At 68.6% G+C, this 53,910-nt stretch carries 61 protein-coding genes and 2 pseudogenes (2 of these 63 only partly in view); 31 read left to right on the plus strand and 32 right to left on the minus strand.

Annotated elements, in window-relative coordinates:
- Positions 1-170, plus strand: the final stretch of a protein-coding gene (locus tag BW733_RS11965; RefSeq protein WP_077350757.1) for a hypothetical protein. It extends 640 nt beyond the left edge of the window; the window shows 170 of its 810 coding nt (coding positions 641-810); its start codon lies off the left edge, out of view; the stop codon is at positions 168-170.
- 2 nt (positions 171-172) lie between these two features.
- Positions 173-613 carry a DUF2089 domain-containing protein gene (locus BW733_RS11970; RefSeq protein ID WP_077350759.1) on the plus strand — a complete coding sequence of 147 codons (441 nt, stop codon included), beginning with the start codon at positions 173-175 and terminating at the stop codon, positions 611-613.
- 77 nt (positions 614-690) lie between these two features.
- Here BW733_RS11970 and greA read toward each other — a convergent pair whose 3' ends face one another.
- Positions 691-1,194: a transcription elongation factor GreA gene (gene greA / locus BW733_RS11975; protein ID WP_077350761.1), complete on the minus strand. Its 504-nt coding sequence runs from the start codon at positions 1,192-1,194 to the stop codon at positions 691-693.
- A 12-nt stretch (positions 1,195-1,206) separates the two neighbouring features.
- Positions 1,207-1,611 carry a DUF4307 domain-containing protein gene (locus tag BW733_RS11980; RefSeq protein ID WP_161490221.1) on the minus strand — a complete coding sequence of 135 codons (405 nt, stop codon included), beginning with the start codon at positions 1,609-1,611 and terminating at the stop codon, positions 1,207-1,209.
- Between the two features lie 63 nt (positions 1,612-1,674).
- Here BW733_RS11980 and mca point away from each other — a divergent pair, with 63 nt between their 5' ends.
- Positions 1,675-2,571, plus strand: coding sequence for a mycothiol conjugate amidase Mca (gene mca / locus BW733_RS11985; RefSeq protein WP_077350763.1), 897 nt, complete (start codon positions 1,675-1,677; stop codon positions 2,569-2,571).
- A gap of 3 nt (positions 2,572-2,574) precedes the next feature.
- Here mca and BW733_RS11990 read toward each other — a convergent pair whose 3' ends face one another.
- Positions 2,575-3,174, minus strand: coding sequence for a rhomboid family intramembrane serine protease (locus tag BW733_RS11990; protein ID WP_077350765.1), 600 nt, complete (start codon positions 3,172-3,174; stop codon positions 2,575-2,577).
- Positions 3,175-3,247: 73 nt separating this feature from the next.
- Between BW733_RS11990 and BW733_RS11995 the strand changes: the two genes are divergently transcribed.
- The gene (locus BW733_RS11995) at positions 3,248-5,257 is read left to right on the plus strand and encodes a thioredoxin domain-containing protein (RefSeq protein WP_077350767.1); all 2,010 of its coding nucleotides are present in this window, start codon (positions 3,248-3,250) and stop codon (positions 5,255-5,257) included.
- A gap of 9 nt (positions 5,258-5,266) precedes the next feature.
- Here the strand turns inward: BW733_RS11995 and BW733_RS12000 are convergent, their stop codons facing one another.
- A complete protein-coding gene (locus tag BW733_RS12000) occupies positions 5,267-5,836 on the minus strand; it encodes a P-loop NTPase family protein (protein WP_202970193.1) in 570 nt (189 codons plus the stop codon).
- An 87-nt stretch (positions 5,837-5,923) separates the two neighbouring features.
- Here BW733_RS12000 and BW733_RS19485 point away from each other — a divergent pair, with 87 nt between their 5' ends.
- The 8 genes from BW733_RS19485 (at position 5,924) to BW733_RS12035 (ending at position 12,582) form a co-directional block, all read left to right on the plus strand.
- Complete coding sequence (locus BW733_RS19485) at positions 5,924-6,916, plus strand: ankyrin repeat domain-containing protein (protein ID WP_237268180.1); 993 nt, start codon at positions 5,924-5,926, stop codon at positions 6,914-6,916.
- A complete protein-coding gene (locus BW733_RS19490) occupies positions 6,880-7,221 on the plus strand; it encodes an ankyrin repeat domain-containing protein (protein WP_237268181.1) in 342 nt (113 codons plus the stop codon). Before BW733_RS19485 ends, BW733_RS19490 begins: the two co-directional genes overlap by 37 nt.
- Positions 7,222-7,254: 33 nt before the next feature.
- Positions 7,255-8,103, plus strand: a complete 849-nt coding sequence (locus tag BW733_RS12010) for a transglutaminase-like domain-containing protein (RefSeq protein WP_077350769.1) — start codon at positions 7,255-7,257, stop codon at positions 8,101-8,103.
- Between the two features lie 235 nt (positions 8,104-8,338).
- Positions 8,339-9,643, plus strand: a complete 1,305-nt coding sequence (locus tag BW733_RS12015; RefSeq protein WP_077350771.1) for an ISL3 family transposase — start codon at positions 8,339-8,341, stop codon at positions 9,641-9,643.
- Between the two features lie 138 nt (positions 9,644-9,781).
- Complete coding sequence (locus BW733_RS12020) at positions 9,782-10,795, plus strand: tyrosine-type recombinase/integrase (protein ID WP_077350747.1); 1,014 nt, start codon at positions 9,782-9,784, stop codon at positions 10,793-10,795.
- A gap of 177 nt (positions 10,796-10,972) precedes the next feature.
- Positions 10,973-11,203, plus strand: coding sequence for a hypothetical protein (locus BW733_RS12025; RefSeq protein ID WP_077350773.1), 231 nt, complete (start codon positions 10,973-10,975; stop codon positions 11,201-11,203).
- 45 nt (positions 11,204-11,248) lie between these two features.
- A complete protein-coding gene (locus BW733_RS12030; protein WP_202970194.1) occupies positions 11,249-11,632 on the plus strand; it encodes a VOC family protein in 384 nt (127 codons plus the stop codon).
- 2 nt (positions 11,633-11,634) lie between these two features.
- A complete protein-coding gene (locus BW733_RS12035; RefSeq protein WP_077350775.1) occupies positions 11,635-12,582 on the plus strand; it encodes an ATP-dependent DNA ligase in 948 nt (315 codons plus the stop codon).
- A gap of 208 nt (positions 12,583-12,790) precedes the next feature.
- On the opposite strand, the gene BW733_RS12040 is transcribed toward BW733_RS12035, so the two are convergent.
- Both BW733_RS12040 and BW733_RS12045 read right to left on the minus strand, forming a co-directional pair.
- Complete coding sequence (locus tag BW733_RS12040) at positions 12,791-14,128, minus strand: aspartate aminotransferase family protein (protein WP_077350777.1); 1,338 nt, start codon at positions 14,126-14,128, stop codon at positions 12,791-12,793.
- Positions 14,129-14,224: 96 nt separating this feature from the next.
- On the minus strand, positions 14,225-15,205 hold the full coding sequence (locus tag BW733_RS12045) for a polysaccharide deacetylase family protein (RefSeq protein ID WP_152024693.1): 981 nt from the start codon (positions 15,203-15,205) through the stop codon (positions 14,225-14,227).
- Between the two features lie 133 nt (positions 15,206-15,338).
- Between BW733_RS12045 and BW733_RS12050 the strand changes: the two genes are divergently transcribed.
- Both BW733_RS12050 and BW733_RS12055 read left to right on the plus strand, forming a co-directional pair.
- Complete coding sequence (locus tag BW733_RS12050) at positions 15,339-16,334, plus strand: asparaginase (RefSeq protein WP_161490222.1); 996 nt, start codon at positions 15,339-15,341, stop codon at positions 16,332-16,334.
- A 43-nt stretch (positions 16,335-16,377) separates the two neighbouring features.
- Entirely contained in the window at positions 16,378-17,928 is a 1,551-nt protein-coding gene (locus tag BW733_RS12055) for a purine-cytosine permease family protein (protein WP_202970195.1), read from the plus strand.
- A gap of 643 nt (positions 17,929-18,571) precedes the next feature.
- Here the strand turns inward: BW733_RS12055 and BW733_RS12060 are convergent.
- From BW733_RS12060 to BW733_RS12070, 3 genes are all read right to left on the minus strand, one after another.
- Positions 18,572-19,051, minus strand: a complete 480-nt coding sequence (locus BW733_RS12060) for a P-loop nucleotide/nucleoside kinase family protein (RefSeq protein ID WP_202970196.1) — start codon at positions 19,049-19,051, stop codon at positions 18,572-18,574.
- A gap of 356 nt (positions 19,052-19,407) precedes the next feature.
- A complete protein-coding gene (locus BW733_RS12065) occupies positions 19,408-19,935 on the minus strand; it encodes an ROK family protein (RefSeq protein ID WP_077350783.1) in 528 nt (175 codons plus the stop codon).
- Positions 19,913-20,635 (minus strand): ROK family transcriptional regulator, encoded by a 723-nt coding sequence (locus BW733_RS12070; protein ID WP_077350784.1) that lies wholly within the window; start codon positions 20,633-20,635, stop codon positions 19,913-19,915. Before BW733_RS12070 ends, BW733_RS12065 begins: the two co-directional genes overlap by 23 nt.
- A gap of 485 nt (positions 20,636-21,120) precedes the next feature.
- Here BW733_RS12070 and BW733_RS19885 point away from each other — a divergent pair, with 485 nt between their 5' ends.
- Positions 21,121-21,228 carry a (4Fe-4S)-binding protein gene (locus BW733_RS19885; protein ID WP_335755097.1) on the plus strand — a complete coding sequence of 36 codons (108 nt, stop codon included), beginning with the start codon at positions 21,121-21,123 and terminating at the stop codon, positions 21,226-21,228.
- Between the two features lie 43 nt (positions 21,229-21,271).
- On the opposite strand, the gene phoH2 is transcribed toward BW733_RS19885, so the two are convergent.
- From phoH2 to trhA, 3 genes are all read right to left on the minus strand, one after another.
- Complete coding sequence (gene phoH2 / locus BW733_RS12080; protein ID WP_237268406.1) at positions 21,272-22,495, minus strand: RNA 5'-3' helicase PhoH2; 1,224 nt, start codon at positions 22,493-22,495, stop codon at positions 21,272-21,274.
- Positions 22,496-22,832: 337 nt separating this feature from the next.
- The gene (locus BW733_RS12085; protein WP_077350788.1) at positions 22,833-23,489 is read right to left on the minus strand and encodes a PIG-L deacetylase family protein; all 657 of its coding nucleotides are present in this window, start codon (positions 23,487-23,489) and stop codon (positions 22,833-22,835) included.
- 54 nt (positions 23,490-23,543) lie between these two features.
- Positions 23,544-24,215, minus strand: coding sequence for a PAQR family membrane homeostasis protein TrhA (trhA, locus tag BW733_RS12090; RefSeq protein ID WP_077350790.1), 672 nt, complete (start codon positions 24,213-24,215; stop codon positions 23,544-23,546).
- Between the two features lie 192 nt (positions 24,216-24,407).
- Here trhA and BW733_RS12095 point away from each other — a divergent pair, with 192 nt between their 5' ends.
- The gene (locus tag BW733_RS12095) at positions 24,408-25,208 is read left to right on the plus strand and encodes an isoprenyl transferase (protein ID WP_077350792.1); all 801 of its coding nucleotides are present in this window, start codon (positions 24,408-24,410) and stop codon (positions 25,206-25,208) included.
- Positions 25,209-25,300: 92 nt separating this feature from the next.
- Positions 25,301-25,867 carry a DUF4245 domain-containing protein gene (locus BW733_RS12100; RefSeq protein WP_161490223.1) on the plus strand — a complete coding sequence of 189 codons (567 nt, stop codon included), beginning with the start codon at positions 25,301-25,303 and terminating at the stop codon, positions 25,865-25,867.
- Between the two features lie 291 nt (positions 25,868-26,158).
- On the opposite strand, the gene BW733_RS12105 is transcribed toward BW733_RS12100, so the two are convergent.
- Both BW733_RS12105 and xseA read right to left on the minus strand, forming a co-directional pair.
- Positions 26,159-26,380 carry an exodeoxyribonuclease VII small subunit gene (locus BW733_RS12105; RefSeq protein ID WP_077350796.1) on the minus strand — a complete coding sequence of 74 codons (222 nt, stop codon included), beginning with the start codon at positions 26,378-26,380 and terminating at the stop codon, positions 26,159-26,161.
- A complete protein-coding gene (xseA, locus tag BW733_RS12110) occupies positions 26,373-27,599 on the minus strand; it encodes an exodeoxyribonuclease VII large subunit (protein WP_077350798.1) in 1,227 nt (408 codons plus the stop codon). Before xseA ends, BW733_RS12105 begins: the two co-directional genes overlap by 8 nt.
- A 466-nt stretch (positions 27,600-28,065) precedes the next feature.
- Between xseA and BW733_RS12115 the strand changes: the two genes are divergently transcribed.
- Positions 28,066-28,887, plus strand: coding sequence for a Cof-type HAD-IIB family hydrolase (locus tag BW733_RS12115; protein WP_161490224.1), 822 nt, complete (start codon positions 28,066-28,068; stop codon positions 28,885-28,887).
- A gap of 219 nt (positions 28,888-29,106) precedes the next feature.
- On the opposite strand, the gene BW733_RS12120 is transcribed toward BW733_RS12115, so the two are convergent.
- Positions 29,107-29,868, minus strand: coding sequence for a hypothetical protein (locus BW733_RS12120; protein ID WP_077350801.1), 762 nt, complete (start codon positions 29,866-29,868; stop codon positions 29,107-29,109).
- 52 nt (positions 29,869-29,920) lie between these two features.
- Here BW733_RS12120 and BW733_RS12125 point away from each other — a divergent pair, with 52 nt between their 5' ends.
- On the plus strand, positions 29,921-30,901 hold the full coding sequence (locus BW733_RS12125) for a 4-hydroxy-3-methylbut-2-enyl diphosphate reductase (RefSeq protein WP_077350803.1): 981 nt from the start codon (positions 29,921-29,923) through the stop codon (positions 30,899-30,901).
- A 214-nt stretch (positions 30,902-31,115) separates the two neighbouring features.
- Here BW733_RS12125 and ilvA read toward each other — a convergent pair whose 3' ends face one another.
- From ilvA to BW733_RS12150, 5 genes are all read right to left on the minus strand, one after another.
- Positions 31,116-32,381: a threonine ammonia-lyase IlvA gene (ilvA, locus tag BW733_RS12130; protein ID WP_077350805.1), complete on the minus strand. Its 1,266-nt coding sequence runs from the start codon at positions 32,379-32,381 to the stop codon at positions 31,116-31,118.
- 559 nt (positions 32,382-32,940) lie between these two features.
- The gene (locus BW733_RS12135) at positions 32,941-33,414 is read right to left on the minus strand and encodes a hypothetical protein (RefSeq protein ID WP_077350807.1); all 474 of its coding nucleotides are present in this window, start codon (positions 33,412-33,414) and stop codon (positions 32,941-32,943) included.
- 329 nt (positions 33,415-33,743) lie between these two features.
- Positions 33,744-35,246 carry a DNA recombination protein RmuC gene (locus tag BW733_RS12140; protein ID WP_152024694.1) on the minus strand — a complete coding sequence of 501 codons (1,503 nt, stop codon included), beginning with the start codon at positions 35,244-35,246 and terminating at the stop codon, positions 33,744-33,746.
- A 118-nt stretch (positions 35,247-35,364) separates the two neighbouring features.
- Complete coding sequence (gene ybiA, locus BW733_RS12145) at positions 35,365-35,931, minus strand: riboflavin biosynthesis intermediates N-glycosidase (protein WP_077350809.1); 567 nt, start codon at positions 35,929-35,931, stop codon at positions 35,365-35,367.
- 147 nt (positions 35,932-36,078) lie between these two features.
- Complete coding sequence (locus BW733_RS12150; protein ID WP_077350811.1) at positions 36,079-36,570, minus strand: GNAT family N-acetyltransferase; 492 nt, start codon at positions 36,568-36,570, stop codon at positions 36,079-36,081.
- A 101-nt stretch (positions 36,571-36,671) separates the two neighbouring features.
- Here BW733_RS12150 and BW733_RS12155 point away from each other — a divergent pair, with 101 nt between their 5' ends.
- The 3 genes and pseudogenes from BW733_RS12155 to BW733_RS12165 form a co-directional block, all read left to right on the plus strand.
- Positions 36,672-37,547: a zinc-binding metallopeptidase family protein gene (locus BW733_RS12155; RefSeq protein ID WP_161490225.1), complete on the plus strand. Its 876-nt coding sequence runs from the start codon at positions 36,672-36,674 to the stop codon at positions 37,545-37,547.
- Positions 37,548-37,640: 93 nt separating this feature from the next.
- Positions 37,641-38,630, plus strand: coding sequence for an IS481 family transposase (locus tag BW733_RS12160; RefSeq protein ID WP_077350814.1), 990 nt, complete (start codon positions 37,641-37,643; stop codon positions 38,628-38,630).
- Positions 38,621-39,037 (plus strand): annotated as a pseudogene (locus BW733_RS12165) (M18 family aminopeptidase); the annotation flags it as partial. The gene BW733_RS12160 and the pseudogene BW733_RS12165, both read left to right, overlap by 10 nt.
- A 350-nt stretch (positions 39,038-39,387) precedes the next feature.
- Here the strand turns inward: BW733_RS12165 and BW733_RS12170 are convergent.
- From BW733_RS12170 to BW733_RS12185, 4 genes are all read right to left on the minus strand, one after another.
- A complete protein-coding gene (locus BW733_RS12170; RefSeq protein ID WP_077350816.1) occupies positions 39,388-40,254 on the minus strand; it encodes an iron ABC transporter ATP-binding protein in 867 nt (288 codons plus the stop codon).
- On the minus strand, positions 40,251-41,297 hold the full coding sequence (locus BW733_RS12175; RefSeq protein ID WP_077350818.1) for an iron chelate uptake ABC transporter family permease subunit: 1,047 nt from the start codon (positions 41,295-41,297) through the stop codon (positions 40,251-40,253). The genes BW733_RS12170 and BW733_RS12175 overlap by 4 nt, the downstream gene beginning before the upstream one ends.
- Complete coding sequence (locus BW733_RS12180) at positions 41,290-42,276, minus strand: ABC transporter permease (protein ID WP_077350820.1); 987 nt, start codon at positions 42,274-42,276, stop codon at positions 41,290-41,292. The genes BW733_RS12175 and BW733_RS12180 overlap by 8 nt, the downstream gene beginning before the upstream one ends.
- Before the next feature lie 92 nt (positions 42,277-42,368).
- Positions 42,369-43,379: a siderophore ABC transporter substrate-binding protein gene (locus BW733_RS12185; protein WP_077350822.1), complete on the minus strand. Its 1,011-nt coding sequence runs from the start codon at positions 43,377-43,379 to the stop codon at positions 42,369-42,371.
- Positions 43,380-43,770: 391 nt separating this feature from the next.
- On the opposite strand from BW733_RS12185, the gene ychF reads away from it, so the two are divergent.
- The 6 genes from ychF to BW733_RS18310 all read left to right on the plus strand — a co-directional run bounded on the left by ychF (position 43,771) and on the right by BW733_RS18310 (position 46,430).
- Positions 43,771-44,844, plus strand: coding sequence for a redox-regulated ATPase YchF (ychF, locus tag BW733_RS12190; RefSeq protein WP_077350824.1), 1,074 nt, complete (start codon positions 43,771-43,773; stop codon positions 44,842-44,844).
- Between the two features lie 33 nt (positions 44,845-44,877).
- Positions 44,878-45,084: a type II toxin-antitoxin system RelE/ParE family toxin gene (locus BW733_RS12195; protein ID WP_237268183.1), complete on the plus strand. Its 207-nt coding sequence runs from the start codon at positions 44,878-44,880 to the stop codon at positions 45,082-45,084.
- A 33-nt stretch (positions 45,085-45,117) separates the two neighbouring features.
- A complete protein-coding gene (locus BW733_RS12200) occupies positions 45,118-45,453 on the plus strand; it encodes a HigA family addiction module antitoxin (protein WP_202970197.1) in 336 nt (111 codons plus the stop codon).
- Positions 45,450-45,908: a GNAT family N-acetyltransferase gene (locus BW733_RS12205; RefSeq protein WP_077350828.1), complete on the plus strand. Its 459-nt coding sequence runs from the start codon at positions 45,450-45,452 to the stop codon at positions 45,906-45,908. Before BW733_RS12200 ends, BW733_RS12205 begins: the two co-directional genes overlap by 4 nt.
- Positions 45,909-46,120: 212 nt before the next feature.
- Positions 46,121-46,300: a type II toxin-antitoxin system RelE/ParE family toxin gene (locus BW733_RS19500; RefSeq protein WP_335755098.1), complete on the plus strand. Its 180-nt coding sequence runs from the start codon at positions 46,121-46,123 to the stop codon at positions 46,298-46,300.
- The gene (locus BW733_RS18310; protein ID WP_162494729.1) at positions 46,254-46,430 is read left to right on the plus strand and encodes a helix-turn-helix transcriptional regulator; all 177 of its coding nucleotides are present in this window, start codon (positions 46,254-46,256) and stop codon (positions 46,428-46,430) included. Before BW733_RS19500 ends, BW733_RS18310 begins: the two co-directional genes overlap by 47 nt.
- A gap of 31 nt (positions 46,431-46,461) precedes the next feature.
- Here BW733_RS18310 and BW733_RS12215 read toward each other — a convergent pair.
- The 8 genes and pseudogenes from BW733_RS12215 to BW733_RS12250 all read right to left on the minus strand — a co-directional run.
- A pseudogene (locus BW733_RS12215) lies at positions 46,462-46,818 on the minus strand (transposase); the annotation flags it as partial.
- Between the two features lie 123 nt (positions 46,819-46,941).
- Positions 46,942-47,355, minus strand: a complete 414-nt coding sequence (locus BW733_RS17930) for a hypothetical protein (RefSeq protein WP_152024695.1) — start codon at positions 47,353-47,355, stop codon at positions 46,942-46,944.
- A gap of 30 nt (positions 47,356-47,385) precedes the next feature.
- On the minus strand, positions 47,386-47,856 hold the full coding sequence (locus tag BW733_RS12230) for a GNAT family N-acetyltransferase (protein WP_202970198.1): 471 nt from the start codon (positions 47,854-47,856) through the stop codon (positions 47,386-47,388).
- Complete coding sequence (locus BW733_RS19055) at positions 47,853-48,050, minus strand: hypothetical protein (protein ID WP_202970199.1); 198 nt, start codon at positions 48,048-48,050, stop codon at positions 47,853-47,855. The genes BW733_RS12230 and BW733_RS19055 overlap by 4 nt, the downstream gene beginning before the upstream one ends.
- Positions 48,051-48,059: 9 nt before the next feature.
- Positions 48,060-48,545 carry an SRPBCC domain-containing protein gene (locus BW733_RS12235; RefSeq protein ID WP_077350834.1) on the minus strand — a complete coding sequence of 162 codons (486 nt, stop codon included), beginning with the start codon at positions 48,543-48,545 and terminating at the stop codon, positions 48,060-48,062.
- A gap of 40 nt (positions 48,546-48,585) precedes the next feature.
- Positions 48,586-49,029, minus strand: a complete 444-nt coding sequence (gene arfB, locus BW733_RS12240; protein WP_077350836.1) for an alternative ribosome rescue aminoacyl-tRNA hydrolase ArfB — start codon at positions 49,027-49,029, stop codon at positions 48,586-48,588.
- 48 nt (positions 49,030-49,077) lie between these two features.
- Entirely contained in the window at positions 49,078-49,236 is a 159-nt protein-coding gene (locus tag BW733_RS18315; RefSeq protein WP_161490227.1) for a hypothetical protein, read from the minus strand.
- Positions 49,237-49,315: 79 nt separating this feature from the next.
- Positions 49,316-49,807 carry a hypothetical protein gene (locus BW733_RS12250; RefSeq protein WP_077350840.1) on the minus strand — a complete coding sequence of 164 codons (492 nt, stop codon included), beginning with the start codon at positions 49,805-49,807 and terminating at the stop codon, positions 49,316-49,318.
- Positions 49,808-50,228: 421 nt separating this feature from the next.
- On the opposite strand from BW733_RS12250, the gene BW733_RS12255 reads away from it, so the two are divergent.
- The 3 genes in view from BW733_RS12255 to BW733_RS12265 are tightly spaced (each overlapping or abutting the next) and all read left to right on the plus strand, a layout consistent with a single transcriptional unit that may run on beyond the window.
- The gene (locus tag BW733_RS12255) at positions 50,229-51,248 is read left to right on the plus strand and encodes a cysteine synthase family protein (RefSeq protein WP_077350842.1); all 1,020 of its coding nucleotides are present in this window, start codon (positions 50,229-50,231) and stop codon (positions 51,246-51,248) included.
- Positions 51,241-52,743, plus strand: a complete 1,503-nt coding sequence (locus BW733_RS12260) for an FAD/NAD(P)-binding protein (protein WP_077350844.1) — start codon at positions 51,241-51,243, stop codon at positions 52,741-52,743. Before BW733_RS12255 ends, BW733_RS12260 begins: the two co-directional genes overlap by 8 nt.
- Positions 52,740-53,910, plus strand: the 5' portion of a protein-coding gene (locus BW733_RS12265; protein ID WP_077350846.1) for a type III PLP-dependent enzyme domain-containing protein. It continues 233 nt past the right edge of the window; only the first 1,171 of its 1,404 coding nucleotides appear in the window; it begins with the start codon at positions 52,740-52,742; its stop codon lies off the right edge, out of view. The genes BW733_RS12260 and BW733_RS12265 overlap by 4 nt, the downstream gene beginning before the upstream one ends.

Consider the following 53,910-nt stretch of genomic DNA (forward strand, 5'->3'; position numbering starts at 1 on the left):
TCAACCTAACCAAGGGGGCAAACGTCACGATCCGTGGCGAGGCGAAGCTCGGCCGGATCAGCTGGCCGGACGGTGGAGACAAGGTTGACGAGTACGTCGTCGGTAACGGATCCGCCCGCCTTGACGTGGCGGTCGTGATGGGCATGGCGACGATCAAGTCGGAGGACTGAGCATGAGCGGAAAGCACCTGTACCACGCACCGGCCGACTGCCCGGTCTGCGGCGACACCCTGATCACCACCCGCAAGGGCTGCCTGCGCTGCGGCACCGAGATCGCTGGCGAGTTCGCGAGCTGCGAGTTCTGCAACCTCGGCCAGGCCGACCTCGATCTGCTCAAGGTGTTCCTCGGGTCGCGGGGCAACCTGCGCGAGGTGGAGAAGCACCTCCAGGTCTCCTACCCGACGGCGCGGGTCCGGCTCGACGCGGTGCTCGCGAAGCTTGATCTCGAGCCGAGCGGTGAGACCGCGGCGCGGGCCTCCGACGAGGGGGCCGAGGAGGCGCCGTCGGAGTACGGCGAGGAGGTTCCCGGCGAGGGCTCGCCGGAGGACCAGATCCTCGCCCGGGTCGCCCGCGGAGAGATCACGCCGGAGGTTGCCGCCCAGCTGCTCGGCTGAGCCTGAGCGAACCGGCAAAGAAAGATGGCCGCCACCTGCGAACAGGTGGCGGCCATCGTGCGTACGGGGGATGTGGCTCAGAGGTTTTCGACCTTGATGATCACGACCATCAGTTCCTTGCCGTTCGGTGCGGTGTAGCGCACCTCCTCGCCGACCTTCGCGCCGAGCACTGCGGACCCGAGCGGCGACTGGGGCGAGTAGACGGAATGCTCGACCGAGTCGTCGGTGGCGAGCACCTCACGCGAACCGAGCAGGAAGGTGTCGGTGTCGTCCTCATCGCCGTCATAGGCGACCGTGACGAGCTTTCCGGGGCCGACCTCGTCGTGCGCGCCCTCGGCCTCGCCCACCTGGGCTCGGCGGAGCAGGTCCTCCAACTGGCGGATCCGGCCCTCCATCTGGCCCTGTTCCTCGCGGGCGGCGTGGTAGCCGCCGTTCTCGGACAGGTCGCCCTCTTCGCGGGCAGCGGCAATGCGGGCGCTCACTTCGGGGCGCCCGACGGTCTTGAGCTCATCGAGTTCAGCTACGAGGTTGTCGTAGGCCTCCTGCGTGAGCCAAACAACGTCGGCAGAAGTATCAGACATCTGGCAAGCCTATCAGTCGAGCACCCGGCAGGCCGGTTCCTCCATGCTGATCGTGGTGGCTTCCTTGATGGTCTTCAGGTCGACGTGGACGACCGTCAGCACCTCGGTGCCCGGATCGACGGTGAAGGTGTGCTCAGCGACCCTCTCGTACGATTTGGCCTGCGCGTAGAGGCTGCACTCGACGGGGGTCGCGGGGTCCTTGCGCTGCACCACGACCTCGGCGACCGCCTCCTGGGGGCTGACCACCTCGAAGCCGCGCACCATCGCGGCGACGGGCGGGTTGGCCCGGTCGAGGCCGTCGATCAGCACCATGGCGATGGCGCCGACCACGGCGACAAGGGCCCCGATCCCCAGCACATAGTCCAGTGCGGAGCGCTTCGGGTAGCGGGCCTTGATGCGGGCTTCGTCGTCGGTCACGCGTCCATTGTGCCCTGAGACGCCATTGCGCTGACGCTCGGGTGCTGCGGCACAATACTGCGCATGCCAGGAATGCCAGCCACCAGCCTGCGGTTGCTGCACGTCCACGCCCATCCCGACGACGAGTCGAGCAAGGGCGCGGCGACGACCGCGAAGTACGTCGACGAGGGCGTCGAGGTCATGGTGGCGACCTGTACCGGCGGCGAGCGTGGATCGGTGCTCAACCCGAAGCTCGCCGACGATCCGCAGGTGCTGGCGAACATCTCGCAGATCAGGGCAGACGAGATGGCCCGCGCCCGCGAAGTGCTCGGCATCACGCAGACGTGGCTCGGCTTCGTGGACTCGGGCCTTCCCGAGGGAGATCCGCTGCCTCCGCTTCCCGAAGGATGCTTCGGCCTGCAGGATCCGAAGGTCGCGGCGGGTGCCCTGGTGCGCGTGATCCGCGCCTTCCGGCCGCACGTGATCACGACCTACGACGAGCAGGGCGGCTATCCGCACCCGGACCACGTGATGTGCCATCGGATCACGATGGAGGCGTTCAAGGCCGCCGCGGACCCCGACCTGTGGCCGGAGCACGGGCCAGCGTGGCAGGCGGCCAAGCTGTACTACCACATGAGCTTCCACAGCCAGCGCCAGGAACAGCTCGAACTGGCCATGCACGAGCAGGGCCTCGACTGCCAGTTCCCGCATCGCGACACCGACCCCTACTCCTATGGCAGGCTCACCACGTTCATCGAGTGCGCGAAGTACTTTCCGGTGCGCGACGAGGCGCTGCGCGCGCACGCCACCCAGATCGACCCGGACGGGCCGTGGTTCGCCGTGCCGCTCGCGATCCAGCAGGCGGGTTGGCCGACGGAGGACTACCAGTTGGTCGTCTCGAAGGTGCCGACCATGATCCCCGAGGACGACCTGTTCTCAGGCCTGCGGCCGGAGCCGGTGGTGCCGGAGTTCATGATCTGAGGCTCAGTAGGCCATCTGCTGGGGCCTGGCGTCGCGGCTGCGGTTGTGCAGCAGCCAGGCAGCGATCACGCCACCGACGGCACCGCCCAGGTGCGCGAGCCAGCTGACCCCCGGGGTGCCGGGAAGCACGCCGAGCAGCACGCTGCCGTAGAGCACGAACACGACGAGGCTGATCAGGATCTGGCCGATCTTGCGCGAGAAGATGCCGCGCACGAGCAGGTAGGTCAGGTAGCCGAAGATGACGCCTGAGACGCCTGCGGTGATGGTGCCGATCGGAGAGAGCAGCCAGGCGGCGAGGCCGGAGAAGATGGCGGAGATCACCGTCGTGACGAGCCACTTCACCGGGCCGGACAGATAGGTGATCACGCCGAGCACGAGGAACGGGATCGAGTTGGAGATCAGGTGCGGCCACCCGAAGTGCAGCAGCGGGGCCCACAGGATGTTGGGCAGGTCGCTGAGCTGACGCGGCTCGATGCCGAAGTTGTCCAGCGCGTTGGCGGTCACCGTGTCGAGGCCCTCCAACGCCCACATCAGGGCGAGCAGGCCGCCGACGACCAACAGCGCCTGCGCGAGGCGCGACTGCTTCTGCGGGGTCTCACTCATACACTCCAGCGTACCTCACGCTGAGGGCGACTCGGTGGATCGTCACCAGCCGACGCCCACTAGGCTTGAGCGCATGGTCAACCGCCTCAGCGAATCCTCCAGCGACTACCTGCGTCAGCACGCCCATCAGGGCGTCGACTGGTGGGAATGGTCACCCGAGGCGCTCGCCGCGGCCACCCGCCGCGAGGTACCCGTCCTGCTCAGCATCGGCTACGCGTCGTGCCACTGGTGTCACGTGATGAGCCACGAGTCCTTCGACGATCCCGACGTCGCCAGCTTCATCAACTCCCACTTCGTCCCGATCAAGGTCGACCGTCAGCAGCTGCCCGACGTCGACGCCGTCTTCATGACCGCCACCCAGGCCATGAACAACGGCCAGGGTGGCTGGCCCATGACGGCGTTCCTGACGCCCGCTGGGCTCCCGTTCTTCACCGGCACCTATTTTCCCCCGGAGCCCCGGCAGGGGATGCCGTCGTTCAGCCAGGTGCTGCAGGCCATGGCCGACGCGTGGCGCGACAACCGGGACCAGCTCACCGGATCGGCCGACTACATCGCCCAGACGCTGTCGGGACAGAGCGACGAGGTCGCCGAGAAGGCTCCCGACCTGCGCGCGGCCGTCGACGAGATCGAGAAGGGCTTCGACCTGATCCACGGCGGCTTCGGGGGCGTCCCGAAGTTCCCCGCACCGACCCTGCTCGACGCGCTCCTGGTCAAGGGCGACCCCAGGTCGCTGGAGATCGCCCAGCGCAGCCTCGAGTCGATGGCCCGCGGAGGCATCTACGACCAGGTCGGCGGCGGCTTCCACCGCTACTGCGTCGATGCGGGCTGGGTCGTGCCTCACTTCGAGAAGATGCTCTACGACAACGCGCTCCTGCTCGGCACCTACGTGCGCGGCTGGCGGCGCACCGCCGACCACGACGAGGGCCTCCGCGCGCTCCTCGAGCGCACCGCCTACGGCATCGTCGAATGGCTCGAGCGCGAGATGGTCTCTGAGGAGGGCGGCTTCATCTCCGGGCTCGACGCGGACTCGTGCGACATCCGAGGCGCCGTCCACGAGGGCATCTTCTACCTCTGGAACCCCGATCTGCTGGACGACGCCCTCGGCGCCGAGCTGGGCGACTGGGCGGCCGAGACGTTCCACGTCACCCGCGGCGGGACCTTCGAGGACGGCCTGTCGACCCTTCAGCTGCGCGGCCGACCCGACTTCGCCAAGCTGGAGGAGGTCTGCGGCATCCTGCTCGAGGAGCGCTCCAACCGCTTCCGTCCCGCCTCCGACAACCTCGTCGTCGCGGGCTGGAACGGCTGGATGATCCACTCGCTCGTCACCGGGGCGCTGGTGTTCAACGAGCCCGGGTGGCTCGAGCTCGCGCTGCGCGCGGCCCAGCATCTCGTCGACGTCCACGTCGTCGACGGCGTCCTTCGTCGATCGTCGCGCGACGGTGTCGCCGACCCGGCCGAGGGAGGCTCCGAGGACTACGGCGCGGTGATCGAGGCGTTCGTCGCGCTCGCCGGGGCGACCGGAGACGCGGCCTGGCTGCGGCGCGCCGAGGCACTCGCGGACCGGGCGGTCGAGGCCTTCGCCCATCCCGACGGAGGCTTCTACGACGCCGTCGACACGGGACTCTTCCAACGGCCGCGCTCGCTGACCGACAACGTCACCCCGAGCGGCACCTCCGCGCTGATCTCCGGCCTGCGCGCCGTCGGCCTGCTCACCGAGCGCGCTGAGCTGGTCGCCCGGGCGGACGAGGCTGCCCGCACGACCTGGGCCGCGGTCGCCGAGCACCCACGCTTCGCCGGGGCCGCTCTTGCCGACCTGATGATCTCCGACGAGGCCCGCCGTGGGCTGAAGCCCGCGGTCGCCGTCGTGGTGTCGTCCGACCCGTTCTCTGAACTCTCCCGCGCGGCCTGGCGGTTGGCTCCGGCCGGCTCGGTCGTGCTGACCGCGCCCGAAGGCGCAGAAGGCTTAGGCTCACACTTGGAGGAGCGGGTCGACGGCCTCGCCTATGTGTGTCGCGGCACGGTGTGCTTCGACCCGGTCAGCGAGTACGCGGAGTTGAAGACCCCGCTGTGGTCGCGCGTCTAGTGCCCAGCTTCATGGCGCGCTGACGGCGGCCGCGAGCGGGCCGGAGAGCCATCGCTCGACCTCACGCTGCGAGCGCAGCCGCACGACGGTCCAGCCCTTTGCCTCGGCCAGTTCTTCGATGGTGTCGCGGTACTTGTGCCTGGTCTGCAGCGACCAGCGCACGATGTGGTTCGGGTCGGTGAAGAACGTCCAGAGCGGCCCCTCCTGGTTGTCGCTCCACATCCGTTGCCGGGTCAACCTGCGGTGCACGGTGCGGCGCACGACGCGGGGCAGCGTCGTCGTCCAGAACGGCGGGTCGAGCCAGACGAGCAGGTCCATCCGGGCCGCGATGATCGGGCGGGCCGCGCGGTACTGGAACTCCATCACCCAGGAGTCCCGGGCAACCGCTGCGCGGACGTCGTCGAGGAACTCGGGACGCGCCGTCCACTCGGGCCCGTGGTACAGGGAGTCGGTCTCGGTGCGCGGGGCGTCGATGCCCTCGGCGATCCGATCCGAGAGCGTCGTCTTTCCCGAGCCCGACACGCCTACCACCGCGATCCGTCGCGGGCGCAGGGGGAGCGGGTCGTCGGCGGTGAGCACGGCGACAGTCTACGCAGCCGTGCGGCTGCCGGCGGGGGCCGCTTGAACCGCCTCCCACACTTGGTATGCCAAGGGAGGGAGGCGCTGATGCGTCGACTGATCGGTTCCGCGATGCTGCTGACCCTCGCCGCCTGCACCACGCCAGACGACATCCCAACTCCGACCCCCACCCCCTCGGCTCGGAGCCAGGCGCCGACGCAGAGCGCGTCGCCCGCCCCGTCGCCGAGCGTGCAGCCGAGTCCCACGCCGACCCCGACCCCGTCGGCGGCGGCCGCCCCGGCCCCCAAGCCCGAACTGGACGCCGCGCTGTTCAAGGCGGCCTGGGACGACGACGTCGCGGCGGCGACGGAGCTGATCGGGCAGGGGGCGGACGTCAACGCGAAGGATGACACCCAGCAGTCGGCCTACCTCGTCGCCACCAGCGAGGGCTACCTCGACCTGCTGCGCCTCACGCTCGCCAACGGCGCCGTCGTCGACGACAAGGACTCCTGGAACGGCACCGGCCTGATCCGCGCCGCCGAGCGTGGCCACTTCCTCGTGGTCGGCGAACTGCTCCGCGCGGGCATCGACCGTGACCACGTCAACCGGATCGGCTACCAGGCGATCCACGAGGCGATCTGGCTCGGCAAGGACAACCAGGCCTATGCCACGACCCTTCGGGTGCTCGTGGCTGGGGGAGTTGAGCTCGATCGTCCCTTTGGCCAGGAGGGCCTGGCCCCGCTGCGGATGGCGCGTGAGAAGGGCTTCCAGCCGCAGGAGGCGCTGCTCGTCGCCAGCGCCGGGGGCGGCGACATGGTCGATCCCGACACGACCCTGATCGAGGCGGCACAGGACGGCGAGGCCGATCTCGTCGCGCTCGCGCTTCGGGCCGGGGCCGACCTCGAGGCCAAGGACGCGGCGGGCAGGACGGCGCTGCTGCAGCCGTCACCGAGGACCACGTGGCGGTCGCGGACCTGCTCGTGGCCATGGGCGCTTCGCCCGACACCCTCGACGACCAGCACGACACCCCGTGGCTCGTCACCGGCGTCACGGGCTCGGTCGACATGCTCGAGTCGCTGCTCCCGGCCAACCCGGACCTGACGATCCGCAACCGCTTCGGGGGTCTCTCCGTGATCCCGGCGAGCGAGCGTGGCCACGCCGACTACGTGCGCCGCGTCGTCCAGACCGACATCGACGTCAATCACGTCAACGACCTCGGCTGGACCGCACTGCTCGAGGCCGTGATCCTCGGTGACGGCTCCGGGAAGTATGTCGACATCGTCACGACGCTGCTCGGCGCGGGTGCCGACCCGTCGATCGCGGACAAGAACGGCGTCACCGCGCTGGAACACGCCCGCGACAAGGGGTTCGACGAGATTGCAGAGGTCCTCGCAGCGGGGTCTTGACCCTGACACAGTGTCAGGTGGGAGGCTTCTCGCATGGAACGCCACAGCGCCTACTCGAACCCCGGACCCTACGCCTCCCTTGTCGCCGCCGTCGACCCCGAGATCGCCACCATCGCCAGGACAGTGACCAATCTGGTCGGCCACTACCGCGCCGAGACCGAGGGGCTGGATCAGGGCAACGCGGGGGAGATCCACCTGCGCGGCGTGGCCGAGATCCTCGAAGCCGACCAGTCCCGGCACCCGCTTCCACTCTCCGAGCCGCGGCCCCCACTCTCACGGGTGCACGGGTGCTGCCGCGACCATGCTCTGCTCGCGGTGTCGATCCTTCGCTCGCACGGCGTCCCCGCGCGGACCCGGGTCGGGTTCGCCGGCTACTTCATCCCCGGCTGGTGGGCCGACCACGTCGTCGCCGAACTGTGGGACGGAGAGCGGTGGCTGCGCTTCGACCCGGAGTTCGTCGACCCGTCGCCCGACTTCTCGCCTCACGACCTGACGGCACCGGACCAACGCCTGTTCCGGACGGCCGCCGAGGCCTGGCTCGGCTGGCGCTCCGGCGAGCTGGATCTCACGGATCACGGCGTCGCGCCCGACTTGCCGGAGCTCATCGGGCCACCCCTCGTGCGCGACTACGTCGTGTTCGAGGCAGCGCACCTGTGCGGTGACGAGCTCCTGCTCTGGGACCTCTGGGGAGGGCTCCTCCCCGACGGTGAACTCGACGACGCTGTCGTCGACGAACTTGCGCACCTGCTCGTCGAGGGGCGAGACGAGGACCTCGAGCGGCTCTACCGCTCGGACGACCGGCTGCACCCGACGGGCACCGTGTTGCGACTCGACCCGCTCGGCGGCGAACCGGTGGAGGAGTCACTCGCGTCAGCGGTCTGAGGGCCTGCGGAGCTCGCAACTGCAGGGCTGCTCGCGGACTGGGAGGATGAGGCCGAAAGGATCAATCGAGAACGAGATCTCCCGTCAAAGCGTATCTCGCAGGAGTCGTTTGATGGCTCTTCACAATCGAGGGTGTAGGTAGCGCTGTTCGGGGTTGCGGCGTGGCGGCTGGCTGAAGGGGTCGAGGCCCTCCGAAGATGGAAGTTCTCACGCTCCCCATCTGGAAGACCTCGACGTGTCCGACGCTACCTTCACGTGCCCTGATCTGACTAGTTTCTGCCGTCTCGACGGCCTCGGGTTGGAAGTCACCGGCCAGCGCATCGAACCCGACCGTGCGATCCTGGCCTGCCGCCCGGTCGACGCCGACGACTGGTGCCGAGATTGCGGCGGCCAGGGCCTCATCCGGGGCTCGGTGGTGCGACTCTTGTCGCATGTCCCGCTGGGGTGGCGCCCTACCGTGCTGCACGTGCGGCTCCGGCGCTATCGGTGCATCGAGTGCGGGCGGGTGTGGCGTCAAGACACCAGTGCCGCAGCCGAGCCGCGTTCGAAGCTGTCGCGCGCGGCGCTGCGTTGGGGACTGGAAGGACTTGTGGTCCAACACCTGAGCATGTCCAGGATCGCCGCCGGTCTCGACGTCGCGTGGAACACCGCCAACGACGCCGTGCTGGCAGAAGGACAGCGCGTCCTCATCAGCGACCTGGCCCGGTTCGACGGGGTCAAGGTGATCGGGGTCGACGAGCATTGCTGGCGCCATACCCGCCGTGGTGAGAAATACGTCACCGTGATCATCGACCTCACCCCCACCAGGGACGGCACCGGTCCGGCGCGCTTGTTGGACATGGTCGAGGGACGCTCGAAACAGGTGTTCAAGACGTGGCTCGCCGCCCGCCCACGAGCCTGGCGCAAGGGGATCGAGGTCGTCGCGATGGACGGATTCACCGGCTACAAGACCGCGGCGGTCGAGGAACTCGGCAACGCCACCACGGTGATGGACCCGTTCCACGTCGTCCGGCTCGCCGGCGAAGCGCTCACCCGCTGCCGCCAGCGCGTCCAGCAAGACACCTGCGGGCATCGGGGCCGCGCCGGTGACCCGCTCTACCGCGCCCGCCGCACCCTGCTCACCGGCGTCGATCTACTCACCGACAAGCAAGTCGCCCGACTGGAGGCACTGTTCGCCGACGAACAGCACACCGAGGTCTACGCGACATGGAGTATCTACCAACGATTCGTCGTGGCTTACCGGAATCCCGACAAGCAACTTGGACGGTTCCTCCTTCAAGGCGTGATCGACTCGGTCAGCACCGGCGTCCCGAGAGACCTCGTCGAGCTCGTCAGCCTGGGCCGGACCCTCCACCGACGGGCGGCCGACGTGCTCGCCTTCTTCGACCGCCCAGGCACCAGCAACGGCCCAACCGAAGCGATCAACGGACGCCTCGAACACCTCCGCGGGATCGCCTTGGGATTTAGGAACCTGACCCACTACATCGCTTATGCGGAATTCCGCATAAGCGACGGTATGTCGACCTCGGGGTTATGTTGACCGACGTCGTGGGGTGCCTGTTCCAGTGCGGGTTGGGGCCTGATCCGGTCAACATAACGATGAATGCTCGGGTCGGGGTTCGCTTGATCTGACCGGGCGATCGTTGGGATCGCCTGGCTTCGGGTCAGGAGGACCAAGATGGTGATTCATCGTGATCAGTGCCGCGCTGACGCGCGGGACGTGCTGGACGAGTTCGAAGCGTGGCTGCTGCGGGAACGGTCCACGCAAGAGGGCACCGCTGCTGCCTACGCCGACACGTTCCGGCTCCTGCTGACCTACGCCCAGCAGGCCACCGGGATCGCCCCGTCGGCGTTGACCCTGGCCGATCTGGACGCGGACCTGATCGGCGGATTCCTCCAGCATCTGGAAACCGAGCGCGGCAACTCCGCCGCGACCCGCAACGCCCGCCGGGCCGCGCTGCGGTCGTTCTTCAGCTACGCCAGCTACCGGGCACCCGACGCGATCGCAACGATCAGCCAAGTCCTCGCGATCCCCGCGAAACGCACCAAGACCACCCTCGTGTCGTTCCTGACCGCTGCCGAAGCCGAAGCCCTCATCGCAGCCCCGGACACCGGCACCTGGCTCGGGCGCCGAGACCGGCTCCTGCTGCACCTGGGCATCCAAACCGGACTCCGCGTCAGCGAGCTGACCAGCCTGCACATCGACAGCATCCAGATCGGCCCGCACAGCCAGCTCGAATGCATCGGCAAGGGCCGCAAGCAACGCGTGATCCCACTCCAGAAGAACACCGTCCAACTCCTCAACGCCTGGTTCGGCGAGCTTCCACCCGTACCGGACGGGCCACTGTTCCCGACCCACGCCGGGACGCCACTGACCAGGGCTGCGGTCGGCAAGCTCATCGCCCGTCATACCGCTGCCGCGGTCGGACGGTGTTCTTCCTTGGCCGAGAAGAACGTCACGCCCCACACGCTGCGGCACACTTGCGCAATGAGCCTGCTGCACGCCGGGATCGACACCGCGAGCATCGCGCTCTGGCTCGGGCACTCGAACATCCAGACCACGCAGATCTACCTCCACGCCGACCTCGAACTCAAACGACGAACCCTGGAACGCGTCCCCGCCGTCGATGAGCGGCCACCGGCCCGCTACCAAGCCTCGGACGCTCTCATCGCGTTCCTCAAGAACCGCTGAACCCCGCACGGTTATGTTGATCGGCTCAGGCCCCAACCCGCACTGGAACAGGCACCCCACGACGTCGGTCAACATAACCCCGAGGTCGACATACCATAGCCAGAAGCCTCCTCGAAACCGGAGGAGTCAAACCCCACCTACACCCTGCATTGTGAAGAGCCGGCAAAGTGCGATCAGATGAACCCCCGCTACCCGACCTTGGCTGCCTGCATCGCTCGGCTGCGAGAACTGGGGGTGCGGCGACCCATCTACTGCGGCGTCGGGGTGGCGACACCGGCTGACTATCCCATGGTCGAGGAGTCCGGAGGTGACGGTGACTTCGTGGGCAGCACGATCCTCAAGCTCTATGACCAGCCGGTGAAGCTGGCAGAGACCATCGGTCAGTTCAAGGCCTCAGCGAGTCGCTGATCGCCAATTGCCAAGTCACGGCGGCGCGCAGTCGAAGATGGTGATGTGAACCGCAACGAGATCATCTGCTACATCGACGACCAGGCCCGCTCACGCGAGTTCTGGTCGGCGCTGCTCGGGACGGCACCGATCCTGGACGTTCCCGGCATGACCGAATCCGACCTCGGCGGGGTGACGCTGGGGTTGATACCGTTCGCCGACATGGCCGAGTTGGTGCCCGGGCTGTGGCGCGGCTCGGGTCAGCGCTGCGAGATCTACCTTCGTCGTCCCGACGCTGCGGCGTTGCTGGACCGTCTGGTGGCGGCTGGCGGCGCGCTGCTGGCCCCGCTCGTACCACGTGGCTGGGGTGAGGTCGTGGGCTACGGGCTCGACCCTGATGGGCACGTGGTCGCGATCGCCCAGTCACCTCCTGCTGACGCGGAGGTCTGAGAATGCTCCTGCAGAGCCTGACCGAGACCTCCAGCGCGGCGCCGGTCTCGGTCGAGGCGAAACTCGACGGCATCCGCATCCAGGTGCACAGGGACGCGTCCAGCGTGCGGGTGTTCAGTCGCTCGCTCGACGAAATCACCGCGCGGCTGCCTGACGTGGTCGAGATCGTTGCCGCACTCCCGGTGCGCAGCGCGATCCTGGACGGCGAGGCGCTCGCGCTCAACGAGGCCGGCCGACCCCGGCTCTTCCAGGAGACTGCCGCCGGCTCGGCCACCCAGGGTGTGCCCGCCTGGCCGCTGCAGCCGTGGTTCTTCGACGCGCTGCTGCTGGACGACGAGTCGCTGATCGACCGCCCGCTGCACGAGCGCCGGGCCGCCCTCGCCGGGATCGTCCTCTCCGAACAGCTGATCGCGGGCATCGTCACCGCCGACCCCGCCGAGGCCGAGGTCTTCGCCCAAGAGGTGCTCGCGCAGGGCCACGAGGGGGTGGTGGTCAAGGACCTGGCCGCACCTTATGAAGCTGGCCGCCGCGGAGCCGGCTGGGTCAAGGTCAAGCCCGTGCACACCCTCGACCTGGTGGTGCTCGCGGTCGAATGGGGCAGCGGGCGGCGCCGCGGCAAGCTCTCGAACATCCACCTCAGCGCGCACGACCCGGCGTCCGGCGGCTTCGTGATGCTCGGCAAGACCTTCAAGGGCATGACCGACCAGATGCTCGACTGGCAGACCGAACGCTTCCTGGCGCTCGAGACGCACCGGGACACCTACACCGTGCACGTGCGGCCCGAGCAGGTCGTCGAGATCGCCTTCGATGGGCTGCAGCGCTCGCGCCGCTACCCGGGCGGGCTGGCGCTGCGATTCGCCCGGGTCGTCCGCTACCGGGACGACAAGACCGCCGAGCAGGCCGACACCATCGAGCAGGTGCGGGCGCTGGCCGACCGGGCTGCCGGGTAGCGGCGCGCCGGTCGGCACGATCGAGCGGGTGTGGGCCGCGATCGCCCGGAGGCGCGCGGTCCGCTATGACGGGCCCTGGCCCCCAACCGGCGCGCCTGACGGCGACCTTTGCCCGGTACTCGCATCGTGCCGAGAAGCGAAACCCCTTGTCAGCGGGTTTGTGCGCAATGCGGCCTGCTCAAGAAGTCGCCGTCAGGCGCGCGCCTGGTCACCAACCCGAGCACGGCGCCACGTCGGCGTCGCTCACCTTGCCGTCGATCACGTCGCAGATAGCCTGATCGATCACCTCGACCGCCCGATCGATCTGTTCAGGGCTGATCACCAGCGGGGGAGTGATCTCGAGCACGTTCTCGCCCACCGAGAAGACCGTGACGCCCAGCTGCCAGCAGCGGAAGACCAGTTTCCGGGTGAGGTCCGAGTCGACCTGGTTCGAGTCTCGATCGCGCACCAGTTCCAGCCCGATGCACAGGCCGTGCCCGCGCACGTCGCCGATCCGCTCGGCGCTGCGTCCACCTTCGATGCCCGCACCGTTCTGCAGCCCGCGCAGGCGTCCCATGAAGTGTTCGCCCAACTTGGCACACCGTGACGCATAGTCGCCGGAGACGAGCTCATCCAGCACCGCCAGCCCGGCGGCCGCGCAGATCGGGTTGCCGGCCATCGTCAGCAGCGCTGAGGCCGGAGGCGAGTCGAAGACCCAGGCCGGTCCGATCGCCGCGCTCAGCGGCAGCCCGCCGCCCAGCGACTTGCCCAGGCAGACGATGTCGGGGGTGATGCCCTCGAGCTCGTAGGTGTTGAACGCGCCCGGCCGGCACAGCCCCATCTTCACCTCATCGACCAGCAACAAGGTGTCGTAGCGCTGCACCAACTCGGCCAGCCGACTCAAGAAGCCCTCCGGTGGCACCACGAAACCGCCATCCGACAAGATCGGCTCGACCGCGACGCAGGCCACGTCGCCGCCCTGCAACGCCGCCTCGACCTGGGCGAGCGAATCGTCCACCGAGGCCTCGATGCTGCCGGCGTGCGGCCGGAAGGGATTCGGGTAGGGCACGAAGATGCCGTGCGGGTAGGGTGCCGCGCCGCCCTCGACCAGCACCCCGGAGACCGACTGGGCCAGCCCGAAACCGCCGTGGTACGAGTGCTCGAAGGCGACGATCGTCTGCTTGCCAGTCGCGGCGCGGGCGCAGCGCAGCGCCACATCGCAGGCGTCCGAGCCGGCCAGCCCCAGGTAGACGCGTCGGTCACCCTCGCCGTCCACCAGTTCGAGCAACCGCTCGCCGAGCCGCACCGCGGACTCGTGCATGATCGACAACCCGGCGCTGGGCGGGGCCTGGTAGGCCTGCGCCACCGCCTCGGCCACCCGCGGGTGCCCGTAGCCGAGCCCGGCGGCCGTCCAGGTCGAGGTCAGGTCGGCATAGGTCTTGCCCTCAAGATCGGTCAGTTCGGCGCCCTTGCCGGACGCCATCGTGGCCGGGAAGAAGCGCAACTTCTCCACGCCGGCGATGACGGCGGCGTCCCGGGCGATCAGTTCAGCGGTTCGATCAGTCATCTCGCAATATCCCCTTTGACAGGCATTGACGTGCGGAACAGTGGATAAACAGATCGGGCGGACAGCCGCTTGGCCACCCGCCCGAATCCGGCAGTATCAGCGGTTGGGTCGGTCCTCGGGGGTTTCGGGACGCGGCACCTGCTCGATGAACTTCTTGGCGATGTCGTTGCGGCGCATGAAGACCACGCCCTCCTGCTCCTTGGCCCAGGCGATGAACTCGGCCAGGCCGTGGGTGCGCGCTGGGTTGCCGGTGATGCGTGGGTGCAGGCCGATCGACATCATGCGGCCGCAGTCGTCGCCGTCGTCCAGCAGTTGCTGCACGGTGCGCTTGGCGATCTCGACGAAGTCGGACGGAGCGGCGAACCCGGTGCCCATGATGTAGCGGCAGTCGTTGACGACCAGCGAATAGGGGACGACCAGGTGCGACTTGCCGTCGATGAACGTCCAATACGGCAGGTCTTCACCGTAGTAGTCGGAGTCGTAGAGGAAGCGGCCGTCAGCGACCAGCAGTTCGCGGGTGTTGGTCGACATCTCGCGGCAGTACCAGCCCTCGGGCTTGAGCCCGAGCTTGTCGAAGGAATCCATCGCCATCTCGATGAGATCCCTCTCTTCCTCGCGCGTGTAGTGGTAGTGGTCGATCCAGCGGTAGCCGTGGCCGACCAGTTCGTCGCCCCGCTCGATGATCTTCTTCGCGACCTCAGGGTTGCGCTCGAGCGCCACCGCGGCGCCGAAGACCGTGATCGGGATGTCGTAGCGATCGAAGGTACGGAAGAGCCGCCAGATGCCGGCCCGCGAGCCGTACTCGTACATCGATTCTTTGGCCAGGTCGCGCTGCTCGTCCACGTTGAAGGGCAGCTCGTACATGCCGTCGTTGACGCCGTCGCCCATGGCGAACGTCATCTCGGAGCCCTCTTCGTAGTTGATCACGATGTTGATGGCGACCTTGGCGTCGTTCTCCCAGCGGATCTTCGGCGGGTTCGGCCCGTAGCCCCGGATCTCGCGGTCAGGCCCCGCCACACCGGGGATGTCGTCATTGCGGTACCAGTGGTTCTTGGCCACTTGCTCTTGGCTCGGCATTGTTGCGCGCTCCTTCATGCTGGCGAGCAGCCGGCCCGATCGTTCCCGGGCCCCGGCCGCGACGTCGTATGGTCGATCCGTCAAGCCTACCCGAGCCCTCCCCGGCTGGGCGAACGGCGATAGATTGTGGCCCATGTCACTGCCGTTGGTCGCCATCTTCTCCTTGGGCGGCACGATCTCGATGACCTCGCACGGCCGCGGTGAACCCGTCGTGCCGACACTGGGCGCCGACGAGCTCACCACCGCGCTGGGCCGCTACCTGCCAAAGATCGAGATCCGCAGGAGGACGCTGGCGAAGCTGGGTTCGCCGCAACTCGAGATCAGCCATGTGCGTCAGGTGTTCGCCGCGGCGCACGAGGCGATCGGGCAGGGTGCGGTCGGCGTGGTGATCGTGCAGGGCACCGACACCCTCGAAGAGAGCGCCTACCTGCTCGACCTGTGGTGGGATCGCCCCGAGCCACTGGTGATCACCGGCGCGATGCGCTACGCCGACGATGCCGGTTCCGAGGGGCTGGGTAATCTGGTGGCCGCGGTGCGGGTGGCCGTCGAGCCCGACCTGCGCGACAACGGCGTCCTGGTGGTCATGAACGACGAGGTGCACCTCGCCCAGCATGTCGCCAAGCAGGACGCGAACTCGCTGCAGGCCTTCACCTCGTCCTCGTGGGGCCAGATCGCCCGGCTGCTCGAGGGACGCGTCCACGTCGCCTACCGGCGCTCGCAGCGGATGGCGCCGTTGCCGGCACCCACCGACGAGCAGGTGCGAGTTCCGATAGTGATGGCGGGCCTAGCCGATGATGGACGCGCCCTCGACGCCATCATCGCCACCGGGCCGCGCGGCATCGTGCTCGCGGCGATGGGTTCGGGGCATGTCCCCGAATCGATGGCTGACGCGGCCGAACGCGCGGTCCAGGCCGGCATCCCGGTGGTCTTCGCGTCCCGCACCGGTGGCGGTTCGACCACCCAATCGTCCTACGGCTACCCGGGATCGGAGGTTGACCTGCTGAACCGCGGGTTGATCGGTGCGGGCTGGTTGGACGCCCTGAAGTCTCGACTGCTGCTCTATGCCCTACTCGCCTCCGGTTCTGGAACATCCAAAGTCAGAGCGGAATTCGAGCGTCGCTCACGTTGACCTGTGATCCAGATCCCATCATCTCGTTACCGTGTCGTAACCTTTGCAGGCGCGCGAGCCGGTAGCGTTTGTGCATCCTATAGGCGCCAAATGCGACCGCTTCGAGCTTCCCCTACAGGAGGTGTCCGCGGATGCGAAAGGAAGTGCAATGTCAAGCACTGTGGACGACCACACGCATGCTCAACATCACCATCAGGCCCCCGAGGTCGATGCGAGCAATGAAGAGTTCATGCTCGAGCCGGTACCCCGGGCGGCACGGCGCTCGTGGCTGTCGATGTTCGTCATCTGGGTCGGTTTCGGTTATGTGCCGACCGGTCTGATCGTCGGTGGCCAGTTGGCCGGCCAAGGTGGGGAGCCGGGCATGACCTGGCCGATGGCGCTCGGCACGATCATCGTTGGCCAGGGCTTCTTGGTCCTGCTCACCATTGCGCTGGGTGTCCCGGCGATGCGGGCGGGCCTCAACCTCTCGCTGATCTCGCGCTACTCGTACGGAAAGAAGGGCATCATCCTGCCGATGGTCATCATGGCCTTCCTGACGCTGGGCTGGTTCGCGTCCATCGTCGGCATGGTCGGTGACATCTTCGACGTGGCATTGGGTGATCTGACCGGCATCTACTTCAACGGACTGACGCTCGAATACATCCTGATCTCGATGTTCTGGGGCCTGGTCTTCACCTATTCGGCCTGGAAGGGCATCGTCGCGATCGAGCGCATCTCGGGTGCCGCGGCGCCGTTCATCCTTATCGTCGCGATCATCGCTGCGGTCATGATGGTCAGCGAATTCGGCGGCATGGGCAATGTGCTGGCCGAGGCCGCCACCAAGGAGGGCATGTCGCTCGGCACCGGTGTGACGATCATCGTCGGCGCCTGGATCGCGGGCGTGATCATGGGTGTCGACATCTTCCGCTATGCCCGGCAGGCGTCGCACGTGCTGATCGGCGCGGGTGCCTGCTTCATCCTGACCAACCCGCTGCTGAACCTCATCGGGTACACCGGCTCGATCGCCACCGGCGACTCGAACTTCATCTCGTGGATGGTCACCAAGGGCGTCGTGCTGACGATCCTCGGCGTGGTGCTGTGGGTGCTGGCGCTTTGGACGACCAACATGAGCGAGCTCTACTGCAACGCGCTCTACCTCGGCCCGGCCGCGAATGCCGTTGGTATCCGGCTGCCGCGCGGCAAGATCGTCATCGTCGTCGGCATCATCGGCTCGATCCTGGGTGCGTTCGGCTTCTACTCGTACTTCTTCGCCGACTTCATCACGATCCTCGGTGCGGCCTTCGTGCCGCTGGCCGGCCCGATCCTGGCCGACTACTACGTGGTTCGCAAGCGCGAGTACTCGACAGGTGCGCCGGACGACCTGCCGAACGTGCGGCTGCCCGGCATCATCTCGTTCATCGTGGGCGCGATCCTGGGCATCGTCTTCCAGTACTTCCTGCCGCTGCCGTTCGACTTCCCGGCCGGTATCGGTGCGCTGATCATCACCTTCGTGCTGCACATCGTGCTGTCGAAGGCGCTGGCCGCCCGTCCCGAGCAGGCCATCGTCGAGACCCCCGGCTACCACGCGCAGATGGAGACCGAGGTCACCGTCTGACCGCTTCGCCGACCGACCGCGGTGCACTGGGATTCCGGTGCACCGCGGTCGTTTCATGTGTGCACAATGGTGCGCACCCGCGGCTCTTGTGGACGCTCGGCAGCGCGTCCTAGAGTTGCATCTGACGCGGGCCCGACGGGCGTTTTAGCCCTCTTTCCCAGGTCTCCTGGCCACCGCCAGCCCGCGGCGCAAAGTGCGCTGAGTCGTCCCAGGAGAATGCAATGTGGATATCGGACCGTCGGCTGCTGCTCGTCCATGATCGAGCCGAGGAACCCCCGCCGCGCTGAGCAGCCCGCGCGGCCGCCGGCCCGAGCCCAGTAGACCCACCCCCAGTACCGCATTCACACATCCTTTGATCACCGTGGGGGTTGGTCATGTCCGAAAACTGGCTCTTCGCGAACGAGGGTGCCCGAGCAAGACGGTTGACGCCCAACTCTCTAGCGCGACTAGGCGCAGCTCGAGTGGTCGGCGGCATAAGTGAAAAATCTGGCGAAGGTAGGTCGGCGCTGCCTACACTCCCCGCCATGACTGTGTCCGTTCACCGGGTGTCCCCAGCTGACTGGCCGATGTACCGAGATGCACGGCTGGCGTCACTGCGAGACGCCGCTCCAGTAAGGGGGAGGCGTACATCCCTGCGGGCCCGTCACCTTTTCCGTGGATGCGGCCTGATCACCGTCAGAGGCCCCTCATCCTCGGTGGGCGGCTGAAAGCCGTCAACGTAGGAGGCGGCGATCTCGGGGTCGAGGGTGTAGTCGTCCCCGTGCCCCAGGACCCGCGCCTCGACACGCCGCAGGCACGTCTGCCGGTCCGTCGCCAGGTAGATCGTCTCCGGCACAACACCCAGCGGCTCGAGGAGCGCGCGCCAGTCCTGGCGCATCGCGCGCGACCAGAACGAGAAGTCGAGCACAGCGTCACGCCCCTGATCGACGAGCTCGATCAGGCGATGTCGCAGCAAAGCATCGATCGCTGCATGATCGGCGGCCTCCAGAGGCATCGACCGCAGGCCCCGGTCCCACGCCTCCTGGTCGAAGGACAGTCGCACGAATCCGTCCTCCTCGAGGGAGCGCGCCACCGTGGACTTCCCCGAACCCGCCGGGCCGCACATGAAGATGACGCGAGGCATGATCACGAGCCTACGGGAGACCCCCGCGGGACGGCAGTGGCTATGTCTTCCCGGCTCTCTGAGGCCCAGCTACGGTGCGGGCATGACCCATCTGGCTCTGGATGATCGCCTCACCCTCAAGCGCGATGGCTGGGATGCGCTGTGCGCGTCGCGCGACAGCGAGTTCTACGGGGGTCTCATGACCGCCGATGCCCTGATGATCCTCGTGGACGGCTCGATGTTGGATCGCGACGCTGTCGTGCAGTCGCTCAACCATGCACCCGCTATGAGCTCTCCGAGTCGAGGCTGGTCGGCCTCGGCGACCATGCGGCGGCGCTCACGTACCGGGTGTCGATTCGACTGCGACGACCTCTGTCTCAGTAACCGACACGGGGGGCTCCTGTCACGACGAGGCGGGACGGGCTCAAGGGAGACTCCTTCATGGGTTGGGAGGCCTGTCGCTGGGCCATCAGGGCGACGACGCCGCCGAGGGCGCCTGCCTCGTCGCCGAGCTGGGCGCGGCGGACGGGGATGTTCTGTGAGGCGAGCACGCCCGGCAGCATCGCCGCCTGGACGCGCTCAGTGAAGTCGGGGAGCAGGTGGGGCACCTCACCCGCGAGCACGACCTCGCCCGGGTCGGCAACCAGGACGGCCAGCGCGAGCACGGTGCCGACTTGTTCGGCCGCGAGGTGCAGCAGCGAAACGGCAGCCTCGTCGCCGGCGAGGGCGGCTGCCTCGAAGTCGGCCTTGTCTCCGAAGCCGCCGGCCTCGGACCAGGCCTTTGCGAGGGCGTCGATAGAGGCGAGCGTCTCCAGGCAGCCGGAGCGTTCGCAGCGACACGGCAGCGCGTCGGGGCCGCGGTCGACCGTGAAGTGGCCGATCTCACCCCGCCTGCTCGTGGGCACCCGTCGCGACGGAACCGGAGGTGATCACGGCCCCGCCGATGCCGCTCGACATGCGGAGGTAGACGAGGTTCTGCAGGGCGGTGGAGCGACCGACGGAGGCGTCGGCGAGGGCGGCGAAGCGGATGTGGTGGTCGACAACGACCGGGACGCCGAACTCCTGGCTGAACAGCTCGCGGATCCGGGCGCTCACCATGTGGAACGGTTCGGCGCGGACGGCGTCGGGAAGCCCGGAGTCCCAGGTGGCCGAGTTCGGGCCGGGCAGCCCGATCGAGACGCTGCTGAGCGAGCCGAAGTGGATGTCTTCGCTCTGCATGCTCTGCACGAGGTCGATCCCGGCGCGGCAGCGCTTCTCCCAGCCGTCATCGCGGGAGTAGGTGACCGAGTCCTTGGCGATGACCTGGCCGGTCGAGTTGGCGATGCAGGCCACCACCCTGGTGTGGGAGTAGTCGACGCCGATGTAGCGCACGGCCCCGGGATGGGCGCACAGCACCTCGGCGGGACGACCGCGTCCGCCGTGCCGCTGCACCTGGGACACCACGACGGCGCCCTCTTCCTGGAGTTCGGTGAGCACCTCGGAGATCGTCGATCGGGTGATGCCGAGCTGGGCGGCGATCTGGCCCCGGGTGAGGTGCACCCCGGAGTGCAGGAGACCGAGCACGGCCACGCGGTGCTGCTCTCTGGCGTTCCTCTGCGAATCCATGGGGGACAGCCAAGCCACCCGCTTTTTTTCCGTCAACACTGCGACAAAAAGAAATGTTCAGACGTCATATTTTCGTGATGAGCGCGACGATTTGAGCGTGACAATCGGCCTGTAGCGAACGTAGGGCGCCTGAATGCGCACCGTGGATGAGCGTTCCACGCGGCGCCCACGCTGTGTGGGGCGGTCGCGGACGCCTTTTGAGGTCGAGATGGACTCGGCCGTTGAGCGCGCACAATGTGTCGTGAACCACCCGCGTGTGCCCGGACGGGAGCTGACGGCCACTCGAATATTGTCCAACGGTGCAACCGGCGCTGACTGCGGGCGCAGCGTCGTGGTGGGACGGTGGAGCCCTTCTCTGAAAGGGCCGACCGTGACGCGCAAGCTGTACACCGGGCCGATCGTCGACGTCTCCTTCGACCTCGAGGTCTGCCAGCACTCCGCTGTGTACGGGGCATGCCGGAGGTGTTCGACACCTCGGCCCGGCCCTGGGTCGACAGCGGCGCCGCGGACACCCGGAGGCGGCCGACCGGCTGCGCGCCGTCATCGCGACCTGCCCCTCCGGGGCGCTGGAGATCGTCGAGCACCAGGGCTGACGATCCGGACCACGCCTCCCGGCGCTCCCGGTCCGGGGTTGGGTCAGTTCTCCTCGAGCAGATCCGTCACGAGCGCCGCGATGGGCGAGCGCTCCGAGCGGGTGAGGGTGACGTGCGCGAAGAGGGGGTTTCCCTTCAGTTTCTCAACCACCGCGACGATGCCGTCGTGGCGCCCGACGCGCAGGTTGTCCCGCTGGGCGACGTCGTGGGTGAGCACCACGCGCGAGTTCTGGCCGATGCGCGAGAGCACGGTCAGCAGGACGTTGCGCTCGAGCGATTGGGCCTCGTCGACAATCACGAAGGCGTCGTGCAGCGACCGGCCGCGGATGTGGGTCAACGGCAGCACCTCGATCATCTCCTGCGCGAGCAGTTCCTCGATCACGTACTTGTTGGTCACCGCGGAGAGGGTGTCGAACACCGCCTCGCCCCATGGCTGCATCTTCTCCGTCGAGGTGCCGGGGAGGTAGCCGAGATCCTGCCCGCCAACCGGATACAACGGGCGGAAGACCATCACCTTCGAGTACTTGCGCTGCTCGAGGGTCGCCTCGAGGCCCGCGCACAGCGCGAGCGCCGACTTGCCCGTGCCTGCCCGACCGCCGAGCGAGACGATGCCGACGGAGTCGTCCATCAGCAGGTCGAGCGCGACCCGTTGCTCGGCCGAACGGCCGCGGATGCCGAAGACCTCACGGTCCTGCTTGATCAGGCTGACCGTGCCGCCCGGCGTCACCCGACCCAGCGCGCTCGAGCCCGGCGCATGCAGCACGACGCCCGAGTTGACAGGGGCTGCGGTGTCGAGTTCGATGCGGACCTGTTCGTAGAGCCTCGACACCTCGTCGCTACCGACGTTGACCTCCGCCATGCCCGTGTACCCGGTCTGCGTCGGCATCTCGTTGCGGTACTCTTCGGCGGCCAGGCCGACCGCTGATGCCTTGACCCGCAGGGGGAGGTCCTTGGAGACGAGCACGACGTCGTGACCCTCGTTGGCGTAGTTGAGCGCGACGGCGAGGATGCGGGTGTCGTTGTCCCCGAGCCGGAATCCGAGGGGGAGCGCCTCCTGGCTGGTGTGGTTCAGTTCGACACGAAGGTTTCCGCCCTGGTCGTTGATCGCCAGCGGGGTGTCCAGCCGGCCGTGTTCCGCGCGCAGGTCGTCGAGCAGCCGAAGCGCGGAGCGGGCGAAGTAGCCGAGCTCGGGGTGGTGGCGTTTCGCCTCGAGTTCGGTGATCACCGCGATGGGCAGCACGACGTTGTGTTCCGCGAAGCGCAGCATGGCGCGTGGGTCGGACAGGAGCACCGAGGTGTCGACGACGTAGGTGCGGATCGCGGTGTCGTCGGGGACGACGGTCGAGGTGGCCTGCTGGTCGGACGCGTTGAGCACTGTTGCTCCCTCCCCGGGGGCGGTGCTTGGTCCGGCCCCGAGCTGATCGGTCAGGGGACCTGGGTGGCGGTGATGGAGTACGTCTCCATGGCGAGACGATAACCCGCCCGTCGCGGATTTCGTGGCAGAATCACACGATTGTCATTTGGCGTTAACTTGCGTGTCGGAGGCGACGCGTGGGTGGGTCGTCACGTCGAGATCAGGCTCGACGGCGGGCGTCGGGCTCGGGTCAGGGGCGGTTGATCAGGCGCAGCCCGACGCGGATGTCGTGGCCGTCGCGTGCGATCGAGCGGTAGACCTGGGCGCGGGCCTGCGACATGACGGGGGTCTTCGGGTCGAGGACCGAGAGGTAGACCTCGTGTTCGGCGAGCGAGTTGATCGCCGCCTGCACGTCCTCGTCGCTCACGTCGACGTGGTGCGTCGGCTCCGGTCCGTTCTCGAAGAGCCAGGCGTTCGTGACGATGTCGGCGACGGCGTCACCGACGGCGATGTGGTCGGCCTGGTTGGGCAGCCCAGGTCCCCACTCGGGGCCGCGGTAGAGGCTGATCACCAGTTCGGCGGGGTGTCGCCGCACAGCCGCCGCGATGGCTTCGCGCAGTTCCTCGGGGTGCTCGGCGAGACGGCTGTCCGGCAGGCCCAGAAACTCGATGTCCTTGACGCCGACCTGCAGCCCGGCGCGGATCTGTTCCTGTTCCCGGAGGGGGCCGGCCTCGTCCGGCGGCATCCCCTCGATGCCCGCCTCGCCGCTGGTCGCCAGCACGTAGGTGACGTGCTTGCCCTGCCTCGTCCACTTGGACACGGCGGGGGCGAGGCCGTACTCGGGGTCGTCGGGGTGCGCCACGATGATGAGGGCGCGCTGCCAGTCGGTGGGAAATGCCATCGTCATGCTGGCGATGCTAGCCGCCCGCGGCTACGCGCAGTGGGTAATCGGTCGGGTTGCTCAGCCGAAGACGGCGAAGCCGATCGCGAGTGCGTGCAGCACCGCCGCGATGATGGTGCAGCTGTGGAACACCTCGTGGAAACCGAACCAGCGCAGCGACAGTCGGGGCTTCTTCGTGGCGTAGGCGAGCGCACCGAGCGAGTAGACGAGGCCGCCTGCGACGAGCAGCACGACGACGGCCGGGCCACCGTTGGTCCAGAACTGGTTCATCCAGCCGACGGCCGCCCAGCCCATTGCGACGTAGAGCAGCGTGTAGAGCCAGCGCGGTGCGCTGAGCCAGGTGGTGCGGAAGATGACCCCGAGGATCGCGACCGACCAGATCAGGATCAGCAGCGACCATCGGGAGGCGCCGTCCAGGAGCGTGAGGGTCAGTGGGGTGTAGGTGCCCGCGATGAACACGAAGATGTTCGAGTGGTCGATGCGCCGGAAGATCGCCAGCCCCCGGTCGGACCAGTTGCCGCGGTGGTAGGCGGCGCTGGTGCCGAACAGTTGCACGGCGGTGAGTGTGTAGACGGCGCAGCCGATGCGACCCTCGACGGTGGGCGCGAGCGCGGTGAACACGAGGCCGGCGATGAAGATCACCGGCGCCATCCCGAGGTGCAGCCAGCCGCGCATCATCGGCTTGAGCGGTGTGGTCGGTTCAGGGGTGGGGGTCAGGTCTGCCTGGTCCATCGTCAAGGTGCTCACCTCCCTACGCTTCCGTAACCTACGCTTCCGTAGGTTAGTCGCTGCGGCCGCAGATTCCAAGCCCTCGGTCGCACGGTGCTTGGCTCCCACCCGCGACGTTGTCGCGCAACCGCCGTCGTCGTTGTCGAGCGGGCCTCCTGCGGGCGCGTGCCGCCTCCTGCCACTAAGCTGCGTGGCATGTCTTGGTGGAGCCGAGTGGTCGAGCGACACTGGCCGCCGCGGTGGCTCTACACCACCTACGAGCGGCTGGTGCTCGACGCGCTCGACCGTGACTCGCTCCCACAGCATGTCGCCGTGCTGGCCGACGGGAACCGGCGTTGGGCCCGGCTCAACGCGCCGGGCCAGCCGCTCGTGGCGGGGTACCGCGCAGGGGCGGCACGGCTGATGGAGTTCGTCGAATGGTGCGACGAGGCCGACCTCCAGGTCGTCACACTCTGGGTGCTCAGCACCGACAACCTGAAGCGCAGCGACGACGATGAGCTCTCCCCGCTGCTCGCCGTGATCGAGCAGCTTGTTCGCGAGCTCGCGGCGACGGGGCGGTGGCGCGTGCAGGCCGTCGGATCGCTGGAACTGCTTCCCGACGAGATGGTGGAGTCGTTGAAGGCGTCCTCCGCGTCGACGGACGGCACGCAGGGCATGCAGGTCAACGTCGCGATCGCCTACGGTGGGAGGCAGGAACTGCGCGACGCCGTCCGGTCACTGCTGTCGGCCCGCGCCGAGGAGGGCGCGACGCTTGCGGAGGTGGCCCAGACGCTGGAGATCGAGCAGATCTCGGAACACCTCTACACGAAGGGGCAGCCCGATCCGGACCTGATCATCCGCACCTCGGGGGAGCAGCGGCTCTCGGGCTTCCTGCTGTGGCAGTCGGCGCACAGCGAGTTCTACTTCTGTGAGGCGCTGTGGCCCGACTTCCGTCGGGTCGACTTCGTCCGCGCGCTGCGCTCCTACGCCCAGCGGGAGCGTCGCTTCGGCCGCTGAGCCCCAGTTCCTCCACCTGCGGCGGCTGCCCGGACCGGCGGTGGGATCCCGGTCGTTCGGAGGCCTGCCGCGCTGCGGATACGATGGCACCCATGGCAGCGCACAACCCGAACTCCAGGTCGCGGGACATGATCATCTCGATGGCCGTCATCCTGGTGCCGGTGCTCCTGCTCGTACTGTTCTACGCCCGGCCCGGCGACCAGAAGGTCGAAGAGGTGTCGGTGGCCGAGACGTTCGAGGTCGCCCGCGCCCAGTCACCCTATGCGCTGCTGCAGGCTGAGGGGCTCGGCGAGGGCTGGTCGCCGGTGCGCGTCGCCTGGGCGCTCGACGGCAACCCCTGGATCACGAACGAGCCTGCCGAAGGGGACTCCTGGCAGGTCGGCTACATGTCGCCCGACGGCGTCTACCACGGCGTCCAGCAGCGCAACGACAACGAGGCGCGCTTCATCGACACCACGACCCGCCAGGGACGGGCCGTCGGCGGTGAGGTCGAGTTCGCCGGACGGACGTGGAATCGTTACGAGAGCGAGGACGGCCGCACCCGCAGCCTCGTCAGCGAGGGCGACGAGGACGTGGCGATCGTCACGGCCGATGCCGACTTCATCGAACTTGAGGCCTTCGCCGCGAGCCTTGTCGAGGTGGCACCCGGCTCCGAGTGAGCGGCCGCAGGCGCCGTGGCGTCGACGAGGTCGCTGCGGGCTCCATTTCAGGTCTCGGCCCCAGGCCTGGACCGCAGGTTCGCTTCGATCTTGGGGCCCCGTCGCGTGGGTTCAGCCGCGCAGATCCGCTTCGGCCCCTCCAGCCGCCTCGTGGAACGAGCAGGCCAAGCGCGATTCTCTGCCGGTGTGAGGGCGTGTGCCGCCGGGGATCTGGTACTGCGATGCGTGCCTGGGGCGGCGCGGAGACAGCGGAGCGGTCGCGCGCTACAGCCCGACGCGCCCGCCCTCGGGTCACCGTTCGGGGTCGTCCTCGACCACCCGCGACTTCGCCACCTGTTCGAGCGCCCCGTCGAGGAACCTCTGGCACAGCGCCGCCAGTTCCTCGCCCCGCTGCCAGAGCGCCATCGAGTCGGCGAGCGAGACCCCGCCTGACTCCAGCTTGGTGACGACCTGCATCAGCTCCTCGCGCGCCTCCTCGTAGGTCGGCTCCTTTGCGGCCCTCTGCTCAGCCATGCTGCTCCTTCGTGCTTGGCTCGACGACGTCGAGGGTGAGCTCTCCATCGGCGAGGTAGGCGTGGATGCGGTCGCCGGGGGCGACGTCGGACACGCTTGCGATGGACTCGTGCTCGTCGCTGACCAGGACGGCGTAGCCCCGCTCGAGCGTGCGTTTGGGAGAGAGCGCCCGGATGGTGCTGACGGCCGCCCTCAGGTCGGACTGTTCGCTGCGCAGCCGGCGCTCGATCGCGCCGTCCAGTCGGTGCCGCAGGAGGTCGAGACGCTCGAAGTGGGCGACGAACGCCGACGTGGGATCCACCATCACCGGGCGGGACCGGACGGTGTCGAGCAGGTGCTGCTCGCGGGCGAGTTGGGCGTCGATCGCACGCCTCAGCCGCGCAAGGGACTGCGCGACGTGGGCGGCCTCGACGGCGCGGTCGGGGACGACTCGCTTGGCGGCGTCGGTGGGGGTGGAGGCACGGACATCGGCCACGAAGTCGACCAGCGGGAAGTCGCGCTCGTGGCCGATCGCGGAGATCACGGGCGTCCGTGCGGCCGCGACGGCACGGACCACACCCTCGTCGGAGAACGACAGCAGGTCCTCCAGCGAGCCGCCGCCACGGGCGAGGATGATCACGTCGACCTCAGGGTCGGCGTCGAGGGCGGCGAGCGCGGTCATCACCGACTCGGCGGAGTTGACCCCCTGGACGAGCGCGTACCGGGTCCGGATCACGGCGGCGGGCCAGCGGCGCCCGACGTTGGTGACGACGTCGCGTTCGGCATCGGAGTCGCGCCCGGTGACGAGCCCGATCATCCGGGGAAGGGCCGGGATCTGGCGCTTGCGGTACTCGTCGAAGAGGCCCTCGGCCTGGAGCTTGCGCTTGAGCTGCTCGAGTTGGGCGAGCAGCCTGCCCTCGCCTGCGACGTGGAGTTCGAGGCATTCGAAGCTGATGCTCGTGTTGCGGTCCCAGACGCGCGGGCGGATCCGGGCCGTCACGCGCGAGCCCTCCGGCAGCGGGCCGACGGCGTCGAGGACGAGGGTCGAGACGGTGACGCTTGCCGACATGTTGGCCATCCGGTCACGGAAGGTCATGAACTGGGTCGCCCCGCTGCGGCGCTTGATCTCGACCACCTGCGCGTCGACCCACACCTCGCCGAGCCGGCCCACCCAGTCCTTGACGGCGCCGATCACGCGCCCCAGTGGCTGGGGCGAGTCCTGGGATGAGTTCAGCGCCATGGGTCGACCTTAGTGGCCGACGCTGACAGGCGGCCAAGCGCTGGACGGGTAGTTCTCCGCAGGATCCTCGGCAGGGTGGCATCGTCGGATGCCGCAGGCGATGGTCGGCGCGACAACCCGACCGGCTCATCGGGTCGGTCGACTGCACGGTCGGTTGTCGGCGGGACAGCACGTCCGGGTCGTCGGGAGGGCGCCCCGGGCTGCGTCGTCGCCGAGGTCGAAAAGGGCTTCGGTCCGCTCCGCCGTGGCCTGAGGAGGGGGCGTTGAGGGCGGTGCGACGGAGACGCCGCTGCGGCCGCTGGTGCCGGCGTGGGGGCTGGAGCGAGCCCAAACCGGGGGCTGGCGAAGCGACCTGCCGACGCGGCTCCGCTCGGACGAACGGTTGCGCGGGTTGCCGTCAGGTCGTGCGTTGCGGCCCGACTCCTCGGGGGCGCGTCCTCGCCGCGTCGCCGCTAGGCTCGGAGGCGTGATCAGGCTCATCGCGACCGACATCGACGGAACCCTCATCGACGCGTCGCATCGTCCCTCCGCAAGGAACCTTGCCGCGCTCACCCGCGCCCGCGACGAGGGGGTGCTCGTCGTTCCCACCTCCGGACGGCAGCCCTTCTCTATCGCGGAGGTGCTGCGCGACACGTGGCTCGCCGAGGGGCTCGTCATCGGCGCCAACGGGGCGGTCGCGACCGACCTCGGCACCGGGGAGATCATGTTCGAGCACTCCGTCTCGGTCGAGGCGCAGACCGAACTCTTCCTGTCGCTGCGGGAACTGTTCCCCTCGCTGGTGTGCGTCTCCGTGCGCGACGGCGGCGATACCTTCTGGCCCGAGGCCGGCTACGTCGGGATGATGGATCCCGGCGACCACGGCCGCGGGGGAGTGCTTCAGCACTACCCGCTCGACGTCGTGCTCGGATCGCCGAGCCTGAAGCTCGTGGTCCGTGGCCGTGATGTGGAGCCCGAGGAACTGCGGGAGGCGGCACAGCGGCTCGAGGTGCCGGGCGTGTCTGTGTCCACCTCGGGCGCCCCGTTCCTTGAGGTGGCTGCCGCAGGGGTGAACAAGGCGTCCGGCCTCGAAACCGTGTGCGCCACCCTCGGCATCGCGCCCGACGAGGTCGTGGCCTTCGGTGACAACAACAACGACCTGGAGATGATCGCGTGGGCGGGGATCGGGGTGGCCATGGGCAACGCCCTCCCTGAGGTGAGGAAGATCGCCGACGTGGTCACCGGAACCAACCTCGACGACGGCGTCGCTTCGGTCGTCGAGGAGCTCGCCGCCAACGGCTGGTCCGCCTGAAGGGGCCAGCCAGGTCTGATCTGCTGGCGAGCAGCACGCGTAGGCCCACCCGCTTCCTGGCGGGCATGCTCAGGTGGGACCTCTGCGGGGCGCATTCCGTGCACAGATCTACGGTGAGCGGGGCTCGTTCCTCTATTGGCGCCGCCTGCGCTCCTCGTAGATCTGTGCCCGGGTCGCTGGTGCCTGACCCGGCTCACGAGGTCCGGTCGGACCCAGGGGTCAGCCGGTCTCCTCGTCCCACAGCCCGGAGGAGCAGGTGCCGTACCAGGTGCCGAAGACGACGTTGCCGGGCTCGACCGGACGGTCGAGTGGGATGCCGCAAGACAGCTCGACGGCGGAACGGCCGATGACGTACTGGAACTCGACCCCGGTCAGGGCGTTGGTGCGGCGTTCCACCCGCTCCACCGTCAGCGCCATCAGCATGGTGGGGGTCGCCTCGACGGGGCTGATGGCGGCGGCCTGGAGGCCGACCAGGCCGGGGGAGAGGAGCGTGTCGACGGTGAGCTGCAGCTCGCCTGCGCGTGACTCCGGAGACGCGTAGAAGGCGTCCGCGTCGGCGAACACCTCGACGTCGATCGCGAGTGCGCCCACCTGCAGTGCCTTGACGACGCTGTACTCACCCTCCGCCTGCAGATCGTGCTGCGGATACGAGACGGGGTCGTCGACCATGGCGAGGTACTGGATGAGCAGCTGGCCCTCACCCTCGTCGCTGTACAGAGCGACCCTGGCCAGCAGGTCGGTGAAGCGCACGACCTGGGCCCGGTAGGTCGTCTCGGCGACCAGCCCGGCGGTCGTGTTGACCGACTCGCCCTCGCGCTGCAGGAAGACGAGCCGGGCACCGCTCGGGTCGGTGTAGGTGCCGATCATCGCGAATCCGGGGGCGCTGTTGATGCCCCGGACGCCGGCCTCGAAGGCCTTGGTGATGATCTCCTCGACGGTGGGGGCGTCGAACCCGATGGCGTGCAGTTGCGGCGAATCCATGGCGCAAGGGTACTAAGAAGGGCGTCCGGTCGCTCTCACCTAGACTGGAGCCATGAGCAGCGCCACAGAGACCACCAAACGAGTCGTCGTCGCCGCACCGCGCGGGTACTGCGCGGGTGTGGACCGTGCGGTCGTGACCGTCGAGAAGGCGCTCGATCTGTACGGGCCGCCCGTCTACGTCCGCAAGCAGATCGTGCACAACAAGCATGTCGTGGAGACCCTCGAGGCCCGCGGCGCCATCTTCGTCGAGGAACTCGAGTCGGTGCCCGAGGGCGCCACCGTCGTCTTCTCCGCCCACGGTGTCTCGCCCGCGGTGCACGCCGAGGCGGCGGAGCGTTCGCTGAAGACCATCGACGCCACCTGCCCGCTCGTCACGAAGGTCCACCACGAGGCGAAGCGTTTCGCCTCGCAGGGCACCCAGATCCTGCTGATCGGCCACGCGGGTCACGAAGAGGTCGAGGGGACCATGGGCGAGGCGCCCGAGCAGACGACCCTCGTCCAGACCCCCGACGATGTCGACTCCCTCGAGATTCCCGAGGGAACGAACCTCGCCTGGCTGAGCCAGACCACCCTCTCGGTCGACGAGACGATGGAGACGGTCGGTCGGCTGCGGAAGAAGTTCCCGCTTCTGATGGATCCTCCCTCCGACGACATCTGCTACGCCACGCAGAACCGCCAGCTCGCCGTCAAGCAGATCGCAGGCGGAGGCTGTGACCTGATGATCGTGGTCGGCTCCCAGAACTCCTCCAACTCGGTTCGCCTCGTCGAGGTCGCGCTCGAGGCGGGCGCGAAGGCGTCCTACCGCGTCGACAACGCCTCCGAGATCGACGAGGCATGGCTGGAGGGAGTCGAGTCGGTCGGCGTGACGAGCGGCGCATCGGTGCCCGACGACCTGGTGCAGGGCGTCCTCGACTACCTGCAGTCGAAGGGTTTCCCGGCTGCCGTCGAGGAGCGCCTGACCGAGGAGACGCTCCAGTTCGCGCTCCCGCCCGAGCTGCGCAAGGACCTGCGCCGCTCCGCCGTCAACGACTGAGCTCCCGGCTCGGCGGACAGGGCACGCTCCGCTATCGAACCGTCCGCCCGCGTCGCGCCCGAACCGGGTCGCGAGACGAGGCCGCGCGTAGCGCTCGGCGACGCATTGGCGCGCTCGTCGGGCATTGCGCCGCCAGAGGTCCCGGGCATGGCGACGCGGATGTGGCTTCTGCCACCTCGCGACGGCGGGCGGGCGGGGTCCGCGGCAGGCGGCCTCAGGTGAGGAACTGGAAGAACGGGCTGTCGTAGGCGACCTCTTCTGCCTGCATCCCGCACTCCTCGATGCGCTGCAACAGGAACGGGTAGTCGCTCGGGTTGCCGAGCTCGACGCCGACCAGCGCCGGGCCGGTCTCCCTGTTGTTGCGCTTCACGTACTCGAAGTAGGTGATGTCGTCGTCGGGGCCGAGGACGGTGACGAGGAAGGTGCGCAGCGCGCCCGGGCGCTGGGGGAAGTCGACCAGGAAGTAGCGCTTGCGGCCCTCGTGGATGAGCGAGCGTTCGACGACCTCCGCGTAGCGCGAGACGTCGTTGTTGCCTCCCGAGACGACGACCAGCACGCGTGATCCCGTCGGGATCTGCACCCGGGGGCCGATCCCACCGGTCGGAAGGGCCGCCGCGGCAAGGGCGCCTGCTGGCTCCGCGATGATGCCGTCGGTCTGGTACATATCGAGCATCTCAGTGCAGATCTGGCCCTCAGGAACCCTCGCCAGCTCGATCCGGGCCTCGCGGATCGCCTCGAAGGTGAAGTCTCCGACCCGGCGCACCGCTGCGCCGTCGACGAAGGTGTCGATGTCGTTCAGGGTCACGGGGCGACCGGCGGAGATGGCAGCGGCGACGCACGGCGCTCCCTCGGGTTCGACGCCGATGATCCGCACCTCGGGGTGGTGGGTGCGCAGCCAGGCCGATGCGCCCGAGACGAGGCCGCCTCCGCCGATCGGCAGCACGACGACATCGGGCACGAAGCCGAGCTGGTCGAAAGCCTCGACGATCAGCGTCGCCTGGCCGGCGGCGGTGCGGGCGTCGTTGAAGGCCGGGACGAGGATCTTGCCCTCATCCGCCAGACGGGACGCCTCGTCGGATGCCTCGTCGTAGGTGATGCCGTGCAGCACGAGTTCGACGTGCCCGGCGCCGAGAGCCAGGATGCGCTGTCGCTTCTGCCGTGGGGTGGTGTGCGGGACGACGACCGTGGCCTTGATCCCGAGCGCCGCGGCGGAGTAGGCGACTCCCTGGCCGTGGTTGCCGGCCGAGGCGCACACGACGCCCATGGCCTTCTCGTCGTCGGTGAGCTGGCTCATCAGGTTGTAGGCGCCGCGCAGCTTGTAGGAGCGGACGGGCTGCAGGTCCTCGCGCTTGAGCCAGATCTCCGACCCGGTCGCCTCGGTGAGCCGGTGGTCGAGCTGCACCGGGGTCAGGTGCACGACACCGGTCAGCCGGGTGACGGCGGCGGGGATCTGGTCGGCGAGGTCCGTCAGGGTGGGCATGGCTCCATTCTTGCGCCCAGTGCGTTGACGGGCCAAGGATGCCCACCTGCGCCGGCCGCGGGGGCGTCGGTCTGGCGCAGTGGCAGGCCAGCACCCGGGGCGGTGTGGATGGCGGAAAGCCCGGTCGCTGTGGGATGACGGACCCGGTGGCTGCTGTGGTCTTGGCCAAGGCTCGTGAGACGGTTCGCGGTCGTGGCGAAACCTTTCGACGACGCCTCGCGCGGCGTCGCCGGCGGAGGCTGTCCAAGGAACCGAGATGGTCGGCCGCGGGTCGATCGACCGCGCGGGATCCTGCTCGACGAGAAGCCGGTGCCGATGTTCATCGCGGACGCCCTCACCGTCGACGTGGCGTGCGGCGTGATCCGGCTCGGTGTGGTCGGCGCGATCACGTCCACCGTCGCATGCCCATCGTCGAGCTCAACTGCTGCGCCATGGACCTCGCGCTTTGGGCAGACGCCTCGCGCGGCTGGGCGTTCGGCGTCTGGCTCGCGCATCGAGCAGCGGTCCGCGCTGAGCGCCCGATCCGGCGCTGGGAGGAGCCGAGGGGTGAGCCGGGGGCTCACGGTCTGGGCGAGTCCTGGGGCTCGTCCACCGGTTCGGCGGTGAGGAGCGGGTCCGAACCGTGCTGGTTCGCGTCCTGCTCGGTGTCCTCCTCAGGCGACTGCGATGGGTCGGGAGCCCGCCGCGGATCCTGCGCCGGGCCGAGCATGAGGCGCTGGACGACAAACACAGGCACCATCCACAGCGCCCACCAGAGCCAGCCGAGCATGCCGGCCATCAGCATGGTGGGGTCGTTCGCGTCGACCGCTGCCGCGACCGCGGTCACGACCATCAGGCTGACCAATTGGATGAGCGAGAGGTTCAGGGTGACGGGACGCGTCGCGTAGGCGAGCCCCCACCCCGCACACAGCGCGACGACCACCCAGAAGAGGGAGCCGTACACCCAGGAGACGGCAGGAACTGCGGCGACAAGGCCCCAGACCGCGATCGAGAGCCCGATGGGCGGGCCGAGCGTCCGCATGCGCAGGTTCATGCTCCAGTGAACCATGCGTGACAGGGGCTGTGGAGCTCACACGGCCCGGCCCTGTGTGATGAGCACTTTTCCGGACTCGTTGATGAGAATCGGGCATCGTCTGCAGTCGATGTCCGTCCAGGCTGAACGAACCCGGAAAAGTGCTCAAGGCAGCAGCGACCACCGGCCTCACGCACAGCCCCGGAACCGCCCGGCCACAGCAGAGGGCGGCGTCCGTGCAGCGCATCGGAACGCCCGCAGGAAGGCGATCGAAGGGCCGCGGTGAGGAGAGATCGTCCCGGCGCAGGGTCGGAAGAACGCGGACAGGAACTCACGGCCCTCCGGCTGCCTCAGCCGGATTCGCGCTCGTGGACCGGTGCCCCTGGGGACTCCAGCAGCCGAGGGTCCCGTGCCAGCAGTTCGGCCTCGCGGTCGCGGCGCTCCTGGTAGTCGAGCATCTCGGCGACGGCGAGCTGGCGGGGAGTCTCGGTGACGGTCTGCACCTGGTCGAGCTCCTCGGAGGTGACCTCGAGGTCGCGGAAACGGCGGGCCGAGACCATCACGCGGCTCTCGAGGGTCGCGACCGACTTGTTGTAGTTGGTCACCGCGCCCGAGAGTGACCGGCCGAGCTTGTCGAAGTGCGCGCCGAGCGTGGCGAGCCGCTCGTAGAGTTCGCGGCCGAGCCGGGAGACCTGGGCAGCCGTCTCCGTCACCGCGACCTGCTTCCAGCCGTTCGCCACGATCTGCAGCTGAGGGATCAGGAGGCCGGGGGAGGCCAGGACGATGTGCCTACGGGTGGCGTGGTCGTGCAGGTCGGGGGCCTGCTCGAGGGCGAGCCGGTAGAACTCGTCGCTCGGCAGATACAGCACGACGAACTCGGGCGACCCGACGTCGAGCTGCCAGTAGTTCTTCTCCGACAGTTGGTCGATGTGGGTGCGGACGTGCCTGGCGAAGGTCTGCAGGTGTGCGCGTTGGCGGGCCTCGTCCTCGGTGTTGTACGCGTCGAGCACGGCGGCGAGCGGCACCTTCGCGTCGACGAAGATGACCTTGCCCGCGGGAAGATTGACCCGCAGATCGGGACGGAACCTGCCGTCGTCGGAGACATAGGTGTGCTGCGTGTCGAAGTCGCAGCGCTCGGTGAGGCCGGAGATCTCGACGATGCGCTTGAGGCTGCTCTCACCCCACGAGCCGCGCACCTGCGGGGTACGCAGCGCGTTGCTCAGGCTCAGCGCCTCGCGACGGATCGCGTCGCCGGACAGGCGCAGGGTGTTGACCTGCTCACCCAGCTCGGCCGCCATCCTCGCCCGCTCCGTCTCGACCGCCTGCAGCTTCTCCTGCATCTGCCGCAGCCCCTCGCTGAGCGGGCCGACGAGCTGTTCGGTCGCCTTGAACCTGTGCTCGGCGACCTGCTCGGCCTCCCGCCCCTGCCGCTCGAGCGACTCCGCCGACAGCAACTTGAACTGCGCGACGAGGGCCTCCCGATCGCGGACCTGTTCGCTCGCCCGCTGGACGGCGGCGTCGCGTTGCGCCGTCGCAGACGCGATCTGGGCGGCGGCGTCGGCCGTCTCGCTGCGGGCCTCGGCCACCATCCGCTGTGCCTCTGACACCGCGACCCGCAGCTCGGACTTCTCTGCGAGGTGCTGGGCGATCTCCGCCTTCGCCATCGCGGCGTCCTCGCGCGCCCGGCTCGCCTCGGCCCTTGCCGTCGCCGCGTCCTGGCGCGCGTCGCTCAACGCGAGTTGGCCGTCGGCGGGCTGGGCCGCAGCGGGGGAGGTGCGCCTGCCCAACACGAACCCGGCGACGGCGCCAAGCAGGAGGGCCAGCAGGCAGAGCAGGACGGCGAGTGCTTCCATGACCCCATCTGAGCAGAGGCCTCAGACAGATTTGCGCGCCGCGCGGCTGCGCCCGTCCAACCTCAAGGTCAGCTGAAGGGTCACGAGACGGCGGGGTGGTCGCCCTGGGGCAACGGGCTCAGTCGTCGTCTCCGGCGCGGAGGATGCTTCGCGCCTCCATGAGGGCGAAGCCCAGCAGGTTGAGCCCCCGCCACTGCCGGGGATCGCGGGCCCGTGCGTGGGTCGCGCGCAGACCGATGCCCCAGACCTCATCCACAGGTGAGGCCTCGACGATGAGCCGGTCACCTGTGTCGAGCAGGAAGTCGCGCAGGTCGGGATTCTGACCGAACTTCGCCACATTTCCCTCGACGACGATCGCGAACCTCGTCTCCTCCCAGTCGCGTGCCACGAAGCCGCGGACCTGACGCCCGAGCTGCTTGATCTGCCTCGGGGAGTCCGAGGCGAGGATCCTCGCGAGCACCTCGTCGTCGCGGAACCTGCGGGCCTTGCCCGCCATCATGTACTGCTCCGCGGTGGTGTAGTGGACCCCGTCGACGGTGAACCTCGCGGGGTACCACTGGCTGAGGCAGGCCTGGGTGACGCGTCCGTGGCTCTCTGCATGTCCCCAGAAGAGCAGCGGGTCGAGCCCATCGACCGCGCCCGCGATCGCCTGATCCAGGAGGACGCGTTCCCTGGGTGTCGTCATGGCTGAAGCGTACGAGCCGCGCTGCCCGCGGTGGGCGCTGTTCATGGAACTCGACGATGCCGGTGCCCAGCCAGCCGGAGGGCGCTACACCTTCTGCGGACGGGAGCAGCCAACCGTGCGGCCGCGCCCTTCACCTGGCATCCGCGGTCAGCCGGAGGCCGGATCGACGAAGCCGAGCCGCCGGTACAGCCGGTGTGCCGCGGGATCGGTGCCCTCGCCGACGCGCAGCGACACCGTCGCAGCACCGAGCTCGGCGCAGGCGGCGATCGCGGCCTCGACGAGGGCCCTGCCGATGCCGCGGCCCCGGTGTCCGGGACGGACGAACAGGTCGATGACGAAGGGACCGGGCAGGTCGTCCCAGATCGAGTGGGTGGTCGTGAAGATCGCGCCGATGACCACGCCCTCGTGCACGTGGCCGAGGCAGGCGTCCGGGATGAGCTCGCCGTACTCGCCGGCGAAGCTGGCACGTATCTCCTCGCGTGCAGAGGGGAGGTCGGTGGCGCCGATGAAGGGAGGGTAGGCGGCGAGGTAGGACACGGCGAGGTCGAGCGCGTCGCCTGCCGTGACGGGGCGCACATCTGGGCTCGCGGCCGCGAGGTGGCTGCTTGGGAGGGTGAGGACGCGCAGGTCGCTTGGCATTGTGGTTCCTTGAGGTCTGACGGTTGGGGACGGCTCAGGAACGGAACATGCGCGGAAGCCTAGCGGGCAGGGCGTCTCGCCGCTGGGATAGCCTGATGGCCATGTTCGACTCCGCGCAGACCCACATCGACGACCTGGCCGACTTCGTCGTCGCCTCGCCCACCAGCTACCACGCAGCCGACCAGATCGCCGTGCGGCTGCGCCAGGCAGGGTTCGAGCAGGTCGACGAGCGCGCCTCCTATGAGTCGGTCACGGGTCGACGGTTCGTCGTCCGGGACGGGGCCGTCATCGCCTGGGTCGCGCCTGAGGAACTGGCCCCCAAGGCCGGGTTCCGGATCGTCGGCACCCACACCGACTCGCCGAGCTTCAAGGTCAAGCCGGGGGCCCTGCTGCGCAGCGCCGGCTGGGTGGAACTCGGGGTCGAGATCTACGGGGGCCCGCTGATCAACTCGTGGCTCGACCGCGACCTCGGCGTCGCGGGCCGCATCGTCACCCGAGACGGTGAGACCCACCTGGTCAGGACCGGCCCCATCGCGCGCATCCCGCAGCTCGCCATCCACCTCGACCGCGGCGCCAACGACGGGCTCAAGCTGGACAAGCAGGCCCACACCCAGCCGATCCTGGCCGTCGACCTGAAGCAGCCGCTGATCGAGCACCTCGCATCGCTGATCGGCGTGAAGGGGGAGGACGTCGCCTTCCACGACCTGTTCGTCTTCGACACCCAACGCCCCGGCGTGATCGGCGTCGAGCGCGAGTTCCTGGCCTCGGGAAGGCTCGACAACCTCGCCTGCACGCACGCCGCGCTCACCGCCATGGAGTCGGTGGAGTCGACCGGCCGCGACGTCGCCGTCTTCGCCGCGTTCGACCACGAGGAGGTCGGCTCGGCCACCCCCTCCGGTGCGGCGGGTCCGATCCTTCAGGACGCCCTCGAGCGGATCGCGGCCGGCTACGGACGGTGTACTGACCACGGAGATTGAGTACGCGCGGCGGGTCTGCTGGACATAGGGGAAGACCTCTGAGTGAAGTGTGGGACTTACGACAGAACCCATTTCACGAAACAGAGGTCTTCCATGCCCCACCGTAACGCCATACTCACCGAAACCGGACGTCTGCACCTGGCCCAGCTCGTCGTTGACCAGGGCTGGACCCTGCGGCGAGCCGCGGAACGTTTCGGTGTCGCGGTCAACACCGCCCGCCGCTGGGCGCAGCGTTACCGCGAACAGGGCCTGGCCGGGATGGTCGACAAGTCCTCTCGCCCGAAGCATTGCCCGCATCAACTCTCGCAGCGCACCGAGCGTCGCATCGTCGGGTTGCGTGTAACCAAGCGCTGGGGCCCGGCCCGGATCGCCTACCACCTTCACCTGAACCCCTCGACGGTCCACAAGGTCATCAGGCGCTACGGCTGCCCACCCCTGCGATGGACCGATCCTGCTACCGGAGCCAGGATCAAAACCTCACGCGCCGAGAAACGCCGCTACGAGCACGCCGCCCCCGGCGACCTGGTCCACGTCGACATCAAGAAACTCGGCCGGATCCCCGACGGCGGCGGCCACAAAGTGCTGGGCCGTGCCGCGGGTACCCGGAACAAGACCAGAACCGCCACGAACCGCCGGCCCGGGTATGCCTACATCCACAACGCCGTCGACGACCACTCCCGCTTGGCCTACAGCGAAATCCTGACCGACGAGAAGAAGGAAACCGCCGCCGCGTTCTGGCAACGCGCCAACGCCTTCTTCAACGCCGCCGGGATCACCGTGACACGAGTCTTGACTGACAACGGCGCCTGCTACCGCTCCAACGCCTTCAAAAAGGCTCTCGGCGACGACATCACACACAAACGCACCCGCCCCTACCGACCCCAAACCAACGGCAAAGTCGAACGGTTCAACCGCATCATGCTCGAGGAATGGGCCTATGCCCAGCCCTACACCTCCGAAACCCAGCGAGTCGCCGCCTTCGACCAATGGCTGCACCATTACAATCACCACCGAGGCCACACCGCGCTCAAGGGACATCCCCCAGCCGCGCGCGTACCCAACCTATCCGGGGTGAACAACTAGGCCTCGACGGCACGCGAGCCATGATCGCCCGCTCGACCTGCATCTCCGCCGACACCGGCCACGTCGTCCACCCCAACTACCCGGGCCACCACGACCCGATGAACCAGCCGCTGCCCAACCGCGGCCCGCTGCTCAAGATCAACGCCAACCAGCGCTACGCGACCGACGCCGTCGGCGCGGCACTCTGGCTGTCGGTGTGTGACGAGGCGGGCGTGCCGACTCAGCCGTTCGTGTCGAACAACGGCGTGCCGTGCGGTTCGACGATCGGCCCGATCACGGCGACCCGGCTCGGCATCACGACGGTGGACGTCGGCGTCGGCCTGCTGTCGATGCACTCGGCCCGCGAGCTCTGCGGTGTCGACGACCCGTGGTACCTGGCCCGCGCGGCACGCGCCTACTGGAACTGAGACCGTCCCGCCCATTCTCGTTCCGGCACGGGGAGCGGTTGGCCGATGACGTGCAAAGATCTGTCAGGAGCGCGCTTGGTGCCAATAGAGGCATGTGTCGCTCTCACCGTAGATCTGTGCACGCGTGGTCCGCGGAACGGGTGACGCGGGGGCGTGCCCTGGTGCTGTCGACGGAGCCGACGGGGCCGACGGCGGTTGGTGTGCACAGATCTGTCAGGAGCGCGCTTGGTGCCAATAGAGGCATGAGTCGCGCTCACCGTAGATCTGTGCACGCGGGACCCCGCAGGACGGGTGACCCTGGTCGCGCTTGGGCGGGGCCGGGCGCGGAGAGTCCGGGAAGGGCGCGACCGTCAGGCGGGCATCCGCAGCGTCAACGCGACTGGTCCGTCGACGTGCGGCGAGCCGTCGAGGCAGCAGCCGTCCCCGACGGCCTTGTGGCAGTGGTCGCACATCGGAACGGGCAGGTAGAAGTGCGCGATCCTGCGCCCCCGGAACTCCGCGACCTCGATGTCCAGGTCGAACACCTCGCGCAGCAGGTCGCGCTGCACGATCTCAGCAGGCGTGCCGATCGCGCGCACCTTCCCGTCCTTCATGGCGACGATCTGGTCGGCCCAGCAGGAGGCGTAGTTGATGTCGTGCACGACGATCACGATGGTCTTGCCCAGCTCGTCCGCAGCGCGGCGCAGGGTCTGCAGCATGGCGTGGGAGTGCGACACGTCGAGGTTGTTGAGCGGCTCATCCAGCAGCACGTAGTCGGTGTCCTGGGCCAGCACCATCGCGACGTAGGCGCGCTGCCGCTGACCGCCAGAGAGCTGGTCGAGGTAGCGGTTCTCGAGGTCGGCCAGCTTCATGAAGTCGATCGCCTGGCTGATCGCCTTCTCGTCGTCGACGCTCAGCCGGCCCTTCGAGTGCGGGAAGCGGCCGAAGCCGACGAGCTGGCGCACGGTCAGGCGGGTGATGAAGTGGTTCTCCTGCCGCAGGATCGACACGATCCTTGCCAGGTCCTTCGACTTGGTCTTCGTCACGTCGTAGCCGGCGATCTCGATCGAGCCGGCGTCCATGCCGAGGAGCCGTCCGATCATCGTCAGCAGGGTCGACTTGCCCGCACCGTTGGGGCCGACGAGCGCGGTGATGCCGCCCTCGGCGATGGTCAGGTCGACGGGGCCGATGGCGACCTCGCTGCTGTACTGCTTCAGCACTTCGGTGAGGTTGATCACAGACGTCCCTTTCTGAGGATGACGATGAGGAACAAGGTGCCGCCGACGACCTCGATGATGATCGAGACGACGCCCTGGGCGGAGAAGATGTTGCGCATGACGAAGTAGGCGCCCGCGAGGGTGACGAACGCCGTCAGGATGACCATCGGGAAGATGTAGCGGTGGTCGTAGGTGTCGGCCAGCTGGTAGCTGAGGGTCGCGACGAGGAAGCCGAGGAAGGTCATCGGCCCGACGAGCGCCGTCGAGACGGCCATCAGGATCGAGACCAGAAACAGCACCTGCATCAGTTCGCGACGGTGGTCGAGGCCGAGCGAGGTGGCCGTTTCCTTGCCGAGCGACATCAGGTTCAGCCGCTTCGCCTTCGCCCAGAGCAGGCCACCCGCGACGGCGACGAGCGGGATGGCGAGCGGGTAGTAGGACGGGTCGGCGTTGGAGACGTTGCCGAACAGCCGGGCAGACAGGACGTCGAACTCGCTCGGCGTCAGCAGCCGCTGCATGAAGGTCGAGACCGAGCCGAGCCCGCCTCCGATGACGATGCCGACCAGCAGCATCACCTGCAGGTTCGCGTACTTCCCGGAAAGGAGCCAGCCGTACAGGGCGAGCGCCAGCCCGACCATCAGGGCGATCTGGAGCCCGAACTGGGCCAGCCCCTGGATCGAGATCAGGCCGGCGACGCCGAGGAAGTAGACGGCGGAGGTCTGCACCGCGCGGTAGAGCGACTCGAAGCCCATGATCGACGGGGTGATGATGCGGTTGTTGGCGACCGTCTGGAACGCCACCGTCGCGATGCCCTGGCAGAAGGCGACGATGACCATCGCGATGACGCTGTTGTAGCGGCGTTCGGCGATCCGCCAGAACCCGTCTGTGCCGAACGGCATGGGGTTGTTCCAGGCGAGCAGGCCGTAGGCGAACAGCAGCGATAGCGCGATCAGCGTGCCGAGGATGATGAAGTAGCGACGGCGTGCCCGCGGCGTGCCGAGGGGGCGGCTGGTGCGCTGGAGGTCGAGCAGCGGCTCGGTGATGGGGTCGACGGTGCTAGCCATTGCGGCGCTGCCTCAGCAGGAGAAGGACGAAGACGACGGAGCCGACGATCCCGAGGATCAGGGAGACGGGCACCTCGAACGGCATGATGATGGTGCGGCCGATCAGGTCACAGACGGTGACGATGGCGATCCCCGTCAGACACACCCACGGCAGGTTGGAGCGCAGGTCGTCGCCGCGGATCATGGACACGATGTTGGGCACGATCAGGCCGAGGAACGGCAGGTTGCCGACCACGACCGTCACCACACCTGTCGCGACCGCGATCAGGGCGGTGCCGAGCAGGACGATCCGGTTGTAGTTGACCCCGACGTTGGTGGCGATGTCCTGCCCGAGGCCGACGACGGTGAACCGGTCGGCGACGATGAACACGGCGACGGCGACGGCGAGCACGATCCACATCAGCTCGTAGGTGCCCTTGTAGACCGAGGTGAAGCTGCCCGCGAACCAGACCCCGAGGTTCTGCAGCATGTTGGTCTGCAGGGCGAAGAACGTGGTGATCGAGCCGACGACCGCCCCGAGCATGATGCCGATGATCGGCACGATCAGGGAGGCGCGGAGCGAGACCCTGCGGAGGAAGAGGAAGAACACGAGCGTGCCGATGAAGGCGAACAGGATCGCGCCGCTCATCTTCATGAACATCGTCGCCTGCGGGAACACGACCATCACGGCCAAGAGGCCGAGCGAGGCCCACTCCGTGGTGCCTGTGGTGGTCGGCTCGACGAAGCGGTTCTGCGTCAGTAACTGCATGACGAGGCCTGACATGGCCATCGCCCCGCCTGCCAGGACGAGGGAGGCGGTCCGTGGGATGCGCGTGATGGCGAACATCTCGGCCCCGTCCTGTCCGCCGACGACGTCGTAGACGCCGGTGAAGAGGGAGACCACGAGGAGGCCGGCGACGACGATGATGCCGACGATCAGCCAGGGGTCGAAGAGCTTTGCCCGCTGTCTGGGCGGGTGGGGAAGAGTCGTGGTCGTCATGTCCGGTCTCGCGCTGGTTCAGAAACCGCCACAGTGGTGGCCCGGTGTCCCGGGCCACCACTGAAGCGGTGTGGCAACAAAGTGAGCCAGCCTTACTTGGCCGCCTCCAGGGCGTCCGCGAAGTCGTTGAGGAACTCCGTGTAGGTCTGGATCGACTCGTTGGTGTAGGTGTCGGCTGGCATGTAGACGATCTGGCCCTTCTGGACGGCCGGAACGTTCTTCAGCGCCTCGGAGGCCTCGATGACCTCGGCCGCCGGCTTGAACTCGGGGTTGTCTGCGTCGACCGCCGCCGAGCGGTCCATGACGAGGATCCACTCGGGGTTCGACGCCGCGATCGCCTCGACGGAGATCTCGTCACCCTCATGGTTGTCGGAGGACTCCTCGACCTCGAGCGCGGGCGTCAGGCCGGCGTCGGTGAAGATCGGGCCGAGGGTTCTTCCCTTGCCGGGCGCGATGTAGCCGATCTCGCCACCGGAGACGTTGATCGCCATCGCCTTCTGGGCCGGGTCGTAGGCGGCCTTCACCCGCTCGAGGGACGCGTCGAAGTCGTCGGTGAGCTGCTTGGCCTCGTCCTGCTTGCCGAACACCTCGCCCAGGACGGTGACCTGGCGCTTGAGCTCGTCGGTGAAGGGCTCGCCGTCGCGCGGGTCGAGCTCGATCATGGTCGCGTCGGGCACGAGCGCGGCGACGTCGTCGTAGAACTGGGTGAAGCGCTGGCCGATGATGACGACGTCAGGGTCGGCGGGGACGATCAGCTCGAGGTTCGGCTCGTTGTGAGTGCCGACGTCGGCTATGGAGGAGTCCTCCTTGTAGGGGTTCGTCGCGGGCATCAGGCCGACGGCGGCGACGCTGAGCTTCACACCCCAGTCGTTGAGGGTCTCAAACGTGCGGTTGTCGAACGCGGCGACCGAGGTCGGCGGCGTGGTGACGGTCTGCTCTCCGCGGTTGTCCTCGACGGTGACCGAGGCGGGGGCGTCGGCCGAGGTGGAGGCGGCTGCGCTCGGGGAGGAGGTGTCGGCGGGGGTCTGGCTTCCGCAGCCGACCAGGGTGACAGCGGCGGCGAGTGCGAGGGCGGCGGGGGCGAAGGGCCTCGTGAAGTCCATCAGTATCTTTCAGCTCGGGTGGCTTCCGGGTCGGCTGGCGACTTTGCCCCGGTCGCTGCCGGTGGCCCGTCGTCGATGCTCGACTTAGGCAACCCTAACCTCATCAATTTAGGGAATGCAAGTTGAACCAAAATGACACGGTGTCTCCAAGCGACCGTTCCTATCGGGCTGCCCGCGCTGGTGAGGGTTCCTTCCCGGGGCTGACCTGTCCCCTCCGGCCAGCCGCACGGCGCTCTCGTGCACAGATCTACGAGGAGCGAGACTCGTGCCACTATCGGCACGTTCCGCGCTCACCGTAGATCTGTGCACGCCACAGGCGGCCTGCCGTCCCTCGACGGGACGCCCGCGGTCGGTTCGTTCCGCTCAGGAGTGGCCGGTAAGCTCATTGCTCGTGGCACTTACCATCGGAATCGTCGGCCTCCCCAACGCCGGCAAGTCGACCCTGTTCAACGCGCTGACCCGTAACGACGTGCTCGCCGCGAACTACCCGTTCGCGACGATCGAGCCGAACGTGGGCGTCGTCGGCGTCCCCGACGCGCGCCTGCCCGAGCTGGCGAAGGTGTTCAACTCCGAGCGCATCGTCCCGGCGACCGTCAGCTTTGTCGACATCGCGGGCATCGTGAAGGGCGCCTCGCAGGGTGAGGGCATGGGCAACGCCTTCCTCGCCAACATCCGCGAGGCGGACGCGATCTGCCAGGTCACCCGCGTGTTCACCGACGACGACGTCACCCACGTCGACGGAAAGGTCGACCCGGCCAACGACATCGACACGATCACCACCGAGCTGATCCTCGCCGACCTCGCCACGGTCGAGAAGGCGCTGCCGCGCATCGAGAAGGAAGCCCGGATCAAGAAGGAGTCGCAGCCGAAGGCTGCGGCCTTCCAGGCCGCGAAGGACGCGCTCGAGGCGGGCAAGGGTGTCCGTGCAGCGGGCCTCGACCTCGACGAGCTGTACGAGCTCCACCTGCTCACCGCCAAGCCATACCTTTATGTCTTCAACTGCGACCAGGACGAGCTCGGCGACGAGGGCCTCAAGCAGAAGATGCGCGACCTCGTCTCCCCCAACGAGGCGATCTTCCTTGACGCGAAGTTCGAGTCCGAGGTCGTCGAGATGGACGAGGACGAGGCCCGCGAGTTCCTCGCCGAGATGGGTGTCGAGGAGCCTGGCCTGGACGTGCTCGCCCGCGTTGGCTACGACACCCTCGGCCTGCAGTCCTACCTCACCGCAGGCCCCAAGGAGTCGCGCGGCTGGACGATCAAGAAGGGTGCGACGGCACCCGAGGCCGCCGGCGTGATCCACACCGACTTCCAGAAGGGCTTCATCAAGGCCGAGGTCGTCAGTTTCGACGACCTCGTCGCAGCAGGCTCGATGGCCGCCGCGAAGGCCGCAGGCAAGGTCCGCCTCGAGGGCAAGGACTACATCATGGCCGACGGCGACGTCGTGGAGTTCCGCTTTAACGTCTAGCGTCAATGACGCACCCCGTTATACACTGGTCGAGTGATCAGATCGTTCGGCAGCAAGGACACCGAGCGCATCTGGCATGAGCAGTACGTCAAGCGCGTTGACCGGACGGTGCAGAGGGCGACCTTGCGGAAGCTCGAGCTAATTCATGCGGCGAAGGATGTCGAGGAACTCCGGGTTCCGCCTGGAAACCGCCTGGAGCGTCTGGTCGGCGACCGACGCGGCAGCACAGCATCCGCGTGAACGCGCAATGGCGTCACTGCTTCGTCTGGAGAGATGGAGGTGCAGAAGATGTCGAACTCGTCGACTACCACTGAGGCCGATCTGATCGAGCCGATCCACCCGGGGGAGGTCCTGATGGAGGACTTCATCCAGGGGCTCGGGATCACGCAGAACAAGTTGGCAGTGTCGATCGGGGTGCCGCCGCGGCGGATCAACGAGATCGTGCACGGCAAGCGCGGGATCACTGCGGACACGGCGATCCGACTGGCGCGCTACTTCGGTACGTCCGAGGAGTTCTGGATGAATCTGCAGTCGAACTACGAGCTGCGGCTTGAGCGGCGCGCACTGCGCGACCAGGTCGCGGCGATCACGCCGCTGAAGGTTGCATGACCATGCGGGTTCGTCGCGCGATGGCGGCAGACGTTGCGGCGCTTGTGGATTTGCGAGCCGAGATGTTCGCTGCGATGGGCGTTGATGCATCCGGAGGATCCTGGCGCGCTGCGGTTCATGACTGGTTCGAGGCGCGACTGGACCACCCTGATTTCGGGATCTTCGTGGTCGAGGGTGATGGCGTGGTCGTGGCTTCGGCCGTCGGTGCGATTCGTGACGCAGCACCGTCCCCGACGTGCCCGACCGGGCGCGACATCCTCATCAACAATGTCTGCACCTTTCCGTCATATCGTGGCAACGGACACGGCTCGGCGGCGTTCGAGGCAGTGCTGGAATGGGCGCGCCAGACCGGTGTGCGGCGCGCCGAGTTGATGGCCACGGAAGACGGAAGAGGCATCTACGAAAAGGCCGGTTTCGTCGTGAATGGCTCGGTCGCCATGAGAGCGGAGCTCTGAAAGGTTTGCGGAGCCCGAACGACCGAGGTTGGTCCGTGCCGGAACTCGGTGGAGTTCCGGTTTAACGTCTAGCGTTAATGACGGACTCCGTCATACACTGAGTTCGTGATCAGATCGTTCGGGAGCAAGGACACCGAGCGGATCTGGCATGAGCAGTACGTCAAGCGCATTGATCGCACCGTGCAGCGGCGACTCTGCGGAAGCTCGAGCTGATCCATGCCGCAAGGGACGTCGAGGACCTCCGTATCCCGCCGGGTAACCGCCTGGAGCGGCTCGTCGGTGACCGTCGTGGGCATCACAGCATCCACGTGAACGCGCAGTGGCGTCTCTGCTTCGTCTGGAGAGATGGAGGTGCGGAAGGTGTCGAACTCGTCGATTACCACCGAGGGTGATCTGATCGAGCCGATCCACCCCGGGGAGATCCTGATGGAGGACTTCATCGAGGGCTTCGGGATCACTCAGAACAAGCTCGCCGTGTCGATCGGTGTGCCACCGCGGGTCAAGTCCCGGGAGGTGGTGTAGCCGTTGGTGATCCTTCAGTTGTTGGTGTCTGTTAGGCGCTGAGTTCGAGGATGGGGTCGCTCACCTCCTCGGTTCCGGTGTCGGGGATGAGGGTGAGGCGGGACTTGGCGAGGATGTCGAGGCCGAGGTAACGGCGCCCTTCGGCCCATTCGTCGGTCTGCTCGGCGAGGACGGCGCCGACGAGGCGGATGACCGCGTCGCGGTTCGGGAAGATTCCGACGGAGTCGGTGCGGCGGCGGATCTCGCGGTTGAGCCGCTCGTTCGGGTTGTTGGACCAGATCTGCTGCCAGAGCCCTTCGGGAAACTGTGTGAAGGCGAGGATGTCCGCCCTGGCGGTGTCGAGGTGCTCGAACGCGTCGGGGAGCTTGCCGTCGACGTAGTCCAGCCATGGCCGAGCGTGAGCGTCGCGCCTTCCACCACGAGTTCACCACCCTGCGGTTCCGGCCACTCGCGGAGCACGGAACCTGGGACGGCCGCGCCGGCTACGTGCCCGGCCTCGGCTGGGCCGGGCTCAGTCGTCGAACGAGGGACGCAACTCTTCGCGGACCTGGTCGGCGGAGGTGGGTGAGACGGCCCATCGTCCGCGGTCGGTGTCCTCGTACGCGACGGCGTAGGTGCCGTCGGTGAGCCGCAACTGGAACAGCAGCTTCACCGGTCGCTCCTGGCCGTCCGGGTATCGCTGGTTGAGGAACGCCTCCAGGTCGTTTGCCACCAGTTTCGGGTCGACGGAGATCGCCTCGGTCCAGCTGTCGTCGGGCCCGTACGCGAAGCCGTGCGCCGTGGCGAGGTCGCCCTTGTCGTCGAGTTCCGCGACCAGAGCCAGGGACTCCCAGTCGTCGGCCAGCGGGTGACCGACGTCTGCCTGGTGCTCGTCGATCAGGTTGACCAGCGTGCCCATCAGGGTCGCGATCGCGTTGGTGCTCATGGGGATGCCTCTCACGTTGCCTTGACGCCATTATTCACGCCCCGCCCGCGCGGCGTGGCCCTGACAAGGCAAGTAGTGCGAACCTGTGGACAATCGGTCGTCGCGCGGGTTCAGGTCTGGCCGAGCGGCAGAGACGAGCACGCGTCCACCCGTCAGCGCGAGGCCGACGGTGAAGCCCGCGGACACGAAGGTGGACAGCGTCGCGTGGTAGAGGTCGTTCGGGCGGTGCTCGCCGCGTGAGGTGTCCACCGGATAGGCCTCGATCATCCGCGCCCCCGATCGCTCGGCGAGGTCGACGGCGGCGGCGAGCAGCACCGAGTTCAGACCCCTACCTCGGTACTGGGTGCGCACGACGAAGCAGGTGAGCGACCAGACGCCGTCATCGTCGAGGGGCTCCCCGGTCGCCCTCACGATCGCGCGGGTGTGGACGATGCGCTGCTGCCCGGGCCTCGGGCCGATCCGGGCCCAGCCCGCGGCGTCGCCGTCGACGTAGGCGATCACTCCGGGGCCGGACCGTCGTCGACCTCGTCGTGTAGAAGTTGGCGCCGTTGGACGAGCGTCGTGCGGTTCCAGTCCCGGTCGCGCAGCACGGGCCAGATGCACTGGCACCCGCGTCCGTCGCCGCCAGCGCTGAGGGCGTGCTGCAGGTCGTCCCAGCGCGACGAGGTGGCCGGGTGGGTTGTGATGGTGGCCATGCCGCGACGCTACGCCGGGTCTGTCCCAGTCGGGTGCAGGGCGGCGAAGGTGCCGTGCAGCGGCCAGAACATGTCGCGCGGTAGCGGATGGCCGATGACTGCCGCCTCCAGGAAGGTGAGATGGGTCAGCCAGCCGTCCCGGTAGGAGCGGCTCAGGCCGCCGAGTCCCGCGTGGCTCATCGTGAGGACGGTGCCGTCGCCGTCCTCCTCGAGGCCCCACGTGACGTCGGTGTCCTGCTCGTCGGGAAACCGCCAGCTGTAGCCGAGCGAGAAGGGCGTCCGCATGGACCTGACGGTGGAGCGGCATGCATAGCCGCCGCCGTGGTCGACGACGAAGCTCGCGTCCGGCGCGATGCTTCCCGAGGTGAGCGTGCCGAGCCAGAGTCCGAGCATCCGGGGCTCGGTCAGGCCAGCCCAGAGCCGCTGCGGCGTGGTCGCGACGCGCCATCGGATCCGCACAGTCGGGTCGAGGCTGTCAAATGAGGTGAGCGGCACGGTCCAAGGGTAACGAGCCTCCCGCCGTCTCTTCGCGCGATCAGTCGAGCCCGGGCCGCTGCCTGTCGCGCTTGGTCTCGGCTCTTCGCCGCTTCGAGGCGAGCCGTCGCTGTTGGGACCCCCGCGTCGGACGGGTCGGCCGCCGGACGGCAGGCGGGGGCGCGAGGGCCTCACGAAGGAGGGCGGCGAGGCGGAGCCGCGCCGTGGTCCGGTTCCGCAACTGGGAGCGGTGTTCTGCCGCGTTGATGGTGATCGTGGTTCCGCTCAGGCGGTTGGCGAGGCTGACCAGAGCCCTGGCCCGCTGGGCGTCGCTCAGAGCCGTCGTGGTGGCGAGGTCGAGGCTGAGCTGGACCCTTGAGTCGGTCGTGTTGACGCCCTGCCCGCCTGGGCCGGACGCGTGAGAGAACTGCTCATCGAGCTCCCGCGCCGGGACGGTGAGTCCGCGCGGAAGCCCGGGGCCGGGAGGCACCTGCAGGTCGTCCATGCCTCGAGTCTGCCCCCGAAGTCGCCGCGCACGCCAACCGGCTGACGATCAGCCCTGCCCACGCGGGTCGGCCTCATGGGCACTGTGGCGCAGGATCAAGCCGCGGTAGTGGCTGGCCGCCCACACGACGGAGCCGGCAGCGAAGAGTGCGGCGAGCAGGCGGATGAGCCCCATGGCGGGAGCTGAGCGCGGCGGTTGGTGAGTCACGGCGCCCAGCCTAGGGAAGTTCCCGAGGTCGGGGGCGCCGGCGGTTGAGACGTCGGCCGAGGAACGTCGGTCGGCGACGTCAGTCACAGTTGGGGCAACCGCCGCCCATCAGCGGCATCTCGAGGAAGCAACTCGGGCACACGGGCGCGCGCAGTTCGACCGGCTGGGGCTTGCGTGGGGCGCTGACCGCGGCCGGGGCGGCCTTGGCAATCGGTGCCACAACCGGGGCCGCGTTCTCGGGGATCTCGTCGCAGTAGGCCTTGTAGCAGGCGAGGCGCGACGCCGCGGCGTGACGCTCGCGCTCCGACTTGGTCGCGAACGGCGGCTCGCCGGTCAGCTGCAGGACCGAGTCATAGGCGACGCCGACGCGGCCGTCCTGCGCGTTGACCGCCAGCGCCGTCAGCGGGGGAAGGCCGCGGCCGTGGCAGGCGGCCGCCACGAGCTTGAGCACCTGGGCGAGCCAGGTGCGCTGCTGCGCGTGGGTGTGGACGCCGCTGCGGTGCTGCACGGCCTCGGCGAGGTCGGCGTAGGTGACGGTCGCGCCGTACCGCGACGCCGTCTCACGCAGCACGATGAGTGCCTCCCGTGCCCACGGGATCTGCCCCGCCTTGCTTCCTACGAACCGTTGAACTGGGGCGCTGCGTCAATCACGCCGATATCACACGGATCGCCCTGCGGGTCTGACCAGCCCCCGGTTGAGGAGCCTGCAGCGCGCGTGCATCGTCGGCTCACGCTCTAGCCCGGACCGCTGTCGGTGCCCAGTGAGGGACCAGCGGGTCGGCGGACCGAGTTGTGCGGGTCCCGCCTGCGGGGCGGCGCGTGCGATGTCAGCAGAAGGAGCCGCCCCGGTGCATCCGACTCCCGCCAGGCGGACTCGCGGCACATCGTGGCACCGGTTGGTGGGGTGTGGTTGGGTGGAGGGATGCACACGAAGTCAGCCGTCACGGCCGGGGCCGCCGTGCGGCCTTCTCCCTCCACCGGTGGCCGCCTCGATGGCTGAGCCCCGCAGCGCTGGCGGTTCCGCCCACCTCGGTTACCTTCCCACGCCGACGACCCGGCTCGAACGGCTCTTCCCGGGGGCGAGGGTCGAGCTCCACGCCAAGCTCGACCTGCTCCAACTCTCCGGCAGCACGAAGGAGCGCACGGCCACCTTCCTGCTGAAGGGCCTCGTCGACTCCGGCGGCCTCGAACCGGGCGGGACCGTCATCGAGTCGACCTCCGGCAACCTCGGCATGGCGCTCGCCCGCCAGTGCGCCGTCGATGGCTACAGCTTCGTGGCGGTCGTCGACGAGCGGGCCAACGTCGCTGCCTGCCGCGTCATGGAGGCCTACGGTGCCGAGATCGTCAACGTCGCCACCCCTGAGGACGGCAACCGGCTGCGGGCACGGATCGAACGGGTCGCCGATCTGCTCGAAGAGCGCAGCGGCGCGGTCACGATGAACCAGTACGGCAACGAGGACAACCCGCGCGCCCATCACGACTCGACCCTTCCGGAACTGGTCGACTCCCTCGGTGGCCGCGCGCCCGATCATCTCTACGTGGCGATGAGCACCACGGGCACCCTGCTCGGCTGCCAGCGCGCGATCGACGAGCACGGCTGGGCGACCCGCCTGGTCGGCGTCGACTCCGTGGGCTCGGTCCTCTTCGGAGGCGAGCCGGGGGAGCGGCGACTTCCGGGCCTCGGAGCGGGCATCGTGCCGCGGCTCTCGGAGCTCGCCTCCCCGGACGCCGTGGCCCGCGTCGACGAGGCCGACATGGTCCGCGGCGCCCGCCTGCTCGCACGGCGCGAGGGCATCCTGGCAGGCGCGTCCACCGGAGCCATAGTCGCGGCCATCGGCAGGGACCTCGACCGCTTCCACAACGACGAGGTGGTCGCCATGCTCGTCCACGACGGGGGAACGGCCTATCTCCCAACGCTCTACAACGACGACTGGGTCCGCGGCGAGATCGACGCTGCGGAAAGGGCGCTCGAGGTGCCGAGCCGCCCGAACCCCTTCGCACGCCATGGCTGAGCCTGCCGACCTCCTCATCGTCGGCGCAGGTCCGAGCGCCATCAGGGCGCTGGTCGAGCTCGACGCCGCCCTGATGGGCGAGCCTGCCGTTCGCCCGCTCGATGTCGTGCTGATCGAGCCGTACCTCCCGGGTGCTGGAGCCGTCTGGGACCCCGACCAGCCGGACCACCTGCTGATGAACGTCGGCTCCGGGATCGTCGACTTCCGGTGCCCATCGGTGCCGCTCTCCCTTCTCGAGTGGCTCGGCGACGAGGCGGAGAAGTATCCGCCACGCAACCGCGTCGGCAGGTACCTCCGGTGGGTCTACCAGCGCCTCGAGGCGTCGCCGCGGTTGGCGCTTCGCCACGCACAGGCGCGGGCGCTCGCCGTCCGCCCCAGCGCTGAGGGCTGGGCCGTCGACACCCGTGACGAGACGCACCTCGCGCGGCGCGTGCTGCTGTGCACCGGCCACGCCGAAGGGTCGATGCCCGACCACAGCGCCATCGCCGGAGGCTCGGCCGACGGTGTCGTCGTCGTCCGCGGAGCCGCCCTGACCGCGTTCGACGTCGTGGCCGGCCTCACCGTCGGCCGCGGCGGACGCTGGGAAGGGGAGCGCTACGTCGCCTCGGGCCGCGAGCCCGAACGCATCGTCCTTGCCTCCCGTTCGGGAGAGCCGATGCTGCCGAAGCCGGAGCACAGCGATCACCAGATGGTCGACGCCGTGCGCGCCCAGACGCGGCGTCTGCACGGCGTGCCGGACGACCGGTGGTGGTCGGTCATGGAGGACGCCGTCGTGGCGGGCGCGGAGTCGGCAGGCATCGCGCTCGACCCTGCCCAGGTCGCAGCGGTGTGGAGGCCCGTTCCCGGGCTGGGTGAGCTCACCTCCCGGGTACGGACGCGCTGGGCGGAGGACCTGGACCGTGCAGCCGGTCGGCTCGATGACGACCCGGCGTGGTGGTGGGGGAGAACCTGGGCGGCAGGCTATCCCGACGTGGTCGGCTCGCTCGCCCACCGCCCCCGCGACCCCGTCACCTGGGAGAGGTTCTCGGCCAGACGCCGCCGCCTGGAACGGTGGGCCTTCGGCCCGCCCCGTGCAACGGTCGCCAGGCTCGCCGCCCTCATGGATGCGGGCCTGCTCGCCTGGACCCACGACCCCTCAGAGCCAGCGCAGGTCGACGCGGTCACCCCCGGCCCCGGCGTGCTGAAGGCGCCTCGGCCCTGGGGCGCGCCGCTCGGTGAGCAGGCCGTCGCGAACGCCCCCGCGCCGTGGCCCGTCCTCCTGCGGGCAGGCCAGGTCACCGTCAGACCGGGTGAGCCGGGCATCCTCACCGACGACTCGGCCCGCTGCCTCCGCGCCGACGGCTCGGCGACCCCGGGGCTGTACGCGCTCGGCCGGCCGACCGAAGGCCCGATTTTCGACCACGACTCCCTCCAGCGGAGCCTGCACCCCGAGCCGCGCCGCTTCGCCCACCTCATCGCCGAGCGGCACCGCACCACCGGAAGGGCCCACACGTGACCGATCAGACAGAGTCCCTCTGCCACGGGGTGGTCCCGCTGACCGCCCGCACCGAGGCCTGGATGGAGGACGTGCTCGCCGACCCGACGCTCTGCCGCGGCCTGCTGCGCGAGCACGGCTCGCCGGTCAACCTGCACGACTTCTCGCCCCTCGCGCGCAACGCGAGCGAACTCGTCGAGGCCGCCGGATCGCGCGGCCTCACCTGCCGGGTGTTCGTGGCGCGCAAGGCGAACAAGTCGCTCGGCCTGGTCGACGCCGCCATGGCGGCCGGGCACGGGATCGATGTCGCCTCGCTGCGCGAGCTGACCCAGTGCCTCGACCGGGGGGTCGCCCCCGACGCTCTGATCGTCTCGGCGGCCGTCAAGTCCGACGAGCTCCTGCGGACCGCGCTCACCGCGGGGGTGGTCGTCAGCCTCGACAACCGCGACGAGCTCGACGACGTGTTCCGCCTCGCGGAGGCGCCTGCCGCGGTGGCGCTGCGCATGGCGGCTGCCGACCCGCGGATCCCAGACTCGAGGTTCGGGCAGACCGCCGACGCCTGGGTCGCGGCCCTCGGCAGCGCTCACGGCCCCGGCCAAGGAGTCGAGGTGTGCGGCGTCCACTTCCATCTCAACGGCTATTCGGCGCAGGAACGCGCCGTCGCGCTGCGTGAGGCCTGCTCGCTGGTCGACCGGCTGCGCGAGCTCGGGCATCGTGTCAGCTTCATCGACATGGGCGGCGGCGTCCCGATGAGTTACCTGCGCAGCGGCAGCCAGTGGCGCCAGTTCTGGCACGCCCTCGACGCCGACAGCGATGGTCGGCTCACCTGGCGCGGCGACCGGCTCGGCCTCGTCGACCCCGATTCCGAGCGACCTTCACCCGCGCTGTACCCGTACTGGCAGGAGATCGTCCGCGGCGAATGGCTCGGCTCGATCCTCGACGACGAACTCGACGGAAGGACGGTCGCGGCCGAACTGGTCGAGCGTGGGCTCGAGCTTCGCTGCGAGCCCGGCCGTTCGGTGCTCGACGGATGCGGCATGACGCTCGCCAGCGTCGCGTTCACCAAGACGAGCCGGGACGGCGAGCCGCTCGTCGGCCTCCACATGAACCGCACGCAGCTGCGCTCCACCTCGGCCGACGTCCTGCTCGACCCGCGCCTCGTCCGCGATCCCGACGCCGACACGCCAA

Origin of the sequence: Tessaracoccus flavescens (assembly GCF_001998865.1) — a bacterium.
In the GTDB taxonomy this organism is placed as follows: Bacteria; Actinomycetota; Actinomycetes; order Propionibacteriales; family Propionibacteriaceae; genus Arachnia; species Arachnia flavescens.

Bases quoted from the DNA above. Each gene is read 5' to 3' on its own strand.
- BW733_RS11970 (WP_077350759.1), top strand. From the start codon at position 173: ATGAGCGGAAAGCACCTGTACCACGCACCGGCCGACTGCCCGGTCTGC.
- greA (WP_077350761.1), bottom strand. From the start codon at position 1,194: ATGTCTGATACTTCTGCCGACGTTGTTTGGCTCACGCAGGAGGCCTAC.
- mca (WP_077350763.1), top strand. From the start codon at position 1,675: ATGCCAGGAATGCCAGCCACCAGCCTGCGGTTGCTGCACGTCCACGCC.
- BW733_RS11990 (WP_077350765.1), bottom strand. From the start codon at position 3,174: ATGAGTGAGACCCCGCAGAAGCAGTCGCGCCTCGCGCAGGCGCTGTTG.
- BW733_RS11995 (WP_077350767.1), top strand. From the start codon at position 3,248: ATGGTCAACCGCCTCAGCGAATCCTCCAGCGACTACCTGCGTCAGCAC.
- BW733_RS19485 (WP_237268180.1), top strand. From the start codon at position 5,924: ATGCGTCGACTGATCGGTTCCGCGATGCTGCTGACCCTCGCCGCCTGC.
- BW733_RS19490 (WP_237268181.1), top strand. From the start codon at position 6,880: ATGCTCGAGTCGCTGCTCCCGGCCAACCCGGACCTGACGATCCGCAAC.
- BW733_RS12010 (WP_077350769.1), top strand. From the start codon at position 7,255: ATGGAACGCCACAGCGCCTACTCGAACCCCGGACCCTACGCCTCCCTT.
- BW733_RS12020 (WP_077350747.1), top strand. From the start codon at position 9,782: ATGGTGATTCATCGTGATCAGTGCCGCGCTGACGCGCGGGACGTGCTG.
- BW733_RS12025 (WP_077350773.1), top strand. From the start codon at position 10,973: ATGAACCCCCGCTACCCGACCTTGGCTGCCTGCATCGCTCGGCTGCGA.
- BW733_RS12035 (WP_077350775.1), top strand. From the start codon at position 11,635: ATGCTCCTGCAGAGCCTGACCGAGACCTCCAGCGCGGCGCCGGTCTCG.
- BW733_RS12040 (WP_077350777.1), bottom strand. From the start codon at position 14,128: ATGACTGATCGAACCGCTGAACTGATCGCCCGGGACGCCGCCGTCATC.
- BW733_RS12045 (WP_152024693.1), bottom strand. From the start codon at position 15,205: ATGCCGAGCCAAGAGCAAGTGGCCAAGAACCACTGGTACCGCAATGAC.
- BW733_RS12050 (WP_161490222.1), top strand. From the start codon at position 15,339: ATGTCACTGCCGTTGGTCGCCATCTTCTCCTTGGGCGGCACGATCTCG.
- BW733_RS12060 (WP_202970196.1), bottom strand. From the start codon at position 19,051: ATGCCTCGCGTCATCTTCATGTGCGGCCCGGCGGGTTCGGGGAAGTCC.
- BW733_RS12070 (WP_077350784.1), bottom strand. From the start codon at position 20,635: ATGGATTCGCAGAGGAACGCCAGAGAGCAGCACCGCGTGGCCGTGCTC.
- phoH2 (WP_237268406.1), bottom strand. From the start codon at position 22,495: ATGCTGCGCTTCGCGGAACACAACGTCGTGCTGCCCATCGCGGTGATC.
- BW733_RS12085 (WP_077350788.1), bottom strand. From the start codon at position 23,489: ATGACGATGGCATTTCCCACCGACTGGCAGCGCGCCCTCATCATCGTG.
- trhA (WP_077350790.1), bottom strand. From the start codon at position 24,215: ATGGACCAGGCAGACCTGACCCCCACCCCTGAACCGACCACACCGCTC.
- BW733_RS12095 (WP_077350792.1), top strand. From the start codon at position 24,408: ATGTCTTGGTGGAGCCGAGTGGTCGAGCGACACTGGCCGCCGCGGTGG.
- BW733_RS12100 (WP_161490223.1), top strand. From the start codon at position 25,301: ATGGCAGCGCACAACCCGAACTCCAGGTCGCGGGACATGATCATCTCG.
- BW733_RS12105 (WP_077350796.1), bottom strand. From the start codon at position 26,380: ATGGCTGAGCAGAGGGCCGCAAAGGAGCCGACCTACGAGGAGGCGCGC.
- xseA (WP_077350798.1), bottom strand. From the start codon at position 27,599: ATGGCGCTGAACTCATCCCAGGACTCGCCCCAGCCACTGGGGCGCGTG.
- BW733_RS12120 (WP_077350801.1), bottom strand. From the start codon at position 29,868: ATGGATTCGCCGCAACTGCACGCCATCGGGTTCGACGCCCCCACCGTC.
- BW733_RS12125 (WP_077350803.1), top strand. From the start codon at position 29,921: ATGAGCAGCGCCACAGAGACCACCAAACGAGTCGTCGTCGCCGCACCG.
- ilvA (WP_077350805.1), bottom strand. From the start codon at position 32,381: ATGCCCACCCTGACGGACCTCGCCGACCAGATCCCCGCCGCCGTCACC.
- BW733_RS12135 (WP_077350807.1), bottom strand. From the start codon at position 33,414: ATGAACCTGCGCATGCGGACGCTCGGCCCGCCCATCGGGCTCTCGATC.
- BW733_RS12140 (WP_152024694.1), bottom strand. From the start codon at position 35,246: ATGGAAGCACTCGCCGTCCTGCTCTGCCTGCTGGCCCTCCTGCTTGGC.
- ybiA (WP_077350809.1), bottom strand. From the start codon at position 35,931: ATGACGACACCCAGGGAACGCGTCCTCCTGGATCAGGCGATCGCGGGC.
- BW733_RS12150 (WP_077350811.1), bottom strand. From the start codon at position 36,570: ATGCCAAGCGACCTGCGCGTCCTCACCCTCCCAAGCAGCCACCTCGCG.
- BW733_RS12155 (WP_161490225.1), top strand. From the start codon at position 36,672: ATGTTCGACTCCGCGCAGACCCACATCGACGACCTGGCCGACTTCGTC.
- BW733_RS12160 (WP_077350814.1), top strand. From the start codon at position 37,641: ATGCCCCACCGTAACGCCATACTCACCGAAACCGGACGTCTGCACCTG.
- BW733_RS12175 (WP_077350818.1), bottom strand. From the start codon at position 41,297: ATGGCTAGCACCGTCGACCCCATCACCGAGCCGCTGCTCGACCTCCAG.
- BW733_RS12180 (WP_077350820.1), bottom strand. From the start codon at position 42,276: ATGACGACCACGACTCTTCCCCACCCGCCCAGACAGCGGGCAAAGCTC.
- BW733_RS12185 (WP_077350822.1), bottom strand. From the start codon at position 43,379: ATGGACTTCACGAGGCCCTTCGCCCCCGCCGCCCTCGCACTCGCCGCC.
- BW733_RS12200 (WP_202970197.1), top strand. From the start codon at position 45,118: ATGGAGGTGCAGAAGATGTCGAACTCGTCGACTACCACTGAGGCCGAT.
- BW733_RS12205 (WP_077350828.1), top strand. From the start codon at position 45,450: ATGACCATGCGGGTTCGTCGCGCGATGGCGGCAGACGTTGCGGCGCTT.
- BW733_RS18310 (WP_162494729.1), top strand. From the start codon at position 46,254: ATGGAGGTGCGGAAGGTGTCGAACTCGTCGATTACCACCGAGGGTGAT.
- BW733_RS17930 (WP_152024695.1), bottom strand. From the start codon at position 47,355: ATGAGCACCAACGCGATCGCGACCCTGATGGGCACGCTGGTCAACCTG.
- BW733_RS19055 (WP_202970199.1), bottom strand. From the start codon at position 48,050: ATGGCCACCATCACAACCCACCCGGCCACCTCGTCGCGCTGGGACGAC.
- arfB (WP_077350836.1), bottom strand. From the start codon at position 49,029: ATGGACGACCTGCAGGTGCCTCCCGGCCCCGGGCTTCCGCGCGGACTC.
- BW733_RS12255 (WP_077350842.1), top strand. From the start codon at position 50,229: ATGGCTGAGCCCCGCAGCGCTGGCGGTTCCGCCCACCTCGGTTACCTT.
- BW733_RS12260 (WP_077350844.1), top strand. From the start codon at position 51,241: ATGGCTGAGCCTGCCGACCTCCTCATCGTCGGCGCAGGTCCGAGCGCC.